48 protein-coding genes, 2 tRNA genes and 1 pseudogene (1 of these 51 running past the window's edge) are annotated in these 57,671 nt (G+C 39.7%); 30 read left to right on the top strand and 21 right to left on the bottom strand.

Annotated features, from left to right (window positions below; genetic code table 11):
- Positions 1 to 409 precede the first annotated feature (409 nt).
- The 3 genes from H5164_RS12325 (at position 410) to H5164_RS12315 (ending at position 5,804) form a co-directional block, all read left to right on the top strand.
- Positions 410 to 868: a hypothetical protein gene (locus H5164_RS12325; RefSeq protein WP_124014883.1), complete on the top strand. Its 459-nt coding sequence runs from the start codon at positions 410 to 412 to the stop codon at positions 866 to 868.
- Between the two features lie 506 nt (positions 869 to 1,374).
- A complete protein-coding gene (gene putA, locus H5164_RS12320) occupies positions 1,375 to 5,208 on the top strand; it encodes a bifunctional proline dehydrogenase/L-glutamate gamma-semialdehyde dehydrogenase PutA (RefSeq protein ID WP_182756381.1) in 3,834 nt (1,277 codons plus the stop codon).
- A gap of 347 nt (positions 5,209 to 5,555) precedes the next feature.
- Complete coding sequence (locus tag H5164_RS12315; RefSeq protein WP_182722947.1) at positions 5,556 to 5,804, top strand: DUF2171 domain-containing protein; 249 nt, start codon at positions 5,556 to 5,558, stop codon at positions 5,802 to 5,804.
- A gap of 602 nt (positions 5,805 to 6,406) precedes the next feature.
- Here the strand turns inward: H5164_RS12315 and H5164_RS12310 are convergent.
- From H5164_RS12310 to H5164_RS12300, 3 genes are all read right to left on the bottom strand, one after another.
- The gene (locus H5164_RS12310; protein WP_182756380.1) at positions 6,407 to 7,714 is read right to left on the bottom strand and encodes a site-specific integrase; all 1,308 of its coding nucleotides are present in this window, start codon (positions 7,712 to 7,714) and stop codon (positions 6,407 to 6,409) included.
- Between the two features lie 139 nt (positions 7,715 to 7,853).
- On the bottom strand, positions 7,854 to 8,111 hold the full coding sequence (locus tag H5164_RS12305; RefSeq protein ID WP_165870017.1) for a hypothetical protein: 258 nt from the start codon (positions 8,109 to 8,111) through the stop codon (positions 7,854 to 7,856).
- Positions 8,112 to 8,558: 447 nt separating this feature from the next.
- Positions 8,559 to 9,011 carry a hypothetical protein gene (locus H5164_RS12300; protein ID WP_182756377.1) on the bottom strand — a complete coding sequence of 151 codons (453 nt, stop codon included), beginning with the start codon at positions 9,009 to 9,011 and terminating at the stop codon, positions 8,559 to 8,561.
- A 270-nt stretch (positions 9,012 to 9,281) separates the two neighbouring features.
- On the opposite strand from H5164_RS12300, the gene ccoN reads away from it, so the two are divergent.
- From ccoN to ttcA, 11 genes and pseudogenes are all read left to right on the top strand, one after another.
- Positions 9,282 to 10,709: a cytochrome-c oxidase, cbb3-type subunit I gene (gene ccoN, locus H5164_RS12295; RefSeq protein ID WP_124014875.1), complete on the top strand. Its 1,428-nt coding sequence runs from the start codon at positions 9,282 to 9,284 to the stop codon at positions 10,707 to 10,709.
- Positions 10,710 to 10,721: 12 nt separating this feature from the next.
- Entirely contained in the window at positions 10,722 to 11,348 is a 627-nt protein-coding gene (gene ccoO, locus H5164_RS12290; RefSeq protein WP_124014874.1) for a cytochrome-c oxidase, cbb3-type subunit II, read from the top strand.
- A gap of 9 nt (positions 11,349 to 11,357) precedes the next feature.
- Positions 11,358 to 11,534, top strand: coding sequence for a cbb3-type cytochrome c oxidase subunit 3 (locus H5164_RS12285; protein ID WP_124014873.1), 177 nt, complete (start codon positions 11,358 to 11,360; stop codon positions 11,532 to 11,534).
- A 5-nt stretch (positions 11,535 to 11,539) separates the two neighbouring features.
- Positions 11,540 to 12,508: a cytochrome-c oxidase, cbb3-type subunit III gene (gene ccoP, locus H5164_RS12280; protein WP_124014872.1), complete on the top strand. Its 969-nt coding sequence runs from the start codon at positions 11,540 to 11,542 to the stop codon at positions 12,506 to 12,508.
- A 116-nt stretch (positions 12,509 to 12,624) separates the two neighbouring features.
- On the top strand, positions 12,625 to 13,104 hold the full coding sequence (locus H5164_RS12275; RefSeq protein ID WP_124014871.1) for a FixH family protein: 480 nt from the start codon (positions 12,625 to 12,627) through the stop codon (positions 13,102 to 13,104).
- Positions 13,105 to 13,160: 56 nt separating this feature from the next.
- Positions 13,161 to 15,554 carry a heavy metal translocating P-type ATPase metal-binding domain-containing protein gene (locus tag H5164_RS12270; protein ID WP_182756375.1) on the top strand — a complete coding sequence of 798 codons (2,394 nt, stop codon included), beginning with the start codon at positions 13,161 to 13,163 and terminating at the stop codon, positions 15,552 to 15,554.
- Positions 15,551 to 15,700, top strand: a pseudogene (gene ccoS, locus H5164_RS20205) (cbb3-type cytochrome oxidase assembly protein CcoS); the annotation flags it as partial. The gene H5164_RS12270 and the pseudogene ccoS, both read left to right, overlap by 4 nt.
- Before the next feature lie 128 nt (positions 15,701 to 15,828).
- Entirely contained in the window at positions 15,829 to 16,518 is a 690-nt protein-coding gene (locus H5164_RS12260; RefSeq protein ID WP_124014869.1) for a sulfite exporter TauE/SafE family protein, read from the top strand.
- Between the two features lie 337 nt (positions 16,519 to 16,855).
- Entirely contained in the window at positions 16,856 to 17,605 is a 750-nt protein-coding gene (etrA, locus tag H5164_RS12255) for an electron transport transcriptional regulator EtrA (RefSeq protein ID WP_124014868.1), read from the top strand.
- A gap of 98 nt (positions 17,606 to 17,703) precedes the next feature.
- The gene (gene uspE, locus H5164_RS12250; RefSeq protein ID WP_124014867.1) at positions 17,704 to 18,633 is read left to right on the top strand and encodes a universal stress protein UspE; all 930 of its coding nucleotides are present in this window, start codon (positions 17,704 to 17,706) and stop codon (positions 18,631 to 18,633) included.
- 90 nt (positions 18,634 to 18,723) lie between these two features.
- Entirely contained in the window at positions 18,724 to 19,668 is a 945-nt protein-coding gene (ttcA, locus tag H5164_RS12245; protein ID WP_124014866.1) for a tRNA 2-thiocytidine(32) synthetase TtcA, read from the top strand.
- A gap of 67 nt (positions 19,669 to 19,735) precedes the next feature.
- On the opposite strand, the gene H5164_RS12240 is transcribed toward ttcA, so the two are convergent.
- Positions 19,736 to 20,383: a DUF2987 domain-containing protein gene (locus H5164_RS12240; RefSeq protein WP_124014865.1), complete on the bottom strand. Its 648-nt coding sequence runs from the start codon at positions 20,381 to 20,383 to the stop codon at positions 19,736 to 19,738.
- The gene (locus H5164_RS12235) at positions 20,376 to 21,194 is read right to left on the bottom strand and encodes a glucosaminidase domain-containing protein (RefSeq protein ID WP_124014864.1); all 819 of its coding nucleotides are present in this window, start codon (positions 21,192 to 21,194) and stop codon (positions 20,376 to 20,378) included. The genes H5164_RS12240 and H5164_RS12235 overlap by 8 nt, the downstream gene beginning before the upstream one ends.
- A 268-nt stretch (positions 21,195 to 21,462) precedes the next feature.
- Here H5164_RS12235 and yvcK point away from each other — a divergent pair, with 268 nt between their 5' ends.
- A complete protein-coding gene (gene yvcK / locus H5164_RS12230; RefSeq protein ID WP_124014863.1) occupies positions 21,463 to 22,398 on the top strand; it encodes a uridine diphosphate-N-acetylglucosamine-binding protein YvcK in 936 nt (311 codons plus the stop codon).
- A gap of 109 nt (positions 22,399 to 22,507) precedes the next feature.
- Here the strand turns inward: yvcK and H5164_RS12225 are convergent, their stop codons facing one another.
- From H5164_RS12225 to thrS, 5 genes are all read right to left on the bottom strand, one after another.
- Entirely contained in the window at positions 22,508 to 23,701 is a 1,194-nt protein-coding gene (locus H5164_RS12225; protein ID WP_182756373.1) for an amino acid aminotransferase, read from the bottom strand.
- Between the two features lie 444 nt (positions 23,702 to 24,145).
- The gene (gene rplT, locus H5164_RS12220; RefSeq protein ID WP_025823422.1) at positions 24,146 to 24,502 is read right to left on the bottom strand and encodes a 50S ribosomal protein L20; all 357 of its coding nucleotides are present in this window, start codon (positions 24,500 to 24,502) and stop codon (positions 24,146 to 24,148) included.
- A 15-nt stretch (positions 24,503 to 24,517) separates the two neighbouring features.
- Positions 24,518 to 24,712 (bottom strand): 50S ribosomal protein L35, encoded by a 195-nt coding sequence (gene rpmI, locus H5164_RS12215; protein WP_011496149.1) that lies wholly within the window; start codon positions 24,710 to 24,712, stop codon positions 24,518 to 24,520.
- Between the two features lie 82 nt (positions 24,713 to 24,794).
- Positions 24,795 to 25,337: a translation initiation factor IF-3 gene (infC, locus tag H5164_RS12210; protein ID WP_124014861.1), complete on the bottom strand. Its 543-nt coding sequence runs from the start codon at positions 25,335 to 25,337 to the stop codon at positions 24,795 to 24,797.
- A 3-nt stretch (positions 25,338 to 25,340) separates the two neighbouring features.
- On the bottom strand, positions 25,341 to 27,269 hold the full coding sequence (gene thrS / locus H5164_RS12205; protein WP_124014860.1) for a threonine--tRNA ligase: 1,929 nt from the start codon (positions 27,267 to 27,269) through the stop codon (positions 25,341 to 25,343).
- Positions 27,270 to 27,766: 497 nt separating this feature from the next.
- Here thrS and H5164_RS12200 point away from each other — a divergent pair, with 497 nt between their 5' ends.
- Positions 27,767 to 27,967, top strand: a complete 201-nt coding sequence (locus H5164_RS12200) for a CPXCG motif-containing cysteine-rich protein (protein ID WP_124014859.1) — start codon at positions 27,767 to 27,769, stop codon at positions 27,965 to 27,967.
- Between the two features lie 48 nt (positions 27,968 to 28,015).
- On the opposite strand, the gene H5164_RS12195 is transcribed toward H5164_RS12200, so the two are convergent.
- Entirely contained in the window at positions 28,016 to 28,630 is a 615-nt protein-coding gene (locus tag H5164_RS12195; RefSeq protein WP_124014858.1) for a riboflavin synthase subunit alpha, read from the bottom strand.
- 29 nt (positions 28,631 to 28,659) lie between these two features.
- On the opposite strand from H5164_RS12195, the gene H5164_RS12190 reads away from it, so the two are divergent.
- The 3 genes from H5164_RS12190 to H5164_RS12180 all read left to right on the top strand — a co-directional run bounded on the left by H5164_RS12190 (position 28,660) and on the right by H5164_RS12180 (position 30,389).
- Positions 28,660 to 30,021, top strand: coding sequence for an MATE family efflux transporter (locus H5164_RS12190; RefSeq protein WP_182756371.1), 1,362 nt, complete (start codon positions 28,660 to 28,662; stop codon positions 30,019 to 30,021).
- Between the two features lie 177 nt (positions 30,022 to 30,198).
- A tRNA-Val gene (locus H5164_RS12185) sits at positions 30,199 to 30,275 on the top strand.
- Positions 30,276 to 30,312: 37 nt separating this feature from the next.
- Positions 30,313 to 30,389, top strand: a tRNA-Val gene (locus tag H5164_RS12180).
- 472 nt (positions 30,390 to 30,861) lie between these two features.
- Here the strand turns inward: H5164_RS12180 and H5164_RS12175 are convergent.
- The gene (locus tag H5164_RS12175; protein ID WP_182756368.1) at positions 30,862 to 32,409 is read right to left on the bottom strand and encodes a PAS domain-containing methyl-accepting chemotaxis protein; all 1,548 of its coding nucleotides are present in this window, start codon (positions 32,407 to 32,409) and stop codon (positions 30,862 to 30,864) included.
- 51 nt (positions 32,410 to 32,460) lie between these two features.
- Complete coding sequence (locus H5164_RS12170) at positions 32,461 to 34,827, bottom strand: EAL domain-containing protein (protein WP_182756366.1); 2,367 nt, start codon at positions 34,825 to 34,827, stop codon at positions 32,461 to 32,463.
- Positions 34,828 to 35,582: 755 nt separating this feature from the next.
- Here H5164_RS12170 and H5164_RS12165 point away from each other — a divergent pair.
- On the top strand, positions 35,583 to 36,503 hold the full coding sequence (locus H5164_RS12165) for a helix-turn-helix domain-containing protein (RefSeq protein ID WP_182756363.1): 921 nt from the start codon (positions 35,583 to 35,585) through the stop codon (positions 36,501 to 36,503).
- Between the two features lie 203 nt (positions 36,504 to 36,706).
- On the opposite strand, the gene H5164_RS12160 is transcribed toward H5164_RS12165, so the two are convergent.
- The 3 genes from H5164_RS12160 to nhaA all read right to left on the bottom strand — a co-directional run bounded on the left by H5164_RS12160 (position 36,707) and on the right by nhaA (position 41,519).
- Positions 36,707 to 37,741 carry an NADP-dependent oxidoreductase gene (locus H5164_RS12160; RefSeq protein ID WP_182756361.1) on the bottom strand — a complete coding sequence of 345 codons (1,035 nt, stop codon included), beginning with the start codon at positions 37,739 to 37,741 and terminating at the stop codon, positions 36,707 to 36,709.
- A 12-nt stretch (positions 37,742 to 37,753) separates the two neighbouring features.
- Positions 37,754 to 38,911: an iron-containing alcohol dehydrogenase gene (locus H5164_RS12155; RefSeq protein ID WP_182756359.1), complete on the bottom strand. Its 1,158-nt coding sequence runs from the start codon at positions 38,909 to 38,911 to the stop codon at positions 37,754 to 37,756.
- 1,207 nt (positions 38,912 to 40,118) lie between these two features.
- Entirely contained in the window at positions 40,119 to 41,519 is a 1,401-nt protein-coding gene (nhaA, locus tag H5164_RS12150) for a Na+/H+ antiporter NhaA (RefSeq protein ID WP_310736186.1), read from the bottom strand.
- Positions 41,520 to 41,824: 305 nt separating this feature from the next.
- Between nhaA and H5164_RS12145 the strand changes: the two genes are divergently transcribed.
- The gene (locus H5164_RS12145) at positions 41,825 to 42,037 is read left to right on the top strand and encodes a hypothetical protein (RefSeq protein ID WP_182756357.1); all 213 of its coding nucleotides are present in this window, start codon (positions 41,825 to 41,827) and stop codon (positions 42,035 to 42,037) included.
- Positions 42,038 to 42,163: 126 nt separating this feature from the next.
- Here the strand turns inward: H5164_RS12145 and H5164_RS12140 are convergent, their stop codons facing one another.
- The gene (locus H5164_RS12140) at positions 42,164 to 42,634 is read right to left on the bottom strand and encodes a hypothetical protein (protein ID WP_182697344.1); all 471 of its coding nucleotides are present in this window, start codon (positions 42,632 to 42,634) and stop codon (positions 42,164 to 42,166) included.
- Between the two features lie 693 nt (positions 42,635 to 43,327).
- Positions 43,328 to 43,615: a coiled coil domain-containing protein gene (locus H5164_RS12135; RefSeq protein WP_182722916.1), complete on the bottom strand. Its 288-nt coding sequence runs from the start codon at positions 43,613 to 43,615 to the stop codon at positions 43,328 to 43,330.
- A gap of 253 nt (positions 43,616 to 43,868) precedes the next feature.
- On the opposite strand from H5164_RS12135, the gene H5164_RS12130 reads away from it, so the two are divergent.
- Together H5164_RS12130 and H5164_RS12125 are read left to right on the top strand one after the other, a co-directional pair.
- Positions 43,869 to 44,270 carry a thiol-disulfide oxidoreductase DCC family protein gene (locus H5164_RS12130; protein ID WP_182697342.1) on the top strand — a complete coding sequence of 134 codons (402 nt, stop codon included), beginning with the start codon at positions 43,869 to 43,871 and terminating at the stop codon, positions 44,268 to 44,270.
- Positions 44,271 to 44,385: 115 nt separating this feature from the next.
- Positions 44,386 to 44,994, top strand: a complete 609-nt coding sequence (locus tag H5164_RS12125; RefSeq protein WP_182756354.1) for a flavin reductase family protein — start codon at positions 44,386 to 44,388, stop codon at positions 44,992 to 44,994.
- Positions 44,995 to 45,201: 207 nt separating this feature from the next.
- Here H5164_RS12125 and H5164_RS12120 read toward each other — a convergent pair whose 3' ends face one another.
- Positions 45,202 to 46,938, bottom strand: a complete 1,737-nt coding sequence (locus H5164_RS12120; RefSeq protein ID WP_182756352.1) for a DUF885 domain-containing protein — start codon at positions 46,936 to 46,938, stop codon at positions 45,202 to 45,204.
- A 246-nt stretch (positions 46,939 to 47,184) separates the two neighbouring features.
- On the bottom strand, positions 47,185 to 48,981 hold the full coding sequence (locus tag H5164_RS12115) for an acyl-CoA dehydrogenase C-terminal domain-containing protein (RefSeq protein WP_182756350.1): 1,797 nt from the start codon (positions 48,979 to 48,981) through the stop codon (positions 47,185 to 47,187).
- Positions 48,982 to 49,868: 887 nt separating this feature from the next.
- On the opposite strand from H5164_RS12115, the gene H5164_RS12110 reads away from it, so the two are divergent.
- The 6 genes from H5164_RS12110 to H5164_RS12085 all read left to right on the top strand — a co-directional run bounded on the left by H5164_RS12110 (position 49,869) and on the right by H5164_RS12085 (position 55,729).
- Positions 49,869 to 50,528 (top strand): nitroreductase, encoded by a 660-nt coding sequence (locus H5164_RS12110; protein WP_182722913.1) that lies wholly within the window; start codon positions 49,869 to 49,871, stop codon positions 50,526 to 50,528.
- Between the two features lie 63 nt (positions 50,529 to 50,591).
- Complete coding sequence (locus H5164_RS12105) at positions 50,592 to 51,590, top strand: alpha/beta fold hydrolase (RefSeq protein ID WP_182756348.1); 999 nt, start codon at positions 50,592 to 50,594, stop codon at positions 51,588 to 51,590.
- Between the two features lie 320 nt (positions 51,591 to 51,910).
- Positions 51,911 to 52,603 (top strand): crotonase/enoyl-CoA hydratase family protein, encoded by a 693-nt coding sequence (locus tag H5164_RS12100; RefSeq protein WP_182756346.1) that lies wholly within the window; start codon positions 51,911 to 51,913, stop codon positions 52,601 to 52,603.
- 10 nt (positions 52,604 to 52,613) lie between these two features.
- Complete coding sequence (locus tag H5164_RS12095) at positions 52,614 to 53,468, top strand: crotonase/enoyl-CoA hydratase family protein (RefSeq protein WP_182756344.1); 855 nt, start codon at positions 52,614 to 52,616, stop codon at positions 53,466 to 53,468.
- 102 nt (positions 53,469 to 53,570) lie between these two features.
- Positions 53,571 to 54,356 (top strand): alpha/beta fold hydrolase, encoded by a 786-nt coding sequence (locus tag H5164_RS12090; protein ID WP_182756342.1) that lies wholly within the window; start codon positions 53,571 to 53,573, stop codon positions 54,354 to 54,356.
- Between the two features lie 197 nt (positions 54,357 to 54,553).
- Entirely contained in the window at positions 54,554 to 55,729 is a 1,176-nt protein-coding gene (locus H5164_RS12085; protein ID WP_182756340.1) for a sorbosone dehydrogenase family protein, read from the top strand.
- Positions 55,730 to 56,002: 273 nt separating this feature from the next.
- On the opposite strand, the gene H5164_RS12080 is transcribed toward H5164_RS12085, so the two are convergent.
- Positions 56,003 to 56,818: an SGNH/GDSL hydrolase family protein gene (locus H5164_RS12080; protein ID WP_182756338.1), complete on the bottom strand. Its 816-nt coding sequence runs from the start codon at positions 56,816 to 56,818 to the stop codon at positions 56,003 to 56,005.
- 346 nt (positions 56,819 to 57,164) lie between these two features.
- Here H5164_RS12080 and H5164_RS12075 point away from each other — a divergent pair, with 346 nt between their 5' ends.
- On the top strand, positions 57,165 to 57,671 hold the 5' end (the start) of the coding sequence (locus tag H5164_RS12075) for an NAD(P)/FAD-dependent oxidoreductase (protein ID WP_182756336.1). Its footprint extends 1,113 nt past the window's final position; only the first 507 of its 1,620 coding nucleotides appear in the window; the start codon lies at positions 57,165 to 57,167; its stop codon lies off the right edge, out of view.

The following is a 57,671-nucleotide window of genomic DNA, read 5'->3' as shown; positions in this document are numbered from 1 at the left end:
GTCCCATCCAAAGATAACAGGATATTTTTCAATGAGTCTGTAGACATCTTTGATGATATCGCCCAATCCACACCAATAATTCTAATGGCTTTATGTGGGTCATACTATTCTCGGTAAGGTTTCTAAATATGTAGATCAGACAAATATTCATGCCAAGCTGAGTGCGGCAGCGAACAGAGTGAAAAATAAAATGCACGTATAATGAGCATTAACATCATGAGTTAATTGTGGTCGCTAACTCTTATTTATGTAGTCAATACATAATGTTGCATAGACTGAATGAGTTCAAAGTGATTGCAATTTAGGCAACAGATGGTGATATTTTTTTACCATTTTTTTATTTTTATGCTAGGCAGGCGCTTCACTTTGCACAGCAAAGTGATCTAAACGCGTCAATTTTGAGGATAATATGCAAATAGAAACACTTCACGATGTTATGCAATGGACTAAAAACATGCACCAAGAACTGCACTATTTTGCAGCAAATTGTGCACTAAAAAGCGATAGTGTAAGAGTTGGATTGCTGCTTAAGTACATTTCAGAGCACGAAAAAAAAATGGCGCAGATAATGAAAAAGTTCGAAGACAGTGGTAACAATAGTGCGCTTAACACTTATAGTCGGCATTACTACGAAAAACTCGCTATTTCAATTCACACTGAAGGTGAGCATCCGTTTGAAAAGATGGATACGGATGAAATAGCGATTGTCACTCTTGAATATCACAAAAATATTGTCGGACTATTTGAGTATCTGCAAAAGTGCAGTTGTGCACCTTCCGTGACGGAATTTCTTAACGATATATTGTCGGTTCAAGAGGCTGAGGGAAGATTATTGGCACGTAACATGAAACAAATTGACGATTTGTAGCATCAATACTCCTCAGACCAAAAGTCATAGCGTCATGCTGAGTGGTTTCGTAATAGAAACTATGCAGAATGCGCTCCCTCTGGTAAGCAAAGCCTTTTTAGTGGCTGACTTTATACGTTATTTTAGCCACCAAATTAGCGTTAATTTGGCAACAACGGCGAATTCACATCAAGCCATATAGATAATGCGACATTTCAACAAATCTAAGCCGAATTTATTGGTTTTATGACCTTAACTTGGTGTGACTCTGCAATAAAACTCCGCGATGTTAGCAAGAAAATGACAGGTTATTCACAGTGTTCAGGTTTTTTAACATTTTGAATACAAACATTAAAATCGAAAATAAAGCCACTATCAAGCGTATTCTCGAAAGTACGCTAACGCACAGAGTCTAAAACTAAAGACCAGTATAATTTACTCGTTAGTCATCAAATCTTAGGTATCACTTAGATATCAAATGTCTCTAGTCATTGCAAAATACAATTTATTAATATTGAGGTGAGCACATGCTTTTTAATAATTCGAATATCTCGGACTCTCCTATTCGTCAGAAAATTCGCGAGTTCTATCGTATTGATGAAAGTGTTGCGGTAGAGCATATTTTACCGTTAGCAAAGGTTAACCCTGAAGCTGCCAGCAGAGCGTGGGAAAAAGCCCGTAAAATATCACTAAAAATACGTAGAGATGAGTCAGGAAACGGTGCTGTAGATGCCTTACTCGCAGAATACACATTATCCAGTGAAGAAGGTGTGGTGTTGATGTGTTTAGCCGAGGCCTTATTGCGTGTACCAGACAAACACACTCAAGATGCCCTAATTAGCGATAAAATTTCTCAAGGTGAGTGGCGAAGTCATTTGGGCAGCAGTGATTCACTGTTCGTTAATGCCTCATCCTGGGGATTATTAGTTACCGGCACTATGGTTGATTATGCTGATGAGCGCGAAAAAGATAGTTTTGATTTATTGAAAAAGATTATTGGTCGTTTAGGAGAGCCTGTCATTCGTAAAGCAATGAACTACGCCATGCAAATTATGGGTGAGCAGTTTGTTATGGGCGAAACGATTCAAGCTGCAACAGAGCATGCTACCAAACAAGATCGGCAAGGCTTCGTATATTCTTACGATATGCTAGGTGAGGGTGCGCGCACCATGGATGATGCGGATAAGTATTTTAAAGCATATCAAGTTGCTATAGATACTATTGGTGCGGTTTCACTCGCGTCAGGTAAGAACGATCCTCGCAGGGTTCCTGGTATCTCAGTTAAGCTTTCTGCTATCCATCCTCGTTACGAATTTGCGCAAAGACAACGGGTAATGACTGAAGCTGTGCCCAAACTTAAAGCGCTTTGTTTGCAAGCTAAAAAATACAATATTGGTTTAACGGTTGATGCGGAAGAATCTGAGCGATTAGATTTATCCCTTGATGTTATTGAGGCGGTATTTAGTGATGACGATTTAGCCGGTTGGAATGGCTTTTCGATGGCGCTGCAAGCTTATCAAAAGCGGGCTATTTTTATCCTTGATTGGTTGCATGAGTTAACCGTTCGTGTTGGCCGGACAATGATGGTGCGTTTAGTTAAAGGTGCTTATTGGGATACTCAGATTAAAAACACTCAAAAAGGCGGCTATCAGCATTTTCCGGTATTCACTCGCAAGGCTTCTACTGATGTGTCTTACCTCGCCTGTGCGAAAAAATTACTAGAATATAGAGATACTCTCTATCCACAGTTTGCTACACATAATGCTTATACTGTGGCGACTATTCTTGAACTGGCGGGCAATGACAAAACAAGTTTTGAATTTCAATGTCTATATGGCATGGGTGGTTCTTTATATGATCAAGTTGTTGCCAGTGAAAATGTTCAATGTCGCGTTTATGCACCGGTTGGTCCTCATAAAGAGCTACTCGCCTATTTAGTCCGTCGTTTGTTAGAAAATGGCGCTAACTCTTCTTTTGTTAATGCCATTATTGATGATTCTCAACCGGTCGAATCGTTACTTGAAGACCCGGTTGAAAAAATGACTCGCTTAACAGACAAATATAACGGCCAGATAATCAAACCTATTGCGTTATACCATGATGAAAATGGTGCGGGTCGAGATAATTCCAAGGGCCTAGATTTAACCGACATCAATATGCTTACCCCGTTAAAAACATCACTAGATAACTGGGTTGAAGCTAACCAGTTCTGTGAAAGTGATATCCCAGAAGGGGCTGTAGCCATTAGAAACCCAGCAAAGCAAAGTGAAATCATTGGTTTCCAGCGACATCATAGCAAAGATGACATGCTCGCGATGATAGATACGGCTCAAACGGCGTTTGCCTCATGGTCACAAAAGCCTGTATCGGAGCGTGCAGCCTTATTATGCAGTATCGGCGATATTCTCGAACATCATAGGGACGAGCTCATAGCCTTATGCATCAAGGAAGCGGGAAAAACGACTCAAGATGGTATTGATGAAGTCAGAGAGGCTGTTGATTTTTGTCGTTATTATGCACAACAAGCGATTGAACTTGCAGAAGATGATCGTTTAGAAGCCCGTGGTGTGGTGTTATGTATCAGCCCTTGGAACTTCCCGTTAGCGATATTCATAGGCCAAGTAACTGCAGCCATTGCTACTGGTAATACGGTGTTGGCAAAACCCGCCCAGCAAACAAGTTTAATCGCATTACGTGCTATTGAACTCATGACGTCTGCTGGACTACCTCACGGGGTTGTACAAGCGGTTATTGCCAAGGGGAGTGAAGTAGGCAGTATCATTATTCCTAATGCACATATTCAAACGGTTATTTTTACGGGGTCAATTAAAACAGCGACTATGATTTCGCAAACGTTGGCTGATAGAGACGGCGCAAAAGTGCCTCTCATTGCTGAAACGGGCGGTCAAAACTGCATGATAGTTGACTCCACAGCTTTGCCAGAGCAAGTGGTTGATGATGTTATTTCTTCAGGATTTCAGTCTGCTGGTCAGCGTTGCTCTGCGCTCAGGGTGTTATTTTTGCAAGAAGACATTGCTGATACGATTATTACAATGCTTAAAGGCGCATTAGCAGAATTGCATGTGGGTAATCCAGAACAACTGAGCACTGATGTGGGGCCTGTCATTGATCAAAAAGCGCTAGAATCACTCAATGCTCACAGTGATTATATGAAAACTCATGGTCAACTATTGTATCAATGTGCGATATCTAATGAAGAAAATGAAATAGCACAAAACGAAGCTTTCTTTTTTGCACCGCGACTTTATGAAATAGACAATATTAGCGTGCTCAAGCATGAAGTCTTTGGTCCCTGTGTACATATTATTCGTTTTAAAGGCGATGAAATCGAAAAAATCATTGATGATATTAATGGTACAGGTTTTGGTTTAACTATGGGTATACATACCCGGATTGAACAGCGAGCCATTCGTTTGGCGACACTATCGCGTGCAGGTAATGTATATATAAATCGTAATATGATTGGCGCTATTGTCGGTGTGCAACCTTTTGGGGGGCGTGGTCTTTCAGGTACAGGGCCAAAAGCGGGTGGCCCCTTTTATTTAACGCGTTTAGTGAAAGAGAAAGCCACTCCCGATGCCGATAAATTTAACTTATTGCCATCGCAAGTCGATGCCTTAGTGAGCGATGCGGGATCAAAAGCAGAAGCAGAATTATTGATGGATAGGGCGGATGTAGCAGAAAAAATCTGGCGCATGACCGAGCTAAATCAGCGTATTGCTTTTGTTCGTCAAATGTTAGTCGAAATGGCTAATATCGATAGTATTGATGATTTAGCCGATGACTTAAATCGTACTTTGACAGCCGCTAATTCACAATTAGTGGCTGTTGAAAAACATCTGCAAAAGCCAACAACACTTCCAGGTCCAACAGGCGAGTCTAATATTCTCTATTTGGAAAACCGCGGTAATATCATCTGCTTTGCTGATAAAAATGTAACTTTCCATTTTTGGATGCTCTCTATCGTAACGGCTTTGGCAACCGGAAATACCGTTATCTCGGTGGTTTCTGATTTATTTTATGATCAAGCGCTAGCCATTAGAGCTAAGTTCGTTACAGCAGGTACTGATGAGAATGTTTTTCAAGTTACCCGGTTAGGTCATTTAACCACTTTATTGGCACATCCGGCGTTATCAGGAGTTGTTGTTGATAGTCATTGTGACCGAAAACATTATATCAGTGACAGACTAGCCGAGCGTCAAGGCGCAATTTTACCGGTTATCAGTTCAGAATATTTTGATAATCTCATTCAACGTTTATTAACAGAAAAAACCGTTAGCATTGATACAACCGCTTCTGGTGGTAATACGTCGTTTATGACTTTAGATGAAGAAAACTAACTATTTTAGAATGTTATGGTTAAACAAACATTCTGAATATTTATTATTCACTTTAGTGGCAATCGATAAAATTAAAACGACCTAACAGGCAAACTAAAACGATAGACGAACAGATGTATTATTCGAGTTGACCATCAATGGTAACAGAGGATTTAGATATGCAGTCTGTTCGTTGTCGAACAGACTGCATTTGGTTTTATCGGTATGATTTTACTGTGCGATTAGGAACATTAAGTAACCAATTATTGCAGTTAAAGTCAAAGACAATCCCGATTAGTGAAGCTTGTCAGATTACTGATTGCACATTTATAAATAGAAGGGCTTGTACTGAGCCCTGAGGAGAAACTATGATTCAAACCAACCAAATTCAACCTGATATGCCTGTTGTCTGTTCCGAAGATGGTCAATTTGCTACTGTAGATCATATGGAGGGCACCGACACCCTCAAGCTGAAAAAAGATGACAGCGGTCAACACCATTACATTCCGCTGAGCTGGGTAACTTCAATTGAGGGCGATAAAGTTAAAATAGATCGTCCAGGAGACCAGGCTATGCAGGAATGGTCTCAAACTCCGCCAACAGCTACAGGACACTAAAATCTTGTTGTACCGCTAAACAAAGATGGCATGCACTCATGCCATCTTAAGACCAGAGCGGGAAGTACTGAATGTATTTCCCGCCATCACATTTCCCCAAAAAATCACACGAAAATCATAGACATCAAAAACAGCGTTAGTCGAGTTCGTACAGATTTTACGCAGGCGCGCATTACAGGAATGTCAGGAACATTTTTCTCTTTGGCATTATTTTCTGCAACCAGAATAGCTAGATCTCATGTTAAATTTGATTATCAGTTTTCCTTTTATCAATGAAAAATGGCTCTAGGCCAATAGTGGTGTGGGCTAGAGCCATTCAAATTTCAGTGGGATCAAGTTTCGATCTCAATGTCGAATATCACAAAACAGTATTTGATTACCTTACACAAATACTCTATTTAACATAATATACATTGTGCGCATACATATATGAGGTGATATATATGCGCGCATTTGCAGTTATGTTCAATAACGATATGAATCAACAGTATGTTTCATTTACATGGGCATTCTAATCAAAACCTAGCATACAGACATCAATACTGTGTTTAACATCGTGCTGAGATTGCATACTTTAATTTTTTACGGTCTGTTCCTAGCAATTATTTAATCTCAGCGAGATGATTTAATGGTTTATTGAATGCACTCTGATGTCGTTCAGTTTGTGTGGTGTGCAAATACTGTGATGTTGTGTCGATGCTCTCATGACCAGCGTCGGCCTGGACATGTGATAATGGCCGCCGGTTGATATTGATATCATGGGTGATCCCAGTGTGACGAATATTATGAGCACTGAGTTTTCGCATAAGTTGACTGTCATGATCAAAACCATCTTTAGCGGCATTGTCTGCAGCTAAGTTAATGAGCTTGTCTATTTCGTCTCGTATATGCCGAATACCAAGATTGGCGTTTATGACACCAGATTCTCGTCCATGGGCTGCGGCTTTGTGCCTGACAAATATAGGATGTTGATCGTTGATATTGGGTAAATCGCTGAGCTTTAGATAACGTCGATAATCCACTAATCCAGCCAGCAAGGCTTTTGATATGGCAATATTACGGGCTTTGCCGCTTTTGGAAAATGGTACATGGAAATACCAAATACCAGAATGTGGATCTTGTCTGAACTGGCTCATGATGGGCGCATAACCTGCACGGGCACTGATTTCAGATATGCGTAAATAGCAGCTATATAATAGTGTAATGAGAAATAAACTGCGTTGATGTTGTTCCGGCTGAGTGCTGGCCAATTGGCTAACGGTGCTAATAACATAAGACCACTGTAACTCGGTAAATGCGTGATGATTATTGTCTTCATCGATAGTGAATTTACGTTTTATGGCAAACCGACTATGTTTAAGCCATAACTGAGCTGGGTTTCGCTCGGTATATTCCTCGCTAATGAGATAGCCATAAAATGACGATAATATGGCAACTTTGGTCTTAAGTGCATTATCACTTAGTTGATATGGTAAACATTTCCCAAGTTGTTTTTTGCCTATAAATGGTCGCCATTGTGGGTTTGGTGATCGCTCTCCAGAGGCTTTATTGAGTTTAAATTGCGCAACATTAAAATACCCGATTAATGCTTTTGGTGGTGATTGGCAGTAATCGATGTATTTGGCAATGTCTTTTCGTGTGACTGATATAGGCGATAATGCCACAACATCGAAACACCAATGTAGAAACGTAGTTAATTCGCTACGATAGGCTTTATAGTTATTTTCAGACTGCTTTTGCTCAAATAACCAATCAGCACAATGCTCTATTATGAGTCCTGCATCAGCAACTTTTTCGATTGATATTTTGGTAATATATTGATTTATGTAAGCATTACCGTGAAGTACATACTCTGCCGCATCAAATAGTGGCAATACTGGCGGTAACTCATCACTTATGTTCTTTGGCATATTCTTAAATATAGGTTATTGATTACATTAGTTTATTATACTATTTTTTGCCTGATGCCGATAATGTTATTTATCGGCATCAATGATGATGATTCTTTAACGAAACAGATTTCAATTGTAGGTTTTAATATGGGTCATTTTAATATGTGTTTACGGCAATATGCTGGTCTGATATCAGTTGCGACACACAATGATCTATGGGGTTTAATCTAGTACACGCCTGATGGCATTGCTTATTGTGGCAAGATGTTCGTTTTTGACAGCTCCATAGACATAGCTGCCAAACGGTTTGTTTACTTGCCTTATCTAAACATTGCAGGTCGGCAGCACATAAATGGCCTGCTTTGATTAATTGGGCCACTTTATCTGCATCAATAGAGACATTTAATCTGTTCATGTCTACCCCCTTCTTTTTAGCTATATCTATTAAGCGTTTATTGTAATTAGCCACGTTGATTCTGGGCTCTCTCACGTTTACCCTCTTCCCTTCTCAGTTTGAAGATTGAGCGAGTTAGATTTATCATACATCAATGAGAATGATTATCAATTACGTTGTTGGTGTTAACGTCACTTCTGCGCGGTTTGTCACAATTTAGTTAACATAAATAGTTATGTTTCAACAATGGATGGTGAGTAGAAATGATTGGCTTGCATAAGGATGGGGTCAAAAAGGTTAATAATCACATTTTACAGCAGCGTTTGGCGGTGAAATATCACACTATTAATAAATATAGGAACAGAGGTTCAATCTCAGAGCAAGAAAACGTCGTTTTGTGTTGAGGTTTAAGTTACCTCTGCCCTAACCTGCAATGGTATTGATATGCAGGATGATTAAGCCATTGACCTACTGGTTATCGTTATCCGCTAAAAAGTCGTATATCAAGGTACGTGTTTGTTTTTGGTAATCAAATGAGATAAATACCCGCCACACCATATAATTACTGCTGCAAGAGCCAAAGATTAAAGAGCCTTGATAAGTATTGTCTTTAATTTCGGACAATGAAACGGGGATAATCCCCATAAACATATCGCGCCCTTCTATTCTCATTGAAATATTAGTGATCGCTTGATTGCTATTCAGCGTAACTATTAATGGTTTCTCGCTAGGAGTATTAACGGGATCAATCAGTAAACCAACTTGTAAGTCGGCTACTTTTTTGTAACATTCTCCAGCAGAAAATTGACATAAACTGGTATCAATTGCTAAATCATCCTTTTCTTGTGTTTTTGGTTTGTCACAGGCTACTAAAAACATTAAGAAAATGGTCAAAATGAAAATCTGGATAATTTTGCGCACAATTTTTAACCTTTTAGGCTGAGTTAGTAACATTATCTTCCAGAGCTTGATCTAGATCAACTTTGGTATATTTTGTGAAGTATCTTTTTTGACTTAGCTCAAGTATCATAACACCGCCTCATGCTAGAGAGAATTAACATGAGGTAACACCTTGACAAATGGCTTTAAAAATAGCTTTTAAAAGCTCAATTTATAACCTTCTGTCAATCTAACTGGTAAAGCTCGCTTTACTAAATATTAAAAGTATAAGTAATAAGCCGTGGAAGCATTATGATGAACCATTCCCAGTCTACAGGCGCTGATTACAATTACACTATTGTTCGCCAATTCGCATTAACCACAGTTTTGTGGGGAATCTTTGGTATGGCAGTAGGTGTATTTATTGCTGCTCAGTTAATCTGGCCGCAACTGAACTTCGACACACCTTGGTTAACGTTTAGTCGTTTACGACCTTTACATACCAATGCTGTGATATTCGCGTTCGGAACATCAGCTCTTTTCGCTACATCTTACTATGTTGTGCAACGCACTTGCCAAGTCCGTCTATTTGCGCCTAAATTAGCCGCATTTACGTTTTGGGGTTGGCAAGCCGTTATTATTGCAGCTGCTATCACTTTACCAATGGGGTTTACTCAAGGTAAAGAATATGCAGAATTAGAATGGCCTATCGATATCGCGATTACGATTATTTGGGTTAGCTATGCAATTGTTTTCTTTGGCACAATAGCTAAACGAACTACGTCCCATATTTATGTGGCTAACTGGTTCTTTGGTGCCTTTATCATTACTGTTGCAGTACTTCACATTGTTAACTCAATGGCAGTACCAGTAAGCTTATTTAAGTCTTACTCTCTGTACTCTGGTGCAGTCGATGCGATGGTTCAGTGGTGGTATGGTCATAATGCGGTAGGCTTCTTACTTACTGCTGGTTTCTTGGGAATGATGTATTACTTCGTGCCTAAGCAAGCTGGTCGCCCAGTTTATTCGTATCGTTTATCAATTGTTCACTTTTGGGCATTGATTGCGTTATACATCTGGGCCGGTCCTCACCACTTACATTACACTGCCCTACCTGACTGGACTCAGTCATTAGGCATGGTAATGTCATTAATCCTATTCGCACCTTCTTGGGGCGGTATGATTAACGGTATTATGACCCTGTCTGGTGCGTGGCATAAGCTTCGTACAGACCCTGTATTACGTTTCTTAGTTGTTTCATTGTCTTTCTATGGTATGTCTACCTTCGAAGGCCCAATGATGGCAATCAAAACAGTTAATGCTTTATCTCATTATACTGACTGGACTATTGGTCACGTTCACTCTGGCGCGCTAGGCTGGGTTGCAATGGTGTCTATTGGTTCGTTATATCACTTAATCCCAATTCTTTTCGGTCATGGTCGTATGTACAGCATGAAGCTGGTTAACGTTCATTTCTGGTTAGCGACTATCGGTACTGTATTGTATATCGTCAGTATGTGGATTTCAGGTGTTATGCAAGGTCTTATGTGGCGTGCGGTTAACGCAGATGGAACTCTAACTTACAGTTTCGTCGAGAGTTTAGAAGCCTCTTACCCATTCTACTTTGTACGCTTTATTGGTGGTTGTTTCTTCTTATCCGGTATGTTGCTTATGGCCTATAACGTTATTCGTACCGTTAAAGCGTCTAAAGATTCATTACCTGCTATTGCAGAAGCTTAAGGAGCCGATTCGATGAAATTTAATCATGAATTAATTGAAAAGAATGTCGGTCTGCTTGCTATCTTCACTGTTATCGCCATTAGTTTTGGTGGTTTAGTGCAGATTACTCCGCTGATATTTCAAAAAGACACAACTGAACCAGTTGAAGGTCTGATTCCGTATACAGCTTTACAAATTGAAGGTCGTGATATTTATGTTCGTGAAGGTTGTTACAACTGTCACAGCCAAATGATCCGTCCTTTACGAGCTGAAACTGAGCGCTATGGTCACTACTCTGTTGCTGGTGAGTCTGTTTGGGATCATCCATTCCAGTGGGGCTCTAAGCGTACAGGTCCTGACTTAGCACGTGTTGGTGGGCGTTATAGCGACAGATGGCATGAAGTTCATTTAAACAATCCTCGTGACGTTGTACCGCAATCAAACATGCCTGGTTTCCCTTGGTTAGCTGAAAATGTGCTAGACGGTGAACTGACCGGTGACAAGATGACAATCCTGCGTAACCTGCATAAAGGCGGCTACAAAGGTAATGATCTTTACACTGATGAAGAAGTTGCTGGCGCTAAAAAAGCGGTTGAAGGCAAGACAGAAATGCAGGCGCTGATCGCTTATTTGCAATCTTTGGGTCACGCACTCAAATAGGAGGCAATAATGGATTACGGTACTTTTCAAGGTATTTTGACCATAATTGTTATGGTGACTTTTGTGGGGATATTTTTCTGGGCATACAGTAAGCACAGCAAGTCAAAATTTGACGAAGCGGCGAACTTAGTGTTTACAGAAGAAGAACTTGCAAAAATGTCGAAAGACTCGGGAGATCAGAAGTAATGATTATGAGTAACTTCTGGAGCATTTGGATTTCTGTACTGACGATTGTGGTCATTGCTGGTTGTTTTATCCTTCTTAAGGTAGTTAATAATAACTACACTGGTGTAGAAGAAGGTAAATCGATGGGCCACAGTTTTGATGGTATTGAAGAACTGAACAACCCACTACCAAAGTGGTGGGCGTACATGTTCTACTTAACCATCGTTTTCGGTGTGATCTATTTAGCTCTATATCCAGGCCTAGGAAACTATAAAGGTCTGTTTGGTTGGACAAGTTCTAACCAAAGTATTGGCACTGACAAAGGCATTAAAGCTGACTCAGCGGCAGCGATTGAAGCAGCAAAAAATGATAACCGTTTATCACAGTATGACCGAGAAGTGGCTCACGCTGACGAAAAATACGGTCCTATTTTTGCGGCTTACTTAGCGACTCCGTTAGAAGAGTTGGTAAAAGATCCTGAAGCATTAAAAGTGGGCGGACGTTTGTTTTTACAAAACTGTTCACAGTGTCATGGTTCTGATGCTCGCGGCTCTAAAGGCTTCCCGAATCTAACAGATGACGATTGGTTATATGGTGGCGATTTAGCCACTATTAAAACCACGTTAATGAATGGTCGTAACGGTATGATGCCGCCTAAAGGTGGTTTACCTATCGAAGACAGCGAGATTAAAGGTCTAGCTGAATACGTCATAAAACTATCTGGTGGTGAACATGACGAAGCGTTAGCAGCCCAAGGTCAAGGTTCATTCATGAAAGGTTGTTTTGCATGCCATGGTATGGATGCAAAAGGTAACAAGTTCATGGGCGCGCCCAACCTAACTGATAACATTTGGTTATATGGCGGAAGCCGTGGTGTGATTGCTGAATCTATCATTAATGGTCGTGCCGGTGTGATGCCAGCATGGAAAGACATTCTTGGTGAAGAGAAAGTTCACGTCATTACAGCTTACGTTTATAGCTTATCAAACAAATAGTTAGTTATAAGTAATATTAAGGCCTCGAGATTATCGAGGCCTTTTTTTTAAGTGATTATTAAGCCATTACGGGGTAAAATGTCCCCCGAATTATTACCACTATTTTAGGATGTATTATGTCGGATCAACTCCCTTGGTATAAGCAATTTTGGCCTTGGTTTTTAATCATCTTGCCTTTGTGTGCCGTTATTGCCAGTTTAACGACCTTAAAGATTGCTTTAGATAATTCTGACTCATTGGTAGCAGAAGATTACTATAAGCAAGGTAAAGCGATAAACATGGATTTGCGCAAAATAAAATATGCTCAACAAATTGGCATGAAATTTTTAGTCACGGTTGCAGATCAAGAATTAAAAATTACCCAACAAGGTGGTCCGGAATATCGTGCAGCGCTGAATGTGCAGTTTTACCATCCGACAATAGAAGCCAAAGACTTCAGTTTAAATGCTACTGCTGACGCAAATTACGTGTATCACATCCCATTAGATTCTGCGATAACAGGGCCTTGGGAAGTACGCATTGAAGGATTTGATGCCAAATGGCGTATCCAGCAACGAATTGATATTAAAGATGATGTTGAATATTGGCTCAATTAATAACACATTGACTGCGTATCTGATTAAAAATTATTAAATGAAGTTGGTAAAGCCACATGACATCTTGCTTTCATTGCAATGAGCCAGTTCTTACGGGAGATCAGTTTACTACGATAATAAATGGGCAAGCACAGCCTATGTGCTGCCCAGGTTGCCAAGCCGTATCGCAGGCCATTATGGATGCAGGCCTGAGCAGTTATTATCAATTTCGCAGTGAACCTGGAAATCGTCAGACGGCACTGGTGCCAGAACAGTTGTCGCAATACAGTGCCTACGATTTACCGGAAGTGCAGCAAGATTTTGTCCATAAACAAGGTGCTATTGATTCAACCTCTTTGTCTATCGACGGTATTACCTGTGCTGCTTGTGCCTGGTTAATTGAACATAAACTCAAACCGGTTGCGGGTATCACTAATGTGCTGGTTAATTCCACCACACAACGAGCGTTAGTCAGCTGGGACAGTGAACGTATTCAACTCAGTGAAATTTTACAAATAATCAGTAAAATTGGCTATCAAGCTGCGCCCTACCAAGTTGATGAACAAGAAAAACAATCTAAAGCAGACAGTCGTAAATTCTTACTTCGCTTAGGGCTTGCAGGTTTTGCGACCATGCAAGTGATGATGTTTGCCCTCGCCTTATACACCGGATACTTTACTGATCTGGATGTTCAATTTCGTGACTACTTTCGCTGGGTAAGTTTAATTTTTGCAGCGCCTGTAGTGCTTTACTCAGCTCAACCCTTTTATTTTAGTGCTCTTCGTAGTGTATTAAGTGGCAAACTTAATATGGATGTGTCTGTTTCAATTGCAATTTTAGGTGCTTATATCGCCAGTTGTATTGCGACTATGCAAGGCAATGGCGAAGTGTATTTTGAATCCGTATCCATGTTTACCTTCTTTTTATTATTAGGTCGTTACTTTGAACAAGCTGCAAGGCAAAAAGCTTCTGTTAGTTCGAGTAATTTGCACAAACTGGTGCCGCTGACAGCGCATTTATGTCATGAGGGTGAGATCACTGAGATTGCCGCTAAACAATTGACCATTGGCGATATTATTTTAGTCAAACCAGGCGAAGTGATTGCCGCTGATGCCGAAGTGGTAACCGGACAATCAAGCGTCAATGAGGCTATGCTTACCGGTGAACAAATGCCAATCAGTAAACGCGTTTTAGATAAAGTCTATGCCGGCACCATCAATATCGAGCAACCTATTGAAGTGCGAGTGACAGCCCTCGGGCAAGATCAATTGGTTGCAGAGATCATTCGTTTACAAGAGCTTGCATCAAATAATAAACCTACCATTGCTTTAATTGCCGACCGTTTAGCGCGATACTTTTCCGGTACGGTTTTATCCATAGCAGCAATAACATATGTCGTCTGGTCGTTCGTATCACCAGAAGATGCTTTTTGGATTACATTATCCGTGTTGGTCGCAACCTGCCCATGCGCCCTCGCCCTTGCCACGCCAACTGCCGTTACTTGCGCAACCGCTATTTTTACTAAGTTAGGTGTGATCCCTCGAAAACCAGGTATTTTTGAGAAACTGACCAAAATTAATCATGTGGTGTTTGATAAAACTGGCACGCTTACCTGTGGCCAATTATCAATTGGTGATGTACAAACCTTTGCTGGATATTCATCAGCGCAAGTACTGTCTATTGCAGCGGCCATTGAACAAGGATCTCTACACCCGATTGCATTAGCATTTAGCCCTTTTTATGATAATCAACATCAAGTAGAAACAGTTGAACATCATATTGGTTTAGGCATTCGAGCCAGTATGGACCAAATGCAAGTGTCTATTGGAACGGCACAATTTGTTAGCCCAGATATGTTACCGATATCAGTAAAAGCCACTCAAAGTCAGTGGATTTACCTTTCTATTGATAACGAGCTAATTGCCAAAATCGAAATGCTTGATAAGTTACGTGTTGATAGTATCGCGACGGTTAATGCGTTAAAGGCTGCCAATATAAAACTGAGTATTGCCAGTGGTGATAATTCCGGACATGTTGAGTTTTTAGCACATAAAATTGGTATTTCAGATGTGCATTCAGGTTTATCACCTCAAGATAAGTTAGCCTTAGTGAATCGCTTACAGCAAGATGCTAATGTAGCCATGTTTGGCGACGGTATTAATGATGCGCCAGTACTTGCCGGTGCAAATTTGTCAGTAGCGATGGGAAGCGGAAGTGCAATTGCCAAAAACAGTGCGGACTTAATTTTACTCGGCGATCACCTATCACGTTTTAATGATGCTATTTATGTCGCTAAGCAAACCCAGCGCATCATTCATCAAAATCTTTTATGGGCTTTCGCTTATAACATTATTATTTTGCCATTAGCGGTTACCGGACATGTTGCTCCGTATATTGCCGCTATTGGTATGTCTGTTAGCTCATTGATAGTGGTGAGTAACAGTTTACGCCTTCTTAGGATCAAATTATGAGTATCATTTACGTATTAATACCTATTGCGATGTTGTTTGTATTAATTGCAGTTTCAATTTTCTTTTGGGCGGTAAAGTCTGAACAATTTGATGATCTTGATAGACAAAGCGTGTCGATTTTATTTGATGAAGACAGTACCAACAATAAAGGTAACGTCAGTGTAACCAGTGATATCGATAAGCAACCATCAAATAGTGATACTCATATCGCTGCTGTAAAAAATAAGCCAGAACCCATGGCCTCAGACACTGCACATAAACCAGAGTAAAGCTTGTGATTGAATATAATCTTGGTGGTGCATTTATTGTTGGCTTAATGGGGGCTGCACATTGTTTTGGCATGTGTGGCGGATTAATTGGTGCTTTTTCAGCCAACATTCCCACTAATGGCCAAAGTCGCCTAGGCAATCAACTGACGTTTCTTTTTAGCTATAATCTTGGGCGTATTTTTAGTTATACCATCGCGGGGGCCATTGTCGGTGGCAGTGTGTCAGCCTTAGGTCATTTATTTGATGCTGATAGCTATCTAATATTCCTGAGAATTTTTGCTGGAGTCATGATGATATTGACTGGGCTTTATATTGCTCAGATATGGTTCGGCATTGTGCATATTGAGAAAGTGGGTAAATTTTTGTGGCAATATATACAACCGCTAACCCGTAAATTTATACCGATAACTCACCCGCTACAGGCTGTTATGGCGGGTATGGTTTGGGGCTGGTTACCCTGTGGACTGGTGTACAGCACACTCACTTGGTCAGTTGCATCAGGTAGCGCATTACAAGGCGCCTTGATCATGTTGGCGTTCGGTTTAGGCACTTTACCTGCTTTATTTGCTGCTGGTTTAGCGGCGAAAACCTTGGCGCAATGGGTACAAAAGCGTGCAGTGAGATTATTCAGTGGTGGCTTATTAGTGGTATTTGGTTTGCAAACACTTTACATAGCTTTTCAACAACTCATATAGTTCGGTCACTGTTATTTTATGATATTGTAACAACCAATGATAAAACCACTTTAGCTGATATGCATTAGCAAAGGCTGAATCTAATTACTATTAGAATCAATAGTTTGATGTGTGACTTGTACATTTAGTTACTGTGAAAATAAGATAATATAACAAGCATTAATGCGTAGATTGTTGTCAGTGAACTCGCAATTAATACACATTTTCATGATGTATTGAGAGCTAACATGGTGTGATAAATAGACTTCTGTTTACTAATATTACTCTATATCGTCGGAGTACCTTATTAGTTCAGAATGGTATAACATATAATTGTCTTCATAAATTGAGAATGGGTATGTCTTCAGATTTGATAAAAGCTCGTCCATCCACAACAGGTTGCGCCATTCATTGCCATGACTGCAGCATGGAAGCCTTGTGTATTCCTTTTACGTTAAGCAATGATGAGCTTGATAAACTTGATAACATTATTGAACGTAAAAAACCCATTCAAAAAGGTGACCTTATCTTCAAGTCTGGTGACACACTTAAGTCACTGTATGCTATTCGTTCTGGTACCATTAAAAGCTATACCATTACAGAACAAGGCGATGAACAAATTACCGGATTCCATCTTGCCGGTGATGTGATTGGTTTTGATGGTATTCATGCCCTACGACATCAAAGCTTTGCGCAAGCATTAGAAACGTCAATGGTTTGCGAAATTCCTTACGATACCCTAGATCAGTTATCAGGCACTATGCCTAAACTACGTCAGCAAATCATGCGATTAATGAGTAATGAAATTATGAGTGATCAAGAAATGATCCTCCTACTTTCTAAGAAAAATGCCGAAGAACGTTTAGCCGCATTTATTAATAATCTTGCGAATCGTTTTGGTAATCGTGGTTTCTCTCCCCATGAATTTCGTCTCACTATGACTCGAGGTGATATTGGCAACTATTTGGGATTAACGGTTGAAACGATTAGTCGTTTATTAGGACGATTCCAGAAATCAGGACTAATTGAAGTTAAAGGTAAATACATTTCGATTGTGGATCATGCAGCATTAAGTACTCTTGCCGGAAATGCGCGGATTGCCACTTAAATTAAATTTGTATGATCTATCTCATAGTTTATTCATTAGGAAACGGTAATACTATCAACAAATAAACAAGTAAAAAACTCAACAGCTTTGGAGGTTATATGAAGGATTATAAGAAGATATTAGTGGTGATTAATCCTACAACGGATCATCAACCCGCATTGGCACGTGCTGTTGAATTAGCGACAAGAAGTCAGGCAGATATTACTGCATTTTTATCTATTTTTGACTTCTCTTACGAGATGACCTCAATCCTATCTAGCCAAGAACGTGAAGCGATGCGTCAAGGTGTGATTGATCAACGTGTTGCTTGGTTAGAAAATGCGATTAGTGGTTTTAGTCAGTCTAATATCAAGATTAATACTGAAGTTGTTTGGCATAATCGTCCCTTTGAGAGCGTGATTAATCATGCAATGAAAGGTCAGTATGACTTGATTGTTAAAAGCACCCATGAACACGATAAATTAAAAGCTGTTATTTTTACTCCGACAGATTGGCATTTAATGCGTAAATCTCCAGTGCCTGTGCTGCTGGTTAAAGAACACGACTGGCCAGTTGAAGGCAAAATTGTCTGTGCCGTTAATGTGGTGAGTGAAGATGAAGATCATCAAAGCCTAAACGGTAAGATTATTAACCATGCGCTTGATTTAGCTAAAAAGTTCTCTGCAAGTGTGCATCTGGTTAATGGTTATCCTGGTACGCCAGTTAACTTAGCCATTGAGTTGCCCGATTTTGATGCAAATGTGTATAACAACACTGTGCGTATGCAGCATGAACAAAGAGTACAATATTTAGCACAAGCTTATAATATTCCTCTTGAAAATTGCCATGTCGAAGAAGGTTTACCAGAAGATGTTATTCCCGAAATGGCAGCAAAGTTAGATGCAGAATTAGTGGTATTAGGTACTGTTGGTCGCACTGGTTTTTCAGCGGCATTAATTGGTAACACTGCAGAGCATGTTATCGACAGCATAAATTGCGACTTGTTAGCGATCAAACCCGATGGTTATAAATCACCTTTAGAAGATTAGTGTTCATTAGAATGGGTTAACTACTTTACCCTGACCTAGAATACTGGAATAATACGCGCCCTGAAACACTTGGTTACTGGGCGCATTTTTATGTCTGAAGTTGAAGTAGATACAATCGTTAAAAAAAATATTACTCGTATGAATAAACTGCAAAAGCGTCTGCGACATAACGTTGGCTCTGCCATTGCAGATTATAATATGATCGAAGATGGTGATCGGGTCATGTGTTGTCTTTCTGGCGGCAAAGACAGTTACACCATGTTAGATATTTTATTAAATCTTCAACAACGTGCCCCAATTAAATTCGAAATTGTGGTGGTTAATCTAGACCAAAAACAACCTGGCTTTCCGGAACACGTTTTACCAGCTTACTTAGATGAGATAGGCGTTGCTTATCACATTCTCGAAAAAGATACTTACTCTATCGTTAAAGAAAAAATCCCTGAAGGCAAAACCACGTGTTCTCTTTGCTCTCGTTTGCGTCGTGGTACTCTTTATGGCTTTGCTCAACATATTGGTGCAACAAAAATTGCATTAGGTCATCATCGTGACGATATTATCGAAACATTATTTTTAAATATGTTTTTTGCTGGCAAACAAAAAGCCATGCCACCTAAGCTCTTGTCTGATGACGGTGCCAATATTGTCATCCGTCCTTTGGCTTATTGTCGTGAAAAAGATATTCAAGAGTATTCGACACTGAAATCGTTTCCTATCATTCCTTGTAACTTGTGTGGTTCGCAAGAGAATTTAAAGCGTGGTGCCGTTAAAGACATGCTACAAATGTGGGACAAACAACATCCGGGGCGTCTTGAAACTATCTTTACTGCAATGCAAAACACCTCGCCATCGCAAGGTGTAGATCGTGAACAGTTTGATTTTGTATCGCTAAAACGTAATCCAGATGTAGTTAACACTGGCGATGTAGCGGATGCAGACTTACCAGCGTTTGATTTTGTCGATATCAGTAATAATGGTCATATTAATTTAGACATCAGCAATCGAATCGATGTAGTGGCAACATTTAAACCCTAGTAAACATGTTAACGATAGCGATAGCGATATAAATCAAAGGCGTTGATGAACATCAACGCCTTTATTATTACTGGGTCACCAGAGGACTGATAATGCTAGGCTTTTGAGTAAATGAAATCTGTTTTAGCTGATTTATTTGTTCAACTGTTAAGGTATATTTTTCCTTAGCAATCGTTTCCACATCATCGATGACGACTTTCACTGTCTGGTTTTGCATATCTGTAAACTCAAACGATAATCCATTAATCGGTTTGCGGAAATACTTCATCGGGAAACCTTGTAAACCATCAAGCAGTTTATTCATATCCTCTGTTAAGGCTAACAGCTCAGTTTGAGTGAAACCTTGTTTGGTTTCTTTCGCTCTAACTTGCATGGCAATCGCACACTGTTTAGCCTCTCCAGCCACCTTAATATTGACTAACCCTCTATCAGACTTTAACTGTGGATCATAAGGAATAAATAATCGCTGTTGTTTACTATACGTTAATGGATATTGGTCATTCTCGGTAGTAATACTGCCTGACACTATGGTGCAATCTGGGGTGATTGGAACGCTAAATGCTAACTCAACTAATGGATAGTTTTGCTTATTGACTTGCTTTAATCGGTCATAAAAGCCTTTGTATTCTAAAGACACGGTTTCAGCGCTACTGCTGTTGATTAAAAAAATAGACGATATAAAAATAAATCCGTTAATTAACGTACGATTACGCATTCGCGTTATTCCCTTGTAGATATTGTTTATTGTGTTTTAGCATTTCGAGTAATTCATCAATGTACTCATCTTTTCGTTCTGAATAATTAATTAAGCCATAGACTAACTTTTCAGCCGTAGGCTTAACTTTCTGCGCACGTAAATCAGCACGAATAGACCGGAATACGCGATATGCTGGATGGGTATTTAAATTAATCATGTAGGCAATAATAGAATCCTTGGGCGAATCAAAAACTGCAACTTCATGAGTTTTGCCATCGGTTCTTGCTAATGGAACTAAACCACAACCTTCAGTGAAACACCATTGACCAAAAAAGTTAAAACCTTCGATAGCAAACCGGGAACTGCCCCACCCGCTCTCATTAGCTGCTTGTATTAGCACCATATCAATAGGAATAATATCGATGCGCTTTAACAATGGCGTCAAGGTATTACGAGTAAATGATTTCACGTCATATTGGTATTTGTTTAAAAGTGATGTAAGCCTATTATTATCCGCTTCACTTAATCCTAAACCATTATCAATTTGCTCAATAACAGCCAATAAAAATTGACGTTCGTGAATAATAATTTGATTTTGAGCTTCTATAGCAGGACGAAAATAATTAAAGAAAGTTTGTTTTTTAGTAGGAATATCACTTATTTCAGCAAACTTAGGTACTTTACCAAGGTCAATGTTACTTAGCTGCTGTGCTGCTGAGTCTACCGAGACCTGTGTCTGACTAGGGATAATCCATAGCCTAATTGCTAACAGTGCTAAAACGGCTAAGCCTAACGCAAATGTCACTTGACCTATAGTGCCTATTTTCAACAGTACCTGCCTTATCAAAATGCATTTTCAATTTATAAATATAATTAATTATAACCTTAAAGGTCGATAGGATACAGTAAAGCACTTTTGTGATTAGCGTGATCCAAATCTGAGAATGACATTTGTGATTGTCTCAGATAGCAAAACCTAAAAATAATTACACTTTAATGACCATATACAGTTAAAATTAATCGACAGTGACAACGGGGCAGTGTTTCATTAACTGCGTATCGTTTTATTCAACAACTCAAGGACTTGAGCTAAAATTATGTTGAATCAACAACTCAATAATTATCATCATGTTGTCGCCATTGGTGGCGGACATGGATTAGGCCGTATTCTAGCTGCATTATCTTTTTTAGGCCCAAGATTAACCGGCATTGTTGCCACCACTGATAATGGCGGTTCTACCGGACGACTTAGACAGGATCAGCAAACTATCGCGTGGGGCGATTTACGTAATTGTCTTTCACACCTTGCATCACGGCCTTCGTTAGGTTCGATGTTGTTTGATCATCGCTTCACCGGCGACAATGAACTTTCTGGCCATAACTTAGGTAACCTGGTGTTACATGCACTCGATCAGCTTTGCGTAAGACCTCTTGAAGCTGTTAATTTAATTCGAGGTTTACTTAAAATTGAAACCCAAATTATCCCTATGTCTGAAGCCTCGACTCACCTTGTTGCGCTGTCCCATTGTGGTAACAAAGTGTTTGGAGAACTCAACGTTGATGGCATGAGTGAGGCACCGATTGCTTTATCATTAGAGCCCGAAGTAGAAGCCACTTTTGAAGCATGTAGCGCCCTAGCAAAAGCGGATTTAATTATTATTGGTCCAGGCAGTTTTTTAACCAGTATACTTCCACCTTTATTACTGCCACAAATTGCCAAGAGCATTCGTGACTCGAACGCACATGTGATGTTAATTGATAACTTAACCGCGGAGTACTCACCTGCAAGTACTTTTAGTATTGAAGATAAAATTGCTTGGTTTAATCAGGTAATAGGTAAAAAAGTCATTGCTGATGTTATTCAGCATGGTAAAGAAATTGATCTTTATCACTCAAATATCGACGGTGTTCGTTTTAATTGTTTCCCATTAGTCAGTCAACATCATCCTGGGCTTCATGATAAATTGGCATTAGCGGCAGCGATTGGCCAAGTTTGTGACTTACACCATAAACCGGTTGACTGCATAGCCTAAGTTCAAGTGGCCTTTGTTGCTGAGTTTGAGTGACCTTGTCATGTCACTATAAAAAGGCATAAAAAAGGGCTACTTAAAGTAGCCCTTTTTGTGTCTCATGCATTCAATGCTAGATAACTTGTGCAATCGCCTTACATACTGCAGCCATATTATTTTTTGTTAAGCCTGCGACGCTAATACGACCAGAACCGACAATATAGATAGCAAACTCATCTTTTAAACGAGCCACTTGGCTTTTGTTTAAACCAGAAAAACTAAACATACCATTTTGGCGGGAGATAAAACTGAAATCTTGTTGTACGCCTTCAGATTTTAAACTCTCAACAAACAAAGTGCGCATTTCGGCAATACGTTCACGCATCAGAGTTAATTCGGCTTGCCATTCTTGACGCAGTGCAGCATCAGATAAAATGGTGCTAACGATTAAGCCACCGTGTGCCGGAGGATTAGAATAATTTGCGCGAATGGTTTTTTTAATTTGGCTAAAACTTGTCACTGCATCTTGTTGAGTTTCTGCAACTATAGTTACCGCGCCAACACGCTCATTGTATAAACCAAAGTTTTTAGAAAACGAATTAGCAATTAATAACTCTGGTACCACAGTGGCAACGGCACGCAAACCTTGAGCATCTTCTTCAATACCTGCACCAAAACCTTGGTAAGCAAAATCAAATAACGGCAATAATGATTTTTCTAAACAAATATTAGCGACTTGTTGCCACTGCTCCAACGATAAATCGATACCGGTTGGGTTATGACAGCAACCATGGAGTAATACCACGTCACCAACATTTGCAGTAGATAAATCGGCTAACATCGCGTCGAAATCCATATCGTGGCTTTCAGCTTTATAGTAACGATATTCTTTAACCGTTAATCCAGCTGTTTCGAAAATATTTTGATGATTGGCCCAAGTAGGATTACTGACCCAAATGGTGGTTGACCCAGTATTTCGAACTAAAAATTCTGATGCTACTCGTAACGAACCTGTTCCACCTGGGGCTTGAGCTGTAACCGCACGTTTATCAGTAATAATAGTGCTCTGAGGTCCAAACAATAATTCTTGAACGACCTGATTATAGGCTTGGACACCTTCAATACCCAGGTAGTTTTTTGTCTTTTCGGTTTCAAGTAAAATGGCTTCAGCTTTTTTTACAGAAGATAGAATCGGCGTTTGCCCTGCTTCGTCTTTATAAATACCTACCCCTAAATTAACTTTGTGAGGCCGAGTATCAGCTTTGAAAGCATCTGTTAAGCCTAAAATTGGGTCTGCTGGAGCAAGCGTGACTTTAGAAAAGATCATTACTACTATCCTAAGTGAAGTGGATGGACAAAATTTATTTAGTTATACCACTGTATGCAAGCGCTGAGTAGTGAGACTTTTAATAGTTGCGACAAATTTGATAATAAATTACATATTCATCAAATTTAAGCCCATTTATTATCATTATTATCAACATTAAGGTTTAGTAAAACCGAATATAATCAGCCTAACTAGACACTTGTTATAGGTACGTCTTTAAAAATCACTCACAGGCCAGTATTTAATGCCTCACTTAAGTGATTAATAAAAAGCCCAGTATTGCGATTAATTAATATCAATGGCTACATTTATATAAGCGTGAGATACCTAAGTAAAATACACATAAATGTGATTTGGGTGAGTGATTATTGCAGATATTAAAATTGTTACAGGCATAAAAAAAGGAACCCGAAGGTTCCTCTTTTTAAGCGACAAACTAATTACTTAGTTTAACGCTTCTTTTGCTTTTTCAACTAAAGTTGCAAAAACAACTTTGTCGAAAACAGCGATGTCAGCCAAAATCTTACGATCGATTTCAATAGACGCCTTTTTCAAGCCGTTAATGAAACGGCTGTAAGACAGACCATTTTGACGAGACGCTGCATTAATACGTGCAATCCATAACTGACGGAATTGACGTTTTTTCTGACGACGGTCACGGTAAGCATATTGACCAGCTTTAGTAACTGCTTGAACAGCAACACGGTAAGTACGGCTACGAGCGCCATAATAACCTTTAGCTAGTTTAAGTACTTTCTTGTGACGAGCACGTGCGGTTACACCACGCTTAACTCTTGGCATTTTCTATCTCCTAAATTAAGCGTATGGTAGTTGACGCGCGATTGCTGGAACGTCAGATTTAGCAACTAAACATTTAGCACGTAAGTGACGCTTACGCTTAGTGCTTTTCTTGGTCAAAATGTGACGTAAGTGTGCTTGCTTGCGCTTGAAACCATTAGCGGTTTTCTTAAAACGCTTCGCTACACCCTTGTCTGTTTTCATTTTAGGCATTTCTAAAACTCCGCATTGGGACGTTAATAAACGTAAGGCGAGCAAAAGCCTCAAGAGACTTTTGCTACTTTAGGTTGCCCTACTATTTCTTTTTAGGTGCTAGCACCATAATTGCTTGACGGCCTTCCATTTTCGGGAAAGATTCGACAACCGCATATATTTCCAAATCAGCCTTGATACGGTTCAAAAGATCCATACCTAGGTTTTGGTGTGCCATTTCGCGACCACGGAAACGCAGCGTAATTTTCGCTTTGTCACCATCTTCCAGAAAACGAATCAGGTTGCGTAGTTTTACCTGATAGTCGTTTTCATCAGTGCCAGGACGGAATTTAATTTCCTTAACCTGGACCTGTTTTTGCTTCTTTTTTTGTTCCTTTTGAGCTTTCGCTTTATCAAAAAGGAACTTACCGTAGTCCATTATACGACAGACAGGAGGCTCAGCATTGGGACTGATCTCTACTAGATCAACTCCGGCTTCATCTGCAACGATCTGAGCTTCTTTTATAGTTAATATACCAATTGGCTCACCATCTAAACCTGATAAACGGACTTCAGGTACACCAGTGATTTCATCATTGATTCTATTAGGGGCTGGCTGTCGCCCTGCTGTTCTTTTGATCTTTATGACCTATTCCTCCAACAATTTGAGACTACGGAGCGAAATCTGTTGACGTATCATCGCGGCGAAATCTTCTAGTTTTAACTTGCCTATATCGATACCGTCACGTGTACGCACCGCTACTTCCTTATTTTCCATTTCTTGATCACCAACGACCAATAAATAAGGCACACGTCTAAGTGTGTGTTCGCGTATTTTAAAGCCTATTTTCTCATTCCTCAAGTCAAAAGATGCTCGAATACCCTGTTCTTTAAAGAATTTAACGATTTCTTCAACATAATCAGCTTGTTTGTCGGTAATATTCATTACAACAACTTGCATTGGAGCAAGCCATGTTGGGAATTTGCCGGCGTATTCTTCTATCAATATACCTATGAAACGTTCTAAAGAGCCTAAAATAGCACGATGGATCATTACTGGCGTTTGGCGACTGTTGTCTTCTGCGACATAAGTAGCACCTAAACGAGTCGGTAATGCATAATCGAGTTGTACTGTACCACATTGCCATGCACGATCTAAACAGTCATGCAAAGTAAATTCGATTTTCGGGCCATAAAATGCACCTTCGCCCGGTAATATTTCATATTTAATATTATTATTGGCAAGCGCTTGCTTTAAAGCATCTTCTGCTCGGTCCCACATATCGTCATCGCCAATCCGTTTTTCAGGACGCGTAGACAATTTAACCACAATATTTTCAAAACCAAATGTCGCGTATGTGTCATATACCATTTGAATACATGCACTAACTTCTGCTTGAACTTGGTCGTCAGTACAGAAAACATGTGCATCATCTTGTGTAAAGCCGCGTACGCGCATTAAACCATGAAGAGAACCCGATGGCTCATTACGATGACAACAACCAAACTCAGCCATACGTAACGGTAAGTCACGATAAGATTTTAACCCTTGGTTAAAAATCTGCACATGACCAGGGCAGTTCATTGGCTTGATTGCGTATTCACGGTTTTCACTGTTAGTGGTGAACATGGCTTCGGCATATTTATCCCAGTGGCCAGAACGTTCCCATAACACTCGATCCATCATAAGTGGACCTTTCACTTCTTGATAAGTGTATTGGCCTAACTTTTGACGAATGAACTTCTCGAGTTCTAAAAATATGCTCCAACCATCGTTATGCCAAAACACCATTCCTGGCGCTTCTTCTTGCATATGGTACAAATCTAATTGTTTACCAATTTTACGGTGATCGCGCTTAGCCGCTTCTTCTAGACGGACTAAATGTGTTTTGAGCGCTTTTTTGTCTGCCCATGCTGTACCGTATATACGTTGCAACATTTTATTGTCAGAATTACCACGCCAATATGCACCTGCCACGCTCATTAACTTAAAGTTTTGGCAAAAACGCATGTTTGGTACATGAGGGCCACGACACATGTCGATGTATTCTTCATGGTGATAAAGCGCTGGTGTTGCATCTTTACTGATGTTGTCATCAAGAATCGCAATTTTGTACTCTTCACCGCGAGCGGTAAATGCATCACGAGCTTCTTGCCAAGAGACAACGTTTTTGACCACATCGTAGTTAGTTTTTGCAAGACTAAGCATGCGTTTTTCTAAGGCTTCAATGTCTTCATGGGTCAGTTTATGGTCTAAATCGATATCGTAATAAAACCCGTTGTCGATTGTGGGGCCAATCGCCATTTTAGTTTCAGGCCACATTTGTTTGATCGCGTGACCAAGTAAATGCGCACAAGAATGGCGAAGGATTTCAACACCTTCTTCGTCTTTAGCCGTAATAATAGCTAATTCAGAATCTGCAGTAATTAAGTCAGTTGCATCTTTCAGTTCACCATTAACGCGGCCAGCAATACACGCTTTTGCTAAACCAGGGCCGATGTCTAATGCAACATCAAGAGTCGAGACAGGCGTAGCAAACTCACGTTGGCTACCATCAGGCAGTGTAATAATAGGCATTAAATTTCCTTTTCCAGTGGTGACCCACACGTAGGGCCACATGGTAATTAAGTATGTTCTATTTGAACGAGAAACACGTTAATGAAATCAAGACAGTACAGGAGTCTTAGTTACCCAAAAACGTAATCGTTTATTTTATGCGATAAGCGCTTTAGCACGCAACCACACAATAGTGATTTAGTGATAAAATTCAGGTTTTATGCAGGAAAATAAGGTTAATACAAGCTATTGCAGGGTTAATCAAAAAAACCATTTTTAAGATTATTGACGGATATCGCTAAGCATAAGAAAAATAATAGTATACAGTCGCTATAATGAATGATATAAATTCACCGCACAACTAGTTGAAATAAAATACTTTATAAATAAAATTGTAAGCTTAACTTTATTTTAAATGAATTAATTTTTAACCATGAGAATCATTCTTATGGATGATCCAAATGTTGAAATGCTCACTATACTTATTAAAACGAGTTAGTCAGTGAGGAGTACTCGCTATGAGATTACTTTCGCGTGTCATCAGTTGCCCCCACTGCGGGCATCATCAACATGTCGCTTTAGATACCAGTTCTGGTGATCAAGAATATTACGATAATTGCCGTATGTGCTGCAATCCGATATATATTCGGATGCATCTTGATGATAATCGTAAAATGATAGAACTTCATATCGACGCTGACGATGAACAAATTTACTGATCGATAATGGCTTGCATAAAATGAAGCAAGCCATCTCGTTTTAACCGCTTATGCAAGTTGCTTTTTTGCGAGCACTCTTTCGACCGTATCAACGATCACTTGAGTTTGACTGTCAATTTCGATATTGATTGTGTCACCAACACCGTATTGATTTAGATTGGTTAGTTTTAACGTTTCAGGAATTAAGTGCAAAACAAACCCACTGTCATTGACCTTTCCTACGGTTAAACTACAACCATTAATTCCCACAAAACCTTTATAGAAAATGTAGTTCATCCACTGCGGATCAACTTGGAGCTCTATATTATAATGTTCAGCGGTATTGCTAACCGCTTTAACTGTCGCCAAAGTATGCACATGACCAGATAGTATATGTCCACCTATTTCGGTGCCAAACGTCAACGAACGTTCTATATTCACTGAGTCACCAACCTGGGTATTGCCTAAGTTAGTCACGGCTAATGTTTCTTCCATTACATCAAAAAAAACCTTATCATTTAGTATCTTGGTTACCGTAAGGCAAACACCATTATTGGCTACGCTAGCACCTGTCACTAATCCTTGTGTTAACGCTGGTGTCATAGCGACTTCAAAGGTTTTAAGGCCGGTCGCATTGTTAATTGATACCACTTCACAAGTGGCTTGAACTATACCAGTAAACATAATTCTCTCGTTCCGTTATAGGTTTTTTAATGAATAATACAGGGTTTCAAATATCACGCTTAATCAAATTGGCGCTGCCAGTGCTGATAGCACAAGTTACACAAACCATGATGGGCTTTATTGATACTGTCATGGCTGGTCGCGTCAGTGCCGTCGATATGGCTGCTGTTGCGGTAGGAACCAGTCTTTGGTTACCGGCAATCTTATTCGTTCAAGGTTTATTAATGTCTTTTACGCCTGTCTTTTCTCAACATCATGGGGCGAATAATCAGCAAGCCATTCCCAAAATACTGTTTCAGGCAGGATATATTGCCATAATTGGCGGTATTGGTGTGATGTTCTTTCTTGCATCTTCTACTTATTTACTCGATTTAATGCATTTAGAACCTAAACTGCATGAATTAACGGTTGGATATATAGATGCTATTTTATGGGGCGCTATGCCGTTTGTCTTGTATCAAGTGCTTCGTGGTTGCAGTGAGGGGATCTCTTATACAATGCCAACCATGGTTATCGGGTTTATTGGATTAGCCGTCAATATACCGGCCAATTATGTATTTATCTATGGCGGTTTTGGTATTCCTGCAATGGGTGGTGCCGGTTGTGGCGTCGCTACCGCACTGGTGTTTTGGGCAATGCTAGCGGCGATGATTATTTATATGTTGGTTGATAAAACCTTTAAAGAACTTAAACCGTTTCAACAGTTTTATCGTCCGCACTTGGCGAGCATGTGGTCGATGATTAAACTGGGAATGCCAATTGCCTTGGCATTATTTTTTGAAGTGAGTCTATTTGCCGTGATCGCGTTATTTCTTGCCCCATTAGGCGCTAATGTTGTTGCAAGCCACCAAATCGCGCTTAATTTCTCTTCAATCATATTTATGCTGCCACTATCTATTGGTATTGCGGTCTCCATTCGTATTGGTTACTACCTTGGCCGTGGACAACCTGAAATATCGGCTCTTGTGGCCAAAGTAGGATTAGGTTTGTCTTTATCATTAGCCGTGTTAACCGCCCTACTGACAGTGATGTTTAGGCATGAAATAGCCTTGTTATACAATGACAATCCTGAAGTGGTTGCTTTAGCGGGTAGCCTAATGATGTTAGCTGCATTTTATCAAATCTCAGACTCAATCCAAGTTGTCGCAGCTGGTGCACTCAGAGGTTATAAAGATACTCGAAGTGCATTTTACATTACCTTGTTTTCCTATTGGTGTGTTGGTCTGACTACCGGATATGTATTGGGCTATACCGATATAATTCGACCATCAATGGGGGCTCATGGATTTTGGATTGGATTAATTGCAGGATTAACATCAGCAGCAATTCTGTTTGCAATTAGGTTAAAGTACATTCAAAAGAAAGGCTTGGTATTTAGCCAAATAGGGTAATAACTGTAAATTATCAACGTTAAGCATGTAATTCTGCTTAACGTTGAAGCAAGTTGCACAGCAAATCACCATTTAGGCATAAATATGTTTTTTTTGCTTGCAAGCAGTAGGCTATCCAACTTACTATAGCGACCGCTTTGAAGCGAAATGTTTTGAAGTAATACTGTAGTAAATAATACACCCGTAGCTCAGTTGGTTAGAGCACTACCTTGACATGGTAGGGGTCGGTGGTTCGAGTCCACTCGGGTGTACCACTCTTCTCTAAGAGTCTAAATATAGAAATCATATAATACACCCGTAGCTCAGCTGGTTAGAGCACTACCTTGACATGGTAGGGGTCGGTGGTTCGAGTCCACTCGGGTGTACCATTTCTTGCTTTATATCCTCGTTTTACAAGCCTTTTTCAAGTCAGTCATATTGCTAGAATTAACCTAGCCTTTACCAAATCTGATTAACCTTGTGACAATTTGTATTTTTTGATGTGCAAATTTATAGGGTTTCCTTGCATTATAAATTGGTAATTAGCAGTATGTAGATATAAAAAAGGCACAAATCACTAACGAGCTAAATATGTTTGTACAAGGTGTTTTGAAAACAACCTTTAATACTACCCTCATCTCCCCCAGCTTTGATTCTTAGGCCGTTAGTTAATCCTGTTCAGCCAAAAAACAGTCAAATTATTTGTCTTGTATGCTAATGGACATTCAATAACGTTGATACTCATGAGTCTATACACTTAGAACCCCGATTGTTGACTAAGATGATTTATCTACAGTCAAAAATCGGTCTAAGCAAGCATGAGCGACTACAAGTAAACTCATCTATTAAATTCTCCAGCGTTCAATCTTTAAACTGGATAATAAGATTATATTGGTCGCTTAACCTGATAAGCAGCTCTTTACTCATGGATACAGATTTAATGCTTTGTTGCTCACTATGCTTTGCCATATCACTAATGGCGACAACGCTTCGACTTATTTGTTCAGAAACGACCGATTGCTCTTCTATTGCTGTTGAAATTTGTGCATTTAAACCAGCTATTGCCGAAACTACATTGGTAATATTTTCGAATGAATCACCAGTTGCATTAGCTAAAGCAACACATTTTTCCGATTGTTCATTACTTGAATTCATTGCTTTAATGGCTAGAATGGACTCCCCCCTTAACTCACCTAAAAGTTGACCAATCTCATTGGTTGATTGTTGAGAACGCATTGCTAGCGCCCTAACTTCATCGGCTACAACCGCAAATCCTCTTCCTTGTTCTCCCGCTCTTGCCGCTTCAATAGCCGCATTTAGTGCTAGTAAATTAGTCTGATCTGCAATACTGCTAATTTCACTAAGAACAGCTTCAATTGATTTAGTACCTTTAACTAAACGATCTATTGAATGGTCTACATTACTAAGTTGCTTTGATAACTCCTCAATAGCGGCAACCGTTTGAGTAACAATTTCTTGCCCTTTATTACTGCTATTTAAACCTTGCTGGGAAGATTGCGCAGCTCTACTTACAATACGAGCGACTTCTTGTATTGTTAAAGACATTTGATTAACCGCTGTCGCAACTTGATTGGTTTCACTCGTTTGTCTATTTAAGATGTTTTTAACGTCTTCGCCGCAATAAGAGGAGTCCTGCGCCAAGGCTGTCACTTTTTCTGAATCGTCAGATACTCGACCAACTACCGCACTCAATTCTGCTTTACGCATTTTTAAAGCTAATTCTATGATGCCGGTTGCATCGTTATTACCTGAATATATGAAGCTCATTAGAGGATTATCAAACACAGCTTTTGCCGTTTTAACCACGCGAGAATATTTAGTCCTCCATGAGGAAAAAATAATTATTCCACAGAGTGATACAGCTAAATTTGGTAAAGTAAACCACAATGAACTGTTTGCAAAAAATAAGGAACTTAAGGATAGCGCCATAAGAATGATGAATATAATTTGCACCCATAATGTTGAGTCTTTACTGAAGCTAATTTGCTTAAAGGGTTTACCCGCTGCAATTTTTCCGTATACAGAATCTGCTCTATGTTTTACATCACTGTCTAAATAAGTACGCACAGATTGATATTCAAACGTTTTACCCGTTTTGTCCTTTATTGGTGTTACAAACGCATTTACCCAGTAGTAATCACCATTTTCACATTTATTTTTAACGGGTCCCATCCAGGAATTTCCAGCTTGAATATAGCTCCACATGTCTTTGAATGCCGCCTTAGGCATATCGGGGTGCCTGACCATGTTATGTGGCTTACCCATCATTTCATCTAAAGAAAACCCAGAGATATCACAAAAACTTTTGTTGGCGTACTTTATGTAACTGTTCAAATCTGTTGTAGAAAGGAGAATTTCGCTAGGCGAAAAAGTTTGTTCTTTACTCATGTAAGTTACTCATTAGTTAGTTTGTGTGAAATGTTTACTGTGGCAATACTTTCAGGCGTCTTTTACAAGCAGTGAAATAATATTTTCAGATGTGAGTGGCTTACTAAAGTAGTAGCCTTGACCATAATCACAGTTAATATTGAGGAGATGTTTGATTTGTTCCTCGAGTTCAATTCCTTCAGCCGTTACCATTAGATTTAAAGAACTCCCCAGCGATACAATGGTATTAACCAAAACCACTTTGATTTCATTGAAGTTATTATTATTGATCCCGCTAACGAAAGACTTGTCGACTTTTATGGATGTAATAGGATAATTAGCTAAATACTGTAGTGATGAATAACACGTGCCAAAGTCATCTAACGCTATACCAACGCCTATTTTCCTTAAATTCGCTAATGCTTGATCTAACATTAGTGAGGGCTCAATGAGTGTTTGTTCAGTAAGCTCTATCTCTAAACAACGTCCATCTAATTGATACGTTTCTAAAAGTTTTTCAATGGAACGTGAGAATGTCGGATCTTTCATCTGGTAAGGAGATATGTTTACCGCAACATGAAGCTCTTTTCCTGTTAAATCCTGCCAGTGCTTGATTGCTTCAAGGGATGTTTTTAACACAAAATCGCCGACCTTATTTATAAGGTTTTTTTTCTCGAGAATAGGAATGTAATCTTCTGGAACTAAATGACTGAAGCGAAAATTGTTCCATCGCAGCAATGCTTCAAAACCAATTATATTTTGAGATTTGATTTCGAATTTTGGTTGATAAACAAGATAAAATTCATTATTTTCATAAGCTTGCTGCAAAGCTATTTCTAATGCGTAGTATTCAGCTGTCTGAATAAACATCGCATCCTCAAAATACGAATAAGAGCTTTTACCCAAACTTTTTTTCGCATCATACATAGCGAGATCAGCATTGCGAATTAATTGATCACAATTACGCCCACAGTCTGGATAAATGCTTATGCCAATACTCGCGCCAATTTGTACACTCTTTCCGTCGATAGGCTCAATGCATTCAATTGCGAGTAATATTTTTTCAACTATATTGGTCAGTGACTCACTATGAATAATGTCAGGTATGATAACCAGGTACTCATCGCCACCAAGTCGACCAATTGTATCTTCGACTCGTAATAAGTCTCTAAGTACATTGGCAATACAAATAAGTAACTTATCGCCGAATTCATGACCGTGGAGGTCATTGGCCTTTTTGAAATGATCTAAGTCGATAAACAACACACCAAATTTATTATTACTTAGATTTGCCCGACTAATAGCTTGGTCCAGTCTATCGTTTATTAGTTTCCTATTTGGTAAGTTGGTCAGTAAATCATAATTAGCTTGATGTATTAACTTCGCTTCATTTTGTTTCTTCTCTGATATATCCCGAATAACGGTAATAGCCACTTTGCGATTATTCAGCTCTGCTAGATTCAAACTTATCTCAACTGGAAATTCTTTTTCCTGCTTATTTAGTGCATATAATGTCTTTCCGAGCCCCATCATTCTCGCGCTCGAATGGTTGAAAAAAAGTGCTATTTTCTCGTGATGATTAACAAACCTTTTCGGCATGAGTGTCGCAATGTTTAATTTTACAAATTCACTTTTTGAGTAACCAAAAAGGTCTTCTGCACTCTTATTCACTTGAGAGATAACTCCGTCTCTATCGGAAATTATCATTGCATCAGGAGATGATTCTAAAAGCTTGTTTGACCATGCAAGTTGGCTCGATACTGCTTGTTTTTCATTTGTTATATACCTCTGAAATGTATAAAAAACTATTAACAAACATGATGCCAGTAAGACTAAAATGAGTAATTCAATACGTAAATATTCTAATGAACCGTTATAAGACGTTTGTGTAATATTGTTAGCTTTACTTTCAGCCGTATTTGTCAAAAATTCTAACTGCTTATTAATTTTTTTTATGTTTTGCGTATTTTGTTGTAGCTGGTTAAGTAATAAACTCTTTTCTTCATTAAGTCTAATTCTAGCAATAATTTGTTCTCTGACAGAGAGCCAATCTAAGTAAACCCGTTTAACCGTATCTACCCTACTTTTATCTCCAACAAATTCTTTACCCAGTAGATCAAATGCTCGATTAACTTGATTATCATAATGGTCATTTTGACTAGCTATATTTTCCAGACCGTGCTTGTTAGGAATGTATATTAAATCAACTAGTGACAGTTGACTTAAAAGCGTATGTTTCCTTATGTCACTAACTGCTTGTGCGACGCGACTATAATTATTGAATGACTTATTTAAGGTGATTACACTCTTTGTGTACAATAAAAATATAGAAAACGTACAAGCAAGTGCTAAGATCAAAAAAACGACTATATATTTCATATTTCTTTTTTTTGCTAAGACACATTCAGAGCTTTTTTCACTTTTAATCTTATAAGCCATTGAAATAACCTCATTAAATTTAATGTTTACAATCAGTACATTGAATAACTGATCGAAGACTTTAAAAATAAGCTCAATCTTTGCTGCTGTTTTATATTATTTACAGCCACCTATAACTGTTAAAAAATATTCATTCACCAGTGTAACTTTGCCGCGCAATTATTTAGCTATAAGATAATATTCTTTATTACTAGCTGCCATTATTGCTGTAGAACTTATTTTAAGCGGCTAGGCCTGGCGAAAAGTCTTACTCTTAACTTAAAGATGCGTCGTCACTTCGCACATGATATTTGCATATGTAAACAACCATATAGCTGATCATCTCATCATTGCCTGCCGGTTCATACCGTAGATCACCATTACGTTGTAACAACTAATTCATATCCATTCTGCTCCTTTTTGAAAACGCGGAAAGACCCAATTTTCAATGGCTTGATGAACTAATTTAGTGACTAAACTTATAAAGAAAACACACAACCCCTTATCATTGGCATTGCATTTTTTTAGAGTAGTTATGTTAGTAACTTAGCTATAACAATACACTCAAAAAAACATCCAAACTATTATTTTTAAGGGATAAAATTCATATTGCGATTTTTGTATGATTACTAACATTATGGTTTGTAGGGTTTGTGTAGCTCAAACTGTTATAATTGCGTAATTTGTATGCCCCAGTAACTTTATTTGCTGTAGATTATTGGCATATTATATTCATTCAATTAGAAAATATTAGTTTCTAGTGCGTTGTATCCAAAATGAAGTACGTTGAGTGTAATAGTATTGATGTCTATATTGATAATTTAAATGGACTGGACGTAGAAGCAACGCAGGTTGGTAGTGGACGTTTTTTTAGCACAAATAGAAATGTTAAGCTCCCGCTGATTGAAATCAACCATTGGCGTATTAATACCAGCATCTTATATCATGGAGCTTTAGCACAGGATAAAATTTATCTCTCTTTCCCCATAGAAAGGGAATCACAAATAATAGATGGCAAGGTTTTCGGTAGCGACTCTATTTTAGCCGTTTTACCCGACGAAGATCTATTGGTTCTTCATCCTAAACTTGTTGAAACAATGGATTTTTTAATCCCTTTGACAGTATTGCAAGATTACTATAAATACCAAAACCTTACTGATACTTTACCATCATTAAAAAACCTGAGAAATAAAACTACATTTTCAAATATTGAGAATTTAAAAATAAAACAGCTTATTAATTATACGTTAAGTGTTATTGACCAAGTAAGCCAATGGAATTATCTGGCCGCAGTAGACGCTCAGGATACGATTTTAGTAAACATATTAGAAATTTTGGGTGAATCTGGTGGCAAAAAGATAATCTGTAGTTCAAAACATAGAGTCGTTGTTGTTAAACGGGCGTTAGCTGCTATCCATAAAGAACCTAAATCTAATTTAACTATCGTAGAATTATCTAATATCTGCTTTTGTAGTATAAGAACTTTAGAATATTCCTTTAAGTCTATCCTTGGATGTTCACCCAAGGCTTATCTTATAAAAAGAAGACTAAACCTTATTAAGCATGAAATAAAATGCAGCCCTGAAAAAAGTATTAGTAGAATCGCTATCGATTTTGGGGTGGTTAATGCAGGACGATTTTCCAATGACTATTTTATGTATTTTGGCGAGTACCCTTCGGATACACGGAATAAATAATATCAACTGTCATAGGCTCATTTTATGGCAATGCACACTTTACCATTAATGATATAAGTTAGGCCCTGTATGCAGTGGCACACTAATTATGTGCCACTTAACTAGAGATGAGTATGTTCTTTACTTTATGATCAGCTGCTATTGTAAAAAGCTATCACCCGAGAGCAAAGTCAGTATGCTTAAGATGGTAATGTACTGACCATTTACTTTTGACCAACGTGGATCGTACGCTTACCAAAGCTTTCACCATTAAGTAGACCTATGAATGCATTTGGGGCATTTTCTAACCCTGTGATAATCTCTTCTCGATATTTAATCTTGCCGCTTTTAACCCAAGCAGTCATCTCTGTCGCGAAATCAGGATACAGATGGCCAAAATCATCAAAAATAATGAAACCCTGCAGTTTTATTTTCTTGCGCAGGATCTGCCCCATCAGCCAGTTCATCCTGTCTGGCCCCTCTGGCAAATTGGTAGCATTGTATTGCGATACCAGCCCGCAAAGTGGGATTCGGGCGTTCGGATTCAATAGCGGAATAACAGCATCAAGGACCTTACCACCGACACTTTCAAAATAGACATCTATGCCGTTTGAGCTCACCTTAGCAAGTTGGACAGCAAAGTCAGCAGCCTTATAGTCGATGCAGGCGTCAAAGCCCAACTCGTCTACTGCATAGGCACATTTTTCCGCACCGCCCGCAATTCCAACCACATGGCAGCCAAGTAGCTTGCCAATTTGACCAACAGTGGCGCCGACAGGACCGGTCGCAGCTGCCACAACAATGGTCTCGCCTGCTTTAGGTGCACCAATCTGCTTCAGGCCAGCCCAAGCAGTAAACCCAGGCATGCCTAAAATACCGAGAGCCCATGAAAGATGCGACGAAGACTTACCGAGGTTAGTAAGCCCAACGCCATCAGACACAGCATAGTCCTGCCAACCATTGTAACTAAGCACAAAGTCGCCTGGAGCAAAGCCATCGATATTGGAATCAACAACTTGAGACACTGTGCCGCCTATCATCACCTCGCCTAACTCGACTGGGTCGGCATAAGATGGTGCATCGCTCATCCGCCCCCGCATATAGGGATTAAGCGAAAGGAACTCAGTTCGCAGTAGCATTTGTTGGTCGCCAGCAACAGGGATGGCAGTCTCAATCAAAGTTAACGTGTCTTCCGTAGGCTCGCCTGAGGGACGTTGGCTAAGAACCCATTGTCGATTCGTTGTGTTTGTCTGTGTCATGTTCTATCTCCTTTAAAGTGACGCTTCGAGAATCCGGCGCACATCAGTTGGGGTGATGTCTTTATGTTCGCCAAGGGCCGTCATGCCATGTTCCTGCAAGGCACTAACGATAAGTTCAATTTCTGGGGCGGCAATATCGTAGTCGCTCAAGTGAGTCTTAATGCCTAGTTGCTCAAAGAATGCACGTGTAGCATCTATCGCAGCGTCAATTCGTACGGCATCAGAACCTTCGTTGATCCCCCAAACATTACGAGCATATTGCAGTAGTTTTTCGTGCTTGTGGCCGCGCTGATCATTTAATAATGACGGCAATATAACTGCAAGTGTACGGGCGTGGTCGGTATCATTGAGCGCGGTAATCTCATGTCCGATCATGTGAGAAGCCCAATCTTGTGGCACTCCGGCACCGATTAATCCATTCAAGGCCAGCGTGGCCGTCAACATCAAACTTGCGCGGATGTCATAATCTTCTGGAGTCTCTAGCGCTTTAGGGCCAAGCTCAATAATGGTGCGCAGTAGAAACTCGGCAAAACCATCCTGTACGTGTGCGCCGCTGGGGTAAGTCAGATACTGCTCGACGATATGAACAAAGGCATCTACTGCACCATTGGCAATCTGACGAGCAGGCAGCGTATAGGTAAGCTCAGGATCGAGAACAGAAAAAATTGGGTAGCAATGTGGACTTCTAAAAGGAAGCTTGGCTACCTTCTCTGGGTTAGTGATCACTCCACCATTATTCATCTCTGATCCTGTTGCAGGCAGTGTTAGCACAGTACCAAACGGCATAGCCTGGGTCACTTTTGTACTGCCAGCAGTAAGGATTTCCCAAGGGTCACCCGCATAAAGCGCCGCCATGGCAATGAATTTAGTCGCATCAATAACAGATCCGCCACCCACGGCAAGCAAAAAGGTGATGTCGTTATCAGCGATTGCTTTAACGGCATTAAGGGTAGTGGCATAACGAGGATTTGGCTCTATACCGCCGAACTCGACTAATGTGCGATCAGCTAGTGCTGTTCGTACTTGTGTTAACACGCCGGTCCGTTCTGCGCTACCGCCGCCATAGATAATCAATACTTTTGCATCTGCTGGAACATGATCGTTCAGGTCTGCGATGCGGCCTTTGCCAAAGAGGATTTTTGTGGGGTTATGAAAGTCAAAGTTTTTCATATTAGGATTCCTTCTGATTAAATGTGAAGGCGTACGCTTATGCTGACATACGTCGATTTTCTGTGTCTAGTATTCGAATATCGGTAAACCTGATGACAAATATACTGGAAGGGTTTGCGCTCCCAGCCATTACAAAAAGACTTAGCAACAACATCGTAAATAGCGCTATTTTGCCAATAATGGTAATAGCCTAGATGGAATAAAATGCGTTGATCATATTCACTTGCTTGATATCTACATTGTTATTCTTTACTAAATGGTCAACTATAATTGAATGAGTAAATTACCTAAAGTAACCACTTAGATATGTCAATGCGATATTTAAATATAAAACTCGTCATTACCTATGATTTAAGACATTTATATTTAGAGATAATATTTAAATATATTTTCAGTATGACACTAACCATATTAAAGCAAGGTGATAAAAATCACTGTTAGTGCTGTGTCTTAAATAAACCAAATTATATTTTACTGTTTAGTTACACTAACATACCAATGTTAGCCTTTCCAATTAGGCCAATAAATCTTAATAATTGTAAACAGTTCAGACTAAAAGGATGTAATTGAGTACATCCAGTTAACAATACTGACGATTGGGATTAAGTTTTGTTTAAGTATGAAAGTGATGATAGGGCCTAACAATAATCAGCGTATGTTATTAGCCACATAAGATTAACTTAATAATAACTCTTAAATAGATATATAGATAAATAAGCATCTATGTTTTTAAATAAATCCTAACGCGTGTAAAAATCAACAGTTTCAATACTGCTTATTTCATCATCCTTACAGAAATGTGGGCAGCCCAACACGCGGCCATGTTTCTCGATAGCTTCAACTAGTGTTTGTTTTATATCGTAAAAGTAGGCTTTAAGTCGTTCTAAAGGTGGCCTAGTTACCGAACAAAGGTGTTGATTTTCGGCTTTTTTTCCTCCGATCCGTCGCGGATTGCCTCAGTAGCATATTGTGATTTAGATTTGAAAAATACTAGCAACAGCCCTTCTTCACTCCGAATCGCTCACATATAGCATCAATAGTGAGAGTGCCATAGCTGCTCTGCCACATTAAATCTAATATTGCTTGTAGCAAGCGTTCTTTACCATCACTTTTTCGGCCCATTTCCAGTACCTATCAATACGTTGACATTATTGAAATTGACTATTATCTATTCGTCTCGATACGCTAATTGGGCCAACTATTTAACCTAATCTTTAGAAACCGAAAACAATATAGCAGCTCCTATTATACCGGCAATTAATGAACCGAAAAGGATACCCAGTTTTGCTTGTTCAATTAAAGCGGGTTGTCCCTCAAATGCTAATACTGATATAAATAATGACATTGTAAAGCCTACACCCGCCAAAAAACCGATACCAATGATATGAGAAAATGTCACACCATCAGGCAATCTTACCGCACCTACTTTTAATCCCAACCAGGCAAAAAAGCTAATACCAATCCCCTTTCCTAAAACCAATGCGAGTATTATCGCCAGTGTGACCACAGTATCTTTAAATTCAGGAATGACCGTAGGTAACATTACGCCTGCATTTAAAAACGCAAACAAAGGTAGAATAATCAAACTGACAGGTTTATCTAGTGTATATCCCCAGCGTAATATTGGCGCTGTCGTTTGCTTGGCAATATCTTCGGCCTTTACAGCCAGTGCGTGTTGTTGTTCATTTTCAAGGATAGGAGTATCTTCACTGTCTACGTCCTTAAAATCATGGATGACATTTTGCATTTTACGCCGAAACCAGATTTTGTTGGTATACGGACGTGTCGGCACCATCATTGCGGCTAACAGACCTGCGGTGGTTGCATGCACGCCTGATTGAAGAATAAACCACCAAAGAAAAAAACCGCCCACTAAATAAAAGACAGGTTTCCTGATACCAAGAAGGTTTATAAAAAACAGAACTAATAGCGTGAGCCCCGCCCATAGAAGTGACTGAATAATAATTTGGTCGGTATAAAATAAACCAATAACAGCTACTGCTCCCATGTCATCAACAATGGCTAAACCAGTAAGAATAATGTAAGCCGCTCGAGGGGCTTTAGCGCCTAACAGTGTGAGAATACCTATCGCAAAAGCCGTGTCTGTGGCCATAGGCACACCCCAGCCTTGATAAGCGTTGGACGACTCACTAATCCAAATAATACTAGAATATATCAGTGCCGGAAGCACCATGCCCCCCAGTGCCATAACAATAACTAATCCAGCATCTTTTAAATCGCTTAGCGCTCCGACCAAGCATTCATATTTAATTTCTAGCCCTAAAATGAAAAAGAACAACACCATTAAACCGTCATTGATCCAGTAATGTAATGAATGACTTATAGCCCAATCGCCAAGAGAAATAGTTAGCTCAAGTGTACTTAGGGCTTCATAACTGTGTTGCCATCCTAAATTAACCATAAGAATGGCTGCTATTGCTGAAACAAGTAATACGATTCCAGCTACGATCTGACTATTGATAAATGACTCAACAGGCAATGAGAACTTAAGAAAACCACGCTCTAATGGAGCATGATCACGATTTTCTTCCTTTATTTCGTAACTCATAACTTGTCTCCGCAACGTTACTGTGTGCTTTTCAACCACATAATGTGGCCAGATCCCTTTAAAATCAAAAGAGTAAACTGGTAATAATACGATACCATCTTTTTATCAACACGGCTTCGTATGCCGCTATTAGCGTTGAAACTCGATCCGAATTAACACTATGCTTTGCAAATCAGCGCTCAAGCCACAGTTAAGGACAAGTCGTAACCTGTTTAACAAGCTTAGATGCCCTCGACAACGATTCGGTATATTTACCATCACTTTGATTGCAACATGCACGTTAATATTGTTAGTGTGAGTGAACAGCTAGACATCAATATCAACCAATTAATGGAGTGCAACTAATGGGATCGCATAATACTGATCAACATAAGCACAGTATCGCTACTTTTGCAGCCTTAAAAACCGCTATCGCAAATGATGAAGAGCAGTTGGTAAAAGATTTATTAGCAAATGAACCGATGCAAGAGCTTGAGAAAAGCTATCTAATTGATTTAGCGAATATAAAAAATAATCAAACTATCTTAACATTACTGAAAGATATCCCTGAAATATAGCTATAAGGTGAAATATAGCCTGTTAGTACTCGCTCTATTTAGATAACCATTTTCACTAAAGAGAATCGCCGCATATGGCGGCGCAACACTTATCTAAGCCATAGCTAAATATCATTTTTCACAGGCTTACAATTCACTTTCCTCTTCTCTTTTTTCGATAGTCGCGCTTAATTTTTGGTACACGCCAAGCGAAACGATCAAAATCGCTGATACCATGATAAGTAAAGCCGGATAGAGTAAAAGGCTAAGGTCTTTCGTTCCTGCTTTGAATATAAACACCAGTCCTTCAATACTGACGGCGATGGTAATAATGACAATAATTTTTGTAATTGTTCTTCTTGCCTCTTTGGGATCTCGCAGCTCTTTATCCTTAAACACTTCTTCTTCCATCATGTACTGTGCAACATCGATAATCGCTGCAGCTATGATAATAGCGGCGACAGATTGAAGCATTAATGGAATAAATCCAGAGTCATACTCTATGCCAGAAATGACCTCGTAAATAGACCACAGCATAATTATCAAAGATAAGATGATAAGAGTGACAGCTGCGAACAGATGAACTCCAGCAAAAATCTTATTGAACAGTTTTTTCATATTTTTGACCTGTAATAATTTATCGACCAAGGTGGCTCATTGCGTTATTAATGTGCGCGTATAAATGAGGTTATGTTCTTCATCCAATACCATGCTGATGACATTTACCTATTATTGAATAGCACTTACTTATCGGCACAAGCTTGATCTAGATAAGGTCACTATAGATTGAGAACAGATGGCAAAACATCATATGAACTCAAGTGAACACTAAGTTGACTGTAAATAACCAGAAAACATGGATAGACCCAATGGAGCTTGAGAGGTAACTTAGTATTGCTTGCCTACCCTGTTAATCGTTCAAGGGTAACACACTCGAGTTTATGAAGGGGTTACAGTAATAAAATGCAGTCACTTATCAAGGATTAGGATCTGCATTATGTTGTTTAAGACTCTATTTTCCACCAATAAAAATGGTCGTAAGGGCAATTGTTGTTTAGCCTAATTCGACCTTACCAAGGAAAGCACTTGCACTATTTTATTGGCTGGTAATAGTAAGCTTCCACTGCTAATTGTTAATTGTAACTAAGCTATTTAGGTCGTCCAATGGAGAAGCTGCCATTAATGACAGGCGTGATTTATAGCTGTTATGGCGACCAAGATTAATAGCCCATTTCACAATCTGTAACGTATTAATCATTGGTCACCTTAATAGAGGATAGATATGATATAAATATCTTTAGTGCAACATGATTACTTAAACCTTGAACTCGCTGACTTAAATGCTGCACTGAGCGAATCCCAGGCGCTATCAATACCGACTTTTACGTCTTCCCAAGCATCATCACTGGCTTTTTTAAGCTCATTAAGTTTTTTATTGGCAGATTGTTTCATCGACTCAAGTTCCTCTATTCTTTGATAGTATTCCAGTTGCTCATCAGCAGCTTTACCATCGGCTTTTGCTTTCAGTCTATCAATTTGGGCACTCCACTCATCGAGTTGCGCCTGCAATTTTTTTTCGTATGCTTGTTTCTTACTCATAATGATTGTCCTTTTAATGACGTGGTTAAAACAGCTTTAACGACTGAAGTTTTTGCTTAATTTAAATACTTGGCTTCAGAATATTGGATTTTTATCCTGAAAATATACGTTAACATGCATGGCAACATAATGCTCATTTATGCCTCATTTGCCCTTGTATGATGCCACAGGGCGATCAAACATTATTTAATGGATCTATTTGTCATCCTTGAACGTAAAAACTAGCTCTTTCGAATTATCTCAAAGCAGTAATATGATCATTTTCTACGATGGCAATTGCCCACTATGCAGCATCGAAATGCAGCAACTAAAACACGCTGATATTCATCAAAAAATCATCCTTGAAGATCTTAATGCGCTTGATTTTAGTCTTCGATACCCAAGTATTGATGTCAATCAGGCAATGACGTATTTACAAGCACAAACACTATCGGGTGAGATGATTTACGGCCTTGATGTGACTTGTCAGGCGTGGGAGATAGTTGGAAAACATCGCTGGTTAAAACTTATCCGCTTACCCATCATTCGCTTATTTGCCGACCTTGGATATCGCTTTTTTGCAAAGTATAGGCATTCTATTAGTAAATTTTTAATGCCCAATTCAAGCTGTTCTAACGGCCAGTGTCATAGGAAACTAAAATCTGACAAACGATAAACACAAACGTGTTGCATGTTGCCAACAGCGCACACTCAGAAAAATTGATATCTAAAAAGTTAATCAGCCCATTAAGATTAATAGGGTTACACTATTTTACTGTTAAGGACTTCAAATGCATTTTACCCAAGAGCGCATAGACGCGCTTGATAAACACACCCGTACCCATTTGATTAATTCACTCTCTGGTTTTAAAAGCGCTAATTTAATTGGCACTCAAGACTCACAAGGCTTGACTAACTTATCTATTGTCAGTTCCGTGATACACCTAGGCGCAAATCCGCCGCTGGTGGGTATGATAGTGCGCCCACATACAGTACCTCGTCATACATTTGAAAATATTTTACAAACGGGTTGCTATACAATTAACCAAGTTAATCAATCAATTTGTAAGCAGGCTCATCAAACATCAGCCCGTTATGATAAAGACGAGTCGGAGTTTGCGGTAACGGGACTAACACCTGAATACTTAAATAATTTTACCGCGCCATTTGTAAAAGAAAGTCGTTTAAAATATTCGGTAAAATTTATTGAGCATCAACATTTAGCCGTTAATGGTACTGAGCTGGTGATTGGTGAAATTATCGATGTGTATGTTGATGAAGCAGCACTTCAAAGTGATGGCTTTTTAGACTTGCAAGCAATAGACACAGTGGCGATTACAGGATTAGATAGTTACCACACTAGCAATAAACTTATGCGTTTACCCTATGCTAAAAAGTGATTAAGTTATGTATTCCGCCAAGGTAAAATAGCCTTTAGTCAGCAATAAACAATATGCTAATCAAATCGTAAATCATAGATTAAAAGCAATGTAAGCAGCATATTGGCTAACATGCTGCTTACATTATTCAATCATTGCATGGCATAAAAAATCCCATTCAAATCGGTAACGATTTAAATGGGATCCATTAAATAAACCGGTACATTTTTACTGAGCTAAAAATTGTTGGTTAACCGCTTCCGCCATTAATTTAGGTGGGATCAAGCCTTGGCTCAACACAAAATTATTAAACGCTAAACGATCGAACTTGTCGCCTAGGGCTATTTCAACTCCAGCGCGGATCTCCAATAATCGTGATAAGCCATAAAAATAACTGCCAGCCTGGCCAGGCATTCTCATAGTGTATCGATCAACTTCTTGTTTTACAGCCGCTTCTGAAAACACCACATCGTTGCGTAACAATGAATATGCGTTTTCTTTTGTTGTCAGACCTAAGTTCAACATCGGGTCTAACATCGCGCGAGCATTACGCAATAACCTATGTTGCAGGGCAATAAGCTGTGCTTCAATAGGCAGATACGGCAACATTTCCGCTTCGGCGTACAATGCCCATCCTTCTACGTTAACGCTGTTAAAAGCATAATATACACGTGCCAGTGAAACGCCCTGCTCCAACATGACCGCAAATTGTAATTCATGCCCAGGTCTGCCTTCATGGGCACTTAATGTATAAGCAACCGCATTAAAATTAAAGTCATCGTATGCAGCATCACCCGTTAATGCAGGGTTACCGGTTGTCAGAACAAATTGGCCTTGCTCACCAGTATTGCCAATAAACGGTGGTGGCAACATATGAGGCGCAGGACTACCTGCCGCTTCGGCATCACTTGCAAGTCGCATGATCATATCGCGTTTAGGTAAATCAACCACATGATGTTTACTGATCAAGGCCTCAAGTTTTTTATTGGTTTCACGATAATAATTTTCAATTTTATCCTTGGTTAATGATTCTTTTTTAAGAGCTTTAATCACGTCGCGATAATCACTTGATGGCATATTAAATTTTTGTGCAACCAAGGGCGCTAATGCCTGCATATTCGCTTTGGTTATCATGTAACTTGCTTTCGCGCGTTCAATTAACAACTCAGGGTCGATATCGATGCCAACGGTTTTGAGTTTTAAGGCATAAATTTCTTCGGGCAATCTAAAGTCATCACGAGTGTTCGGAATAACCGTTTTTTCAGCCCATTGGCGATAATCTTCAATTTGCTGCTTTAATAGCAACATATTCTCATCGGCTTTTATGAATTCATTTTGTTCAAATAACTGCTGTAAACCTTGTAATAAAGTGTCAGTTCTCGCTAGGGCTTGGTTAACTTCTTCTTTTGTCGGCCCAATTAACTTTTTGTTGGCTAACGCCGCTTCAAATAGGGTTTTGGCTTGCTCCGTTAAGGCTGCTTGCCCTGTTTTACCGACATAACACGCGAGACGGGTATTAGCCGCTTGTTTGCGAGTATCTGACATTTGATCATCTAATAATGCCGACACACCTCTGAATATAATCAGGGGGACATCAACCCAAGGCAGCATGTATTTATCGTCTAAATTACCCGCGGCAATGGTCTGATCAATATTGTCGATAATAATGTTAAGGTCTTGACGAACTGGCAATGATTTTTCAGTTTTCACCGCTTGTAGCAAGGTTTTCTTACTGGTTTCAAGCGTCTCAATATACTTATCTTGCTGTGCCTTAGTGATATTACTACACAGACTATCGGCTTCAGTAATCCCTATTGAACTGGCCATTTCTGGCTGAAATTGACTGGTTATCTGTATTTGTTTGTTTGTGTATTGATTACTGACATCAACCCAAGAGTTGGCTGATGACGTCAATGGAAATAAAGCGAGCATTGGAATCACTGAAGTAAATATTTTACCTGACATCTGTTTAATCCCTTGTTATTTTTATTCTGAAGTTAACCATTATAGCCGAATTAAACCACGACGCGACATGCCATCAGTTAAGTTATCACCTTAAGCAGTATTAGATTATAAGCGTTAATTATCAATACATTACTTTGTATTTATGGTATCAATATCTTCGGTATTATTGTCTGGTTACAAATAAAAACACCGCAACCTATAAGGTTGCGGTGTTTAAGCAGAACGTTATCAGCGTATACAGTTTACTTAAAAAGCAAAATCATCGCTGCTCAGTGCCATCATTGAGTCAACGCCATTTTGAATACATGCTGCATGGCCTTTTGCTCTTGGTAACATACGTTGCATATAAAACTGAGCGGTTTTTATTTTAGCTTCATAGAATGCTGTTTCACTTGTATCTGTAGCCAGTTTATCTTGAGCGACTTTTGCCATTTTTGCCCAGAAAAACGCTAAGGTTACATAGCCGGCATACATGAGGTAATCAACTGAAGCACCACCAATTTCATCAGGATTTTTCATCGCTTTAGCACCGATCAATACAGTAAGTTCATGCCACTCTTTTGCATAAATCATAATGGGTTTAATAAACTCTGCCATCGCAGGGTTGTCCATGTTCTGTTGGCAGAATGCGGTCACATCTTGAGAAAAAGGTTTTAACACTTCGCCTTGGCTGCCAATAATTTTACGTGCCAGTAAATCTAAGGCTTGAATACCGGTTGTGCCTTCATATATACAACTGATTTTGGTATCACGCATTAACTGTTCCATGCCCCACTCTTTGATAAAGCCATGGCCACCGAACACCTGAACGCCAAGGCTGGTACATTCAAAACCAAGTTCAGTGAGAAAGGCTTTTGCAATTGGGGTTAATAATGCCAATTTGGTCTCAGCATCCGCTTTAATTGCCTCATCTTTCTCAGCATGGCCGATATCCACTAACTGAGCCAAATATGAAATTAATGCACGGCCACCTTCGGCAATAGACTTTTGAGTTAGCAACATTCTACGTACATCTGGATGAACAATAATCGGATCTGCAGGGCCATTAGGGTTTTTAACCCCGCTAATAGAACGCATCTGTAATCGATCTTTGGCGTAAGCTAGCGCACCTTGGAAAGAAGCTTCTGCTGCGGCAACACCTTCACTCGCCACACCGATACGGGCTGCATTCATGAAGGTAAACATGCATTTAAGGCCGCGATTAGGTTCGCCAATTAAATGACCTGTAGCCCCATCAAAGTTAATAACACAAGTCGCGTTACCATTGATACCCATTTTGTGCTCTATTGAGCCACAATTCACCCCATTTCTATCTGAAATGGTGCCGTCAATATTGACATTAAATTTAGGCACAATGAATAAAGATATGCCTTTATTACCTTCTGGTGCGCCAGGAATACGGGCTATAACAATATGCACTATGTTATCTGACAGATCATGTTCACCCGCCGAAATAAAGATTTTAGTGCCCGTTAACGAATATCTGCCGTCATCTTGACGTTCAGCCTTAGTGCGCAACATACCTAAATCTGTGCCACAGTGCGGCTCAGTTAAGCACATGGTGCCAGTCCACTTACCTTCAACAAGTTTAGGCATAAACTGTTGCTTTTGTGATTCAGTGCCGTGGGCTTCAATGGTGGCTAATGCACCATGACTGAGTCCTGGGTACATGGCAAAACTATGATTCGCACTGGAAAATAGCTCAGCGATACTAATATTGAGCGAATGTGGTAAACCTTGACCACCAAATTCTTCAGACTGAGATAATGTTGGCCAACCGCCTTCTACATACTGGGCATACGCCTCTTTAAAGCCATCAGGTGTGGTTACCGCGCCATCTTTCCATGTACAACCCTGCTGATCGCCAATTTGATTTAATGGCGCAACAACCTCTTCTGTTAGTTTTGCAGCTTCATTGATAATGGCATCAACCATATCAATAGTCGCATCTTGATAGCCTAAATGCTCATAGTGGCCTTCACAGCCGAGCAATTCTTGCATCACAAACTTAACATCACGAATGGGGGCTTTGTATTCAGGCATTGTTGCTCTCCAACTATTATCTATAAGTGTTAGTGGCTGTTAATCTTTTGTGGCTAAATTTTATTTAACACAGACGGCTAATGGTTTATTTAAGCATGTAGAACAAATGTTAGACAGAAAGTATCTAAATAAGTAATACCTTATGAAAACCTGATTTATATAAAAATAAACCCTATCGATTAGCCACTCCCAGATACCGGTGTGAAGAGTCGCTTATGTAGATAGATGAAGACATCTAACAAGCTCCGCCTTAACTATCATTGCCGGTAACGTCTGCAAAATTTATCTCAAAAAACAACAACCTCTGCGATTAAGTGATTATTTAAATGATTTTCCATATAAATAACCCGTCATATTACTGATGCTAAAGTAACAAGATGTATTATCCAAATGCATATTAATTATAGCTACACATTCACCTTGCTAATAGTACCTCTAGCTTAACAAGCCAATGGCACAATATTGAGCATTAATCTTGATCACTTGCCCGATAGTTTACTTGTCTACTGTGCCCTTTGTGGCGCGACTTACGCATATATAGCAGCTTTATTAGCCTATAACAGTGCACTATTCGTTATGCGAATAGTTCATCATTAAAATAATCGATTGGTTTAATTTTAATACAGCATCTAGCATCGTTTGGAGCTAAATTAGCATAGTCGCAGGGTTTTATTTGGCTAAAGAGTGGCAAGACTGGGATCAATCTTAATGTTCTTCCCTGTGGTTATTGACTCATACTGTTCTACGCAAATGATCGTTGAGATTATCAGTAACAATGATTAATCATGGTGCAATACCATTTTCCCTCAATGAATCAACAAGCTTGTGCCTGGATTAAAATATACATTTTAAAACAATTCAAAATCCAACTAATAAGAGTATCAAACATGTCTATAGAATCGATATTACAACAACGAACTTCAGTAAGAGCCTTTGTTGACCAACCTGTGGCAGATGACACATTACAGAAAATTTTCGCCAGTGCGCAACTTTCCCCGTCCAATTGTAATGTGCAACCATGGCAAGCTTGTGTGGTATCTGGGGCAACTAAAGATAAACTGAAACAACGATTGATAGAAACTTTGATGAGCGGCGCATCACCAAACCCTGATTTCAATTGGTTACCGCAATATCAAGGCATTCATCGTGAGCGTCAATTTGGTTCAGCTAATGCGTTATACAGCGCAATTGGGGTCGCACGCGAAGACAAAAAAGCCCGTCAAATGGCAATGTTACGTAATTGGCAATTTTTTGATGCGCCACATGCGGTGTTTTTTACCATGGATAAATACTTAGACATTATGGGAGCTGTCGACTTAGGTATTTATGCACAAACGTTATCGCTTGTCATGGCAGAACATGGCATATCAAATTGCATGCAAGGCGCGCTAGGACAATTTCCCGATCCTGTTAGAGAAATACTTAACCTGCCAGATGAACGCGGAATTTTGTTTGGCATGTCTTTTGGTTATGCCGATGATAGCGCTGCGGTAAATAACACCAGAACAGACCGTGAGTTGCTCGAGAATTCAGTCACATTCTTCTAATAATGCATCACCTGTACCGTTTAACTAGGCCTCAATAGGCTTTAATTTGTGCTGAGATTGAATATGAAGCTAATGCATCAGTATATTGCAGTGGATAAGGTCAATATACATTATGTTGAAACTGGCCACATGTCAGAAACAAAACCCTTATCGACCATGGTATTTTTACATGGTTTTCCTGAATATTGGGGCTCATGGCAAAAACAGTTAGACTATTTTTCAACTCACTATCATGTTATTGCGCCTGACTTACCCGGATATAACCTAAGTGACAAACCCAGTGATTTAGACTTTTATACTGTCCCCAATTTAATCGCGTTTATCGCTCAGTTTATTGCCGCCATAAGCCCTACAGAGCCTGTCATTTTGGTTGCTCATGATTGGGGCGGCGCTATAGCCTGGCCATTAGCCGCTTTTTATCCTCACTTAATAAGCAAACTGATTATTCTTAATGCCGCTCATCCGAGTACCTTTACCCGAGAGATTATCAATAACCCTATTCAACGACAAAAGAGTGCTTATATTCATCAGTTGATTAGTCCATCAGCTGAAACACTATTAATCGAGGATGATTATCGCTATTTAACTGAAAAAATAATGGTTAGCTCACAAGAGGCAATTTTTACTGAACAGGTGCTCGCACGTTACAAAAAAGTGTGGGGCCAATACGGAGCCATTAATGGCATGCTGCAATACTATCGGGCTATGCCGCAATTAGCACCCAACGTAGCACCCAACGACACAGATGATGGCATTGAAAAAGCATTAGCTGGTGAGACGTCAATCATCACAAGGCAAATCAAAAAGACGGCTGACATAAGGATCCCCAATATTCGAATTAATCAGCCAACGTTAGTGCTTTGGGGTGAACAAGATTTAGCGTTCGTTAACGAAACCCTCAATGACATTGAGCGCTATGTTGCAGATTGCACAATAAAACGTTTTGCAAATACCAGTCACTGGCTGCAACATGAAAGACCCGCTGAAGTGAATCGCGCCATTCATGCATTCGTCAATCAACCAAGTTTAACTATGAGTCACTTGCATGAGTCACTTACATGACTAAAGACTCAAAATAGCGAGTATTAAGCCATCGTTATTATTCAATATGGATAACGAATGAGTCACATGCCGTAATCTAGACACTAATGCTGCGGGCAAAGTAGAAAATATCATTTATGCCAACGTCTTAGGCAATAACCATGTTATTTACTGGCACGTTTTTAGTTGCTATGTTGGGCATAACATATTGATAGCAAGGCTAGGTATAATCAAACAACAATTAAAGGCCTTAGGGGCAAATATACCGATTAACCCTTGCCTAGCCCATTAAACTAACATATTGTTTAATAAACAATTAGCAACCATATTCCAGGTGAAAAATGCAATTAATTAACGTCACAATTGAAGACAATGTCCATATCATCAGTTTGAACAATGGCAAGGTAAATGCAATCTCACCAGAGGTGATAGCACAGATTCATTCGGCCCTAGACGATGCAGAACAACAAGCTGCTGTGGTGGTAATAACTGGCCAAGCAGGAATATTCTCAGGCGGCTATGACTTAAAAACAATGAAGCAAAGTTCAGATTCTGCCATTGCCCTTGTGACTGCGGGCTCCGGCTTGGCATACAGAATGTTGGCGTTCCCTACTCCGATCATCGGCGTGTGTACTGGTCATGCAATCGCCAAAGGGGCATTTTTATTACTCAGTTGTGATTATCGAATTGGTTGTACCGGTGACTTTAAAATTGGCTTAAACGAAGTCGCTATTGGCATGACAATGCACCAAGCTGGAATTGAAATTGCCCGAAATCGCATTCCACAAAACTACCTCAGCCGTGCAGTGATCAATGCTGAGCTTTTTGCTCCTGAATCTGCTGTGCTTGCAGGATTTCTTGACCAAGTGGTGCAAGCAGACGTTCTCATGAGCACAGCAATGAGCGTTGCTAAACACATGCAGACGCTCAATATGAAAGCTCATCATGGTACTAAACTAAAAGAGCGCCAAACAATACTCGCGTCACTAAGTGATGCAATTGAGCTGGATAAGCAAATCACATTGAATCTATAAGGATATAGTCATGACTTCAGAGCAAGAGTACAACACGCTAACCGTCAATATTAGCAATAAAGTGGCCCATATCGTCTTAAACAGACCTGACTCGTTGAATTCAATGAACGTCGATTTTTGGCATGAGTTCCCAAGGGTTATTGATGATATTAATAATAAATCAGCAGCTCGGGCGATTGTTATTTCATCAACAGGTAAACACTTTAGTGCTGGTATGGATTTGGCCGTATTCAGTGCCAATGGCCCAAACGACAATATCGAGTTAGGCCGAAAACACGACCAACTACGTCGATTAGTGCTAAAGCTACAAGACTGTTTTAGTGTCTTAGAAAAGGCTCGGATGCCTGTATTAGTGGCGATTCAAGGCGGCTGTATTGGCGGCGCGGTTGATATGGTTACCGCCGCCGATTGCCGCTACTGCACACAAGATGCGTTTTTCAGTATTGAAGAAACCAAACTCGGCATGACTGCTGATGTTGGTACGTTACAGCGTTTGCCTAAGTTGATTTCAATCGGTCTAGTGAAAGAGCTTGCTTATACGGGTCGCAGAATGCCAGCAGAAGAAGCTAAACAAGCCGGTTTGGTCAATCAAGTGTATGACGACCAACAAACGATGATCACCGCAGTATTAGCCATAGCAGCCGAGATCGCCGCCCGCTCGCCTTTAGCGGTAACAGGCTGTAAAGAGATGATTAATTATGCCCGCGATCATACTGTTCAAGACAGCTTACAATATATGTCGGTCTGGCAAAGCGGCATGTTCCAACCACAAAACGATATGATGGAAATATTCACAGCTAAAGCGCAAAATCGTGCGCCAGAGTTTGCCGAGCTAACGCCCATTGATCCGATAAAAATATTCTAAATATTGGGGGATACTGTGCTATTTACGCTTAAATAAAATGTAGAGTGAATTTATTTGAATCAAATTACACCGCAAATAGCCCAAACATCCATCAGAGACATTATGACAAAACCACTGATAAACCTAGTTCATGCTAATGGCTTTCCAGCGGGAAGCTATAAAACATTATTAGCAGAATTTACTCGCGATTATCGCACCGTAGCCCATGATCAGTTTGGGCATAACATCCTCTATCCGATACACAGCAACTGGCAACACCTAGTCACAGAACTGGTTGAATTTATTAGAAAGCAGGATGAAAAAGTCATTTGTGTCGGCCATTCTTTTGGCGGAGTCATTTCTTTTATCGCAGCTTGCCAGCATCCGGAATTGTTTCGCGGTTTAGTGATGTTAGATCCACCTGTGGTGACTGGCGCATTGTCACATTTACTGAGTTTTATCAAACGTACACCGTATATTGATAGGCTATCTCCTGCTGGTAAAGCCAAAACTCGCCAAAATCACTGGCCAGAAAAAACAAACTTGGTTGATTATTTTTCACATAAGTCATTATTCAAAAACTTCGACTCTCGTTGCTTGCAAGACTATGTGCATTCTGGCGCAGTTTCACGTAACAAGCGTTTACAATTAACCTTCTCACCGGCTGTCGAAGCAGATATCTTTAGGCACTTACCGACTAACTTAGTGACATATAAAAACAAACTCAAGGTGCCCGCAAAACTGATTTATGGTGAAAAGACTACCATCTTCCCGATTAAACATTTTGTTCGATTTGCCAAACTTAACGACATCGAATTAATGACGCTACCTAACGGCGGCCACATGTTCCCGCTAGAGCAGCCAGAAAATACCGCGGCGATGATCAAAAATATTATTAAGGATTGGTAAGCGTAGGCCATTGATAATGTTAGTCTATTGATAATTTTAAGATGTTTATAATAGTCGATTATCGATAAAATTCTTGATAGGAATCGATGTCGATAATCTTGTGAATGAACTTCATAGTGATTGTCATAAAAACATTGATAAAAGTACTAAGATTACCTTGTTGATTAACAATACTATTGCATAAAGGGACCCTCAATATGATTAAGCCTATTACCTTATTAACTGCTTTCACTTTGGGGATGAGTCTCTCTTGCCCATCACAAGCATTACCTTTAGATAGAATTCAATTACCCCAAGGCTTTAGCATCGATATCTACGCTGAGAATATTGAAAATGCTCGTCAAATGGCACTTGGGGATAACGGCACTGTATTTGTTGGCAGCCGTAAAGCGGGTAATGTCTACGCACTTATTGACACTAATCATGATTTTAAAGCGGACAAAAAAATCATGGTTGCGACCGATTTATTTATGCCCTCAGGGATAGCGTTTCATCAAGGCAGTTTATATGTCGCAGAAGTAGATAAAATCTGGCGTTATCCTGATATTGAAAAGTCATTACCCACCATCCCTAAAGCAGAATTAGTGTTTGATAAACTGCCGAATAAATCACACCATGGTTGGAAATTTATCGCCTTTGGCCCCGACGGTAAATTGTACGTTCCTGTAGGTGCGCCATGCAATGTGTGCGAAAGTGAATTGCCTTTTGCCAGTATTCTAAAATTGGACCCAGACTCTCAACTTACGGATAACCAACTAACAGGTAGTCAACAAACACAGACTCAGAAAGCAGGCTCTACACAACAAGACTCTATGCAAACCACCATAGTCGCTCAAGGCGTACGTAACAGTGTTGGCTTTGATTTCCACCCTGTCACTGGTGAATTATGGTTTACCGATAATGGCCGTGACATGATGGGCGATGACCTACCCGATGATGAGCTAAACCGCGTCAGCCAAACCGGCCAACACTTTGGTTTTCCTTATGTTCACAATAACAATATCGCGGATCCCGAATTTACCAATCCAGAGATTGCCAAACTGAATACACCGCCAGCATTAACCCTTGGCGCTCATGTCGCAGCCTTAGGAATGGAGTTTTATCAGGGCCAGCAATTTCCTGCTGAATATAAAAATACCATCTTAATCGCGCAGCACGGGTCGTGGAATCGCAGCAATAAAGTCGGCTATCGCATCATGAAAGTGGTGCTAAATGGTAATACGGTGAGCGACTATTCGCCTTTTGCTACAGGCTGGCTCAATGGTGAACAAAGCTGGGGACGCCCAGTAGATGTGATGACTCTGGCAGATGGCTCGATCTTGGTATCAGATGACTTTGCCAATGCCGTGTATCGAATTAGCTATACCAAGTAGTAAAAGCTATGCGTTATGCTTTAGCTGTACAACTGGAATACAGTTTGAGCACTATCAAACTCCCTCTTGGATATTTATAAGCGAAGGCATCTACTCATTTATGGACAGATGATTGCTAACAGCCTTCTCGTCGTCCCAACTCTCACGTCGTCCCGGTAATGTCTTTTAGCCGGGATCCAGGTGTTTGTCTTATATTTTGTATTTTATGCTTATGGCCTACGGCCATACATCCGACTTATAGTAGGCAGAAACGCATGTCATACATCTATTTCATTAAATAGCAGCAGATTTAATGCCACCAACTATCTGCTCCACCACTAAATTTGCCCATGCATTATAAATCGGTGCTCCTGGGTGAAACCCATCTGTGGCCATGACTTGGCGCATAAATTCAAGCATGGTGATATCGGGTTGTGGGTTGTCTAACGGCAGTTTAATTAATCTAAAGGCTGTAGTGGGATCGATATGATGATTTATAGGCAGAGCGCCTTGCTGATCAAGTTTAATTAATAATTGCTGTAATTTACGATTAAATTGATTGGCGCGCTGGCCTAAGCTCCACCGAAGTGGATTAGGCAAAACAGGAAATAACCCCAGTGGCGGTAACGCCGTCACTAGTATCAGTTTGGGTTTGTACCGCTGAGTAATGAGCTCTAACAACTGTTTTTGTTGCTGCAGCCACTTATCGCAACTGATTGATGAAGTAATGTCGTTGACACCCAGTGATGTAACAATAACATCATAGTGCTTTTGGCTGAGGATTGGATGGGCTGTATCAATGCGTTCATGTAAGGCTTGTAACGTGGTGGCTGTCGTCGACCCTGTCTTAGCAAACAATGCATAACTAAATTCGAGTTGAGGGCTTAATTGCTCAATAATCTGTCCCAATAAAGCGTGTTGTTGATTGGTCACTCCAACGCCTGCAGCAGCTGAGTCACCTAAAATAAGCAAGCTTAACGCAGGATTCGATCCAGTTTGCCCAACTCGTTCACCCTCGGGTTCAGGCAACCTTGGCGTAGTACGGCGAACCTTAAGTCCCTGAAACACTAATACTGGGGCCAGCATGATAGAAATGCCTTGATGTAACATTACGCCTCCCTTTTACTCAACCAACGACAGATACCGCAGTAAACTAAACCATTCATTTTGCTAATGGAATACCGTAACTAGTTTGATTAAATTTTCGATAGCTGACCAACACCTAAAGATTTAATGACAAAATGGTAAAAATCATCACATGGTTTATAGATTAGCACTAAATAAAGGGTCTAGACGGAACATTACAAAGGCAAACAAACTCAGCTAAGGCCATGATTTACTCTATATCATTAATAGAACCTGCCTGTATGGTATATGACATCAATAGATAATTTCATTTTAAGGTTAGATCACGTAAACTACGCGCTGTTTTTTAAGTCTCTTTTTTAGGTAAATCATGATCCGTTTAAACCAAGTAAAATTGCCTCTCGACCATAATGAAGATGCACTCCAGGAAGTGGTGTTGCAAAGGCTCTCTATTTCAGCGGATCAGCTGGTTGACATCCATATATTTAAGCGTGGCTACGATGCACGCAAAAAAAACTTAATTTTCTTAATTTATACCTTGGATGTGACCTTAACCAATGTAGACGAAGCACAGTTATTAGCATCAGTTGCAGATGATCATAACATTCGTGTATCGCCTGATACCGATTATAAATATGTCGCTTGTGCACCTGAAGGGTTAACCGAACGTCCAATTGTGATTGGCATGGGACCTTGTGGTTTATTTGTTGGGCTGATGTTAGCGCAAATGGGCTTTAATCCTATTATTGTAGAACGCGGTAAATCAGTGCATGAACGCGCTAAAGATACCTTCCGCTTTTGGCGTACCAGCGAGCTCAATACCGAATCAAATGTGCAATTTGGTGAAGGTGGTGCAGGCACGTTTTCGGATGGTAAG

Source organism: Shewanella sp. SG41-3 (genome assembly GCF_014164545.1).
Classification (GTDB): Bacteria; Pseudomonadota; Gammaproteobacteria; order Enterobacterales; family Shewanellaceae; genus Shewanella; species Shewanella vesiculosa.
This window is presented reverse-complemented; position numbering and strand designations above follow the sequence as displayed.

Bases quoted from the DNA above. Each gene is read 5' to 3' on its own strand.
- ccoN (WP_124014875.1), top strand. From the start codon at position 9,282: ATGATGAACCATTCCCAGTCTACAGGCGCTGATTACAATTACACTATT.
- H5164_RS12325 (WP_124014883.1), top strand. From the start codon at position 410: ATGCAAATAGAAACACTTCACGATGTTATGCAATGGACTAAAAACATG.
- H5164_RS12135 (WP_182722916.1), bottom strand. From the start codon at position 43,615: ATGAGTAAGAAACAAGCATACGAAAAAAAATTGCAGGCGCAACTCGAT.
- H5164_RS12120 (WP_182756352.1), bottom strand. From the start codon at position 46,938: ATGTCAGGTAAAATATTTACTTCAGTGATTCCAATGCTCGCTTTATTT.
- H5164_RS12175 (WP_182756368.1), bottom strand. From the start codon at position 32,409: ATGAGTAAAGAACAAACTTTTTCGCCTAGCGAAATTCTCCTTTCTACA.
- rpmI (WP_011496149.1), bottom strand. From the start codon at position 24,712: ATGCCTAAAATGAAAACAGACAAGGGTGTAGCGAAGCGTTTTAAGAAA.
- H5164_RS12110 (WP_182722913.1), top strand. From the start codon at position 49,869: ATGTCTATAGAATCGATATTACAACAACGAACTTCAGTAAGAGCCTTT.
- H5164_RS12225 (WP_182756373.1), bottom strand. From the start codon at position 23,701: ATGATCTTTTCTAAAGTCACGCTTGCTCCAGCAGACCCAATTTTAGGC.
- H5164_RS12130 (WP_182697342.1), top strand. From the start codon at position 43,869: ATGATCATTTTCTACGATGGCAATTGCCCACTATGCAGCATCGAAATG.
- H5164_RS12240 (WP_124014865.1), bottom strand. From the start codon at position 20,383: ATGCGTAATCGTACGTTAATTAACGGATTTATTTTTATATCGTCTATT.
- H5164_RS12305 (WP_165870017.1), bottom strand. From the start codon at position 8,111: ATGAACAGATTAAATGTCTCTATTGATGCAGATAAAGTGGCCCAATTA.
- H5164_RS12140 (WP_182697344.1), bottom strand. From the start codon at position 42,634: ATGAAAAAACTGTTCAATAAGATTTTTGCTGGAGTTCATCTGTTCGCA.
- rplT (WP_025823422.1), bottom strand. From the start codon at position 24,502: ATGCCAAGAGTTAAGCGTGGTGTAACCGCACGTGCTCGTCACAAGAAA.
- H5164_RS12270 (WP_182756375.1), top strand. From the start codon at position 13,161: ATGACATCTTGCTTTCATTGCAATGAGCCAGTTCTTACGGGAGATCAG.
- H5164_RS12165 (WP_182756363.1), top strand. From the start codon at position 35,583: ATGAAGTACGTTGAGTGTAATAGTATTGATGTCTATATTGATAATTTA.
- yvcK (WP_124014863.1), top strand. From the start codon at position 21,463: ATGTTGAATCAACAACTCAATAATTATCATCATGTTGTCGCCATTGGT.
- H5164_RS12095 (WP_182756344.1), top strand. From the start codon at position 52,614: ATGACTTCAGAGCAAGAGTACAACACGCTAACCGTCAATATTAGCAAT.
- H5164_RS12125 (WP_182756354.1), top strand. From the start codon at position 44,386: ATGCATTTTACCCAAGAGCGCATAGACGCGCTTGATAAACACACCCGT.
- H5164_RS12190 (WP_182756371.1), top strand. From the start codon at position 28,660: ATGAATAATACAGGGTTTCAAATATCACGCTTAATCAAATTGGCGCTG.
- H5164_RS12285 (WP_124014873.1), top strand. From the start codon at position 11,358: ATGGATTACGGTACTTTTCAAGGTATTTTGACCATAATTGTTATGGTG.
- H5164_RS12080 (WP_182756338.1), bottom strand. From the start codon at position 56,818: ATGTTACATCAAGGCATTTCTATCATGCTGGCCCCAGTATTAGTGTTT.
- ttcA (WP_124014866.1), top strand. From the start codon at position 18,724: ATGTCTGAAGTTGAAGTAGATACAATCGTTAAAAAAAATATTACTCGT.
- ccoO (WP_124014874.1), top strand. From the start codon at position 10,722: ATGAAATTTAATCATGAATTAATTGAAAAGAATGTCGGTCTGCTTGCT.
- etrA (WP_124014868.1), top strand. From the start codon at position 16,856: ATGTCTTCAGATTTGATAAAAGCTCGTCCATCCACAACAGGTTGCGCC.
- H5164_RS12105 (WP_182756348.1), top strand. From the start codon at position 50,592: ATGAAGCTAATGCATCAGTATATTGCAGTGGATAAGGTCAATATACAT.
- uspE (WP_124014867.1), top strand. From the start codon at position 17,704: ATGAAGGATTATAAGAAGATATTAGTGGTGATTAATCCTACAACGGAT.
- H5164_RS12315 (WP_182722947.1), top strand. From the start codon at position 5,556: ATGATTCAAACCAACCAAATTCAACCTGATATGCCTGTTGTCTGTTCC.
- ccoP (WP_124014872.1), top strand. From the start codon at position 11,540: ATGAGTAACTTCTGGAGCATTTGGATTTCTGTACTGACGATTGTGGTC.
- H5164_RS12200 (WP_124014859.1), top strand. From the start codon at position 27,767: ATGAGATTACTTTCGCGTGTCATCAGTTGCCCCCACTGCGGGCATCAT.
- putA (WP_182756381.1), top strand. From the start codon at position 1,375: ATGCTTTTTAATAATTCGAATATCTCGGACTCTCCTATTCGTCAGAAA.
- H5164_RS12170 (WP_182756366.1), bottom strand. From the start codon at position 34,827: ATGGCTTATAAGATTAAAAGTGAAAAAAGCTCTGAATGTGTCTTAGCA.
- H5164_RS12090 (WP_182756342.1), top strand. From the start codon at position 53,571: ATGACAAAACCACTGATAAACCTAGTTCATGCTAATGGCTTTCCAGCG.
- H5164_RS12160 (WP_182756361.1), bottom strand. From the start codon at position 37,741: ATGACACAGACAAACACAACGAATCGACAATGGGTTCTTAGCCAACGT.
- thrS (WP_124014860.1), bottom strand. From the start codon at position 27,269: ATGCCTATTATTACACTGCCTGATGGTAGCCAACGTGAGTTTGCTACG.
- H5164_RS12100 (WP_182756346.1), top strand. From the start codon at position 51,911: ATGCAATTAATTAACGTCACAATTGAAGACAATGTCCATATCATCAGT.
- H5164_RS12310 (WP_182756380.1), bottom strand. From the start codon at position 7,714: ATGCCAAAGAACATAAGTGATGAGTTACCGCCAGTATTGCCACTATTT.
- H5164_RS12085 (WP_182756340.1), top strand. From the start codon at position 54,554: ATGATTAAGCCTATTACCTTATTAACTGCTTTCACTTTGGGGATGAGT.
- H5164_RS12115 (WP_182756350.1), bottom strand. From the start codon at position 48,981: ATGCCTGAATACAAAGCCCCCATTCGTGATGTTAAGTTTGTGATGCAA.
- H5164_RS12155 (WP_182756359.1), bottom strand. From the start codon at position 38,911: ATGAAAAACTTTGACTTTCATAACCCCACAAAAATCCTCTTTGGCAAA.
- H5164_RS12275 (WP_124014871.1), top strand. From the start codon at position 12,625: ATGTCGGATCAACTCCCTTGGTATAAGCAATTTTGGCCTTGGTTTTTA.
- H5164_RS12195 (WP_124014858.1), bottom strand. From the start codon at position 28,630: ATGTTTACTGGTATAGTTCAAGCCACTTGTGAAGTGGTATCAATTAAC.
- H5164_RS12145 (WP_182756357.1), top strand. From the start codon at position 41,825: ATGGGATCGCATAATACTGATCAACATAAGCACAGTATCGCTACTTTT.